At 50.5% G+C, this 57,671-nt stretch carries 49 protein-coding genes (1 of these 49 running past the window's edge); 25 read left to right on the top strand and 24 right to left on the bottom strand.

The features are described 5' to 3' along the window. The 4 genes from ACFMKP_RS19660 to ACFMKP_RS19645 all read left to right on the top strand — a co-directional run. A protein-coding gene (locus ACFMKP_RS19660; RefSeq protein ID WP_382294315.1) for a hypothetical protein crosses the window boundary here: on the top strand, positions 1 to 987 show its 3' portion. Its footprint begins 1,128 nt before the window's first position; 987 of the gene's 2,115 nt are visible here — the last part of the coding sequence; the start codon falls outside the window, past its left edge; it ends in the stop codon at positions 985 to 987. A 157-nt stretch (positions 988 to 1,144) separates the two neighbouring features. Continuing rightward, positions 1,145 to 3,295 (top strand): hypothetical protein, encoded by a 2,151-nt coding sequence (locus ACFMKP_RS19655; RefSeq protein WP_382294313.1) that lies wholly within the window; start codon positions 1,145 to 1,147, stop codon positions 3,293 to 3,295. Between the two features lie 93 nt (positions 3,296 to 3,388). Further along, a complete protein-coding gene (locus ACFMKP_RS19650) occupies positions 3,389 to 3,808 on the top strand; it encodes a hypothetical protein (protein ID WP_382294311.1) in 420 nt (139 codons plus the stop codon). After that, the gene (locus ACFMKP_RS19645; RefSeq protein WP_382294309.1) at positions 3,735 to 4,775 is read left to right on the top strand and encodes a hypothetical protein; all 1,041 of its coding nucleotides are present in this window, start codon (positions 3,735 to 3,737) and stop codon (positions 4,773 to 4,775) included. The genes ACFMKP_RS19650 and ACFMKP_RS19645 overlap by 74 nt, the downstream gene beginning before the upstream one ends. A gap of 56 nt (positions 4,776 to 4,831) precedes the next feature. Here ACFMKP_RS19645 and ACFMKP_RS19640 read toward each other — a convergent pair whose 3' ends face one another. The 3 genes from ACFMKP_RS19640 to ACFMKP_RS19630 all read right to left on the bottom strand — a co-directional run bounded on the left by ACFMKP_RS19640 (position 4,832) and on the right by ACFMKP_RS19630 (position 7,041). Beyond that, positions 4,832 to 5,377, bottom strand: coding sequence for a PadR family transcriptional regulator (locus ACFMKP_RS19640; protein ID WP_382294307.1), 546 nt, complete (start codon positions 5,375 to 5,377; stop codon positions 4,832 to 4,834). A gap of 494 nt (positions 5,378 to 5,871) precedes the next feature. Beyond that, complete coding sequence (locus tag ACFMKP_RS19635; protein WP_382294305.1) at positions 5,872 to 6,450, bottom strand: hypothetical protein; 579 nt, start codon at positions 6,448 to 6,450, stop codon at positions 5,872 to 5,874. A gap of 3 nt (positions 6,451 to 6,453) precedes the next feature. Next, positions 6,454 to 7,041, bottom strand: coding sequence for an ANTAR domain-containing response regulator (locus ACFMKP_RS19630; RefSeq protein WP_012191727.1), 588 nt, complete (start codon positions 7,039 to 7,041; stop codon positions 6,454 to 6,456). A gap of 198 nt (positions 7,042 to 7,239) precedes the next feature. On the opposite strand from ACFMKP_RS19630, the gene ACFMKP_RS19625 reads away from it, so the two are divergent. From ACFMKP_RS19625 to ACFMKP_RS19605, 5 genes are all read left to right on the top strand, one after another. After that, positions 7,240 to 7,527, top strand: a complete 288-nt coding sequence (locus tag ACFMKP_RS19625) for an HU family DNA-binding protein (RefSeq protein ID WP_054535488.1) — start codon at positions 7,240 to 7,242, stop codon at positions 7,525 to 7,527. A gap of 149 nt (positions 7,528 to 7,676) precedes the next feature. After that, positions 7,677 to 8,123 (top strand): peptidylprolyl isomerase, encoded by a 447-nt coding sequence (locus ACFMKP_RS19620; RefSeq protein ID WP_382294578.1) that lies wholly within the window; start codon positions 7,677 to 7,679, stop codon positions 8,121 to 8,123. Positions 8,124 to 8,259: 136 nt separating this feature from the next. After that, positions 8,260 to 9,276, top strand: coding sequence for a CobW family GTP-binding protein (locus tag ACFMKP_RS19615; RefSeq protein WP_382294302.1), 1,017 nt, complete (start codon positions 8,260 to 8,262; stop codon positions 9,274 to 9,276). Between the two features lie 90 nt (positions 9,277 to 9,366). Then, positions 9,367 to 9,729 (top strand): DUF4260 domain-containing protein, encoded by a 363-nt coding sequence (locus ACFMKP_RS19610; protein WP_382294300.1) that lies wholly within the window; start codon positions 9,367 to 9,369, stop codon positions 9,727 to 9,729. A gap of 10 nt (positions 9,730 to 9,739) precedes the next feature. Beyond that, a complete protein-coding gene (locus tag ACFMKP_RS19605) occupies positions 9,740 to 10,315 on the top strand; it encodes a TetR/AcrR family transcriptional regulator (protein WP_382294298.1) in 576 nt (191 codons plus the stop codon). On the opposite strand, the gene ACFMKP_RS19600 is transcribed toward ACFMKP_RS19605, so the two are convergent. Further along, positions 10,312 to 10,749 (bottom strand): hypothetical protein, encoded by a 438-nt coding sequence (locus ACFMKP_RS19600; protein ID WP_382294296.1) that lies wholly within the window; start codon positions 10,747 to 10,749, stop codon positions 10,312 to 10,314. The genes ACFMKP_RS19605 and ACFMKP_RS19600 overlap by 4 nt on opposite strands. Before the next feature lie 135 nt (positions 10,750 to 10,884). Here ACFMKP_RS19600 and asd point away from each other — a divergent pair, with 135 nt between their 5' ends. Next, positions 10,885 to 11,940, top strand: a complete 1,056-nt coding sequence (gene asd, locus ACFMKP_RS19595; protein WP_382294294.1) for an aspartate-semialdehyde dehydrogenase — start codon at positions 10,885 to 10,887, stop codon at positions 11,938 to 11,940. A gap of 49 nt (positions 11,941 to 11,989) precedes the next feature. Here the strand turns inward: asd and ACFMKP_RS19590 are convergent, their stop codons facing one another. Together ACFMKP_RS19590 and ACFMKP_RS19585 are read right to left on the bottom strand one after the other, a co-directional pair. After that, positions 11,990 to 12,190, bottom strand: coding sequence for a hypothetical protein (locus tag ACFMKP_RS19590; RefSeq protein WP_382294292.1), 201 nt, complete (start codon positions 12,188 to 12,190; stop codon positions 11,990 to 11,992). Positions 12,191 to 12,439: 249 nt separating this feature from the next. Continuing rightward, positions 12,440 to 13,222, bottom strand: coding sequence for a tyrosine-protein phosphatase (locus tag ACFMKP_RS19585; RefSeq protein ID WP_382294290.1), 783 nt, complete (start codon positions 13,220 to 13,222; stop codon positions 12,440 to 12,442). Between the two features lie 324 nt (positions 13,223 to 13,546). On the opposite strand from ACFMKP_RS19585, the gene recA reads away from it, so the two are divergent. Together recA and ACFMKP_RS19575 are read left to right on the top strand one after the other, a co-directional pair. Continuing rightward, a complete protein-coding gene (gene recA / locus ACFMKP_RS19580) occupies positions 13,547 to 14,626 on the top strand; it encodes a recombinase RecA (RefSeq protein WP_054535479.1) in 1,080 nt (359 codons plus the stop codon). A gap of 70 nt (positions 14,627 to 14,696) precedes the next feature. Beyond that, positions 14,697 to 15,368 (top strand): RecX family transcriptional regulator, encoded by a 672-nt coding sequence (locus ACFMKP_RS19575; protein ID WP_382294287.1) that lies wholly within the window; start codon positions 14,697 to 14,699, stop codon positions 15,366 to 15,368. On the opposite strand, the gene ACFMKP_RS19570 is transcribed toward ACFMKP_RS19575, so the two are convergent. From ACFMKP_RS19570 to ACFMKP_RS19555, 4 genes are all read right to left on the bottom strand, one after another. Continuing rightward, entirely contained in the window at positions 15,365 to 16,507 is a 1,143-nt protein-coding gene (locus ACFMKP_RS19570) for an STAS domain-containing protein (protein ID WP_382294285.1), read from the bottom strand. The two genes, ACFMKP_RS19575 and ACFMKP_RS19570, sit on opposite strands and share 4 nt — an antisense overlap. Before the next feature lie 15 nt (positions 16,508 to 16,522). Continuing rightward, positions 16,523 to 17,641 (bottom strand): STAS domain-containing protein, encoded by a 1,119-nt coding sequence (locus ACFMKP_RS19565; RefSeq protein ID WP_382294283.1) that lies wholly within the window; start codon positions 17,639 to 17,641, stop codon positions 16,523 to 16,525. 108 nt (positions 17,642 to 17,749) lie between these two features. Continuing rightward, positions 17,750 to 18,547 (bottom strand): caspase domain-containing protein, encoded by a 798-nt coding sequence (locus ACFMKP_RS19560; protein ID WP_382294281.1) that lies wholly within the window; start codon positions 18,545 to 18,547, stop codon positions 17,750 to 17,752. 11 nt (positions 18,548 to 18,558) lie between these two features. Beyond that, positions 18,559 to 22,290: a CHAT domain-containing protein gene (locus ACFMKP_RS19555; RefSeq protein ID WP_382294279.1), complete on the bottom strand. Its 3,732-nt coding sequence runs from the start codon at positions 22,288 to 22,290 to the stop codon at positions 18,559 to 18,561. A gap of 119 nt (positions 22,291 to 22,409) precedes the next feature. Between ACFMKP_RS19555 and ACFMKP_RS19550 the strand changes: the two genes are divergently transcribed. Together ACFMKP_RS19550 and ACFMKP_RS19545 are read left to right on the top strand one after the other, a co-directional pair. Beyond that, entirely contained in the window at positions 22,410 to 23,246 is an 837-nt protein-coding gene (locus tag ACFMKP_RS19550; protein WP_382294277.1) for a hypothetical protein, read from the top strand. Positions 23,247 to 23,289: 43 nt separating this feature from the next. Next, positions 23,290 to 23,556, top strand: a complete 267-nt coding sequence (locus ACFMKP_RS19545) for a hypothetical protein (RefSeq protein WP_382294275.1) — start codon at positions 23,290 to 23,292, stop codon at positions 23,554 to 23,556. On the opposite strand, the gene ACFMKP_RS19540 is transcribed toward ACFMKP_RS19545, so the two are convergent. Next, on the bottom strand, positions 23,553 to 24,560 hold the full coding sequence (locus ACFMKP_RS19540) for a hypothetical protein (protein ID WP_382294273.1): 1,008 nt from the start codon (positions 24,558 to 24,560) through the stop codon (positions 23,553 to 23,555). The genes ACFMKP_RS19545 and ACFMKP_RS19540 overlap by 4 nt on opposite strands. Positions 24,561 to 24,622: 62 nt before the next feature. Then, the gene (locus ACFMKP_RS19535; RefSeq protein ID WP_382294271.1) at positions 24,623 to 27,109 is read right to left on the bottom strand and encodes a VWA domain-containing protein; all 2,487 of its coding nucleotides are present in this window, start codon (positions 27,107 to 27,109) and stop codon (positions 24,623 to 24,625) included. 453 nt (positions 27,110 to 27,562) lie between these two features. Between ACFMKP_RS19535 and uvrA the strand changes: the two genes are divergently transcribed. Beyond that, positions 27,563 to 30,598 (top strand): excinuclease ABC subunit UvrA, encoded by a 3,036-nt coding sequence (gene uvrA / locus ACFMKP_RS19530; protein ID WP_382294269.1) that lies wholly within the window; start codon positions 27,563 to 27,565, stop codon positions 30,596 to 30,598. Between the two features lie 65 nt (positions 30,599 to 30,663). Here uvrA and ACFMKP_RS19525 read toward each other — a convergent pair whose 3' ends face one another. After that, positions 30,664 to 31,128 (bottom strand): low molecular weight protein-tyrosine-phosphatase, encoded by a 465-nt coding sequence (locus ACFMKP_RS19525; protein ID WP_382294267.1) that lies wholly within the window; start codon positions 31,126 to 31,128, stop codon positions 30,664 to 30,666. Positions 31,129 to 31,291: 163 nt separating this feature from the next. Here ACFMKP_RS19525 and ACFMKP_RS19520 point away from each other — a divergent pair, with 163 nt between their 5' ends. From ACFMKP_RS19520 to ACFMKP_RS19500, 5 genes are all read left to right on the top strand, one after another. Next, the gene (locus ACFMKP_RS19520; protein WP_382294265.1) at positions 31,292 to 32,803 is read left to right on the top strand and encodes an integrin alpha; all 1,512 of its coding nucleotides are present in this window, start codon (positions 31,292 to 31,294) and stop codon (positions 32,801 to 32,803) included. A gap of 260 nt (positions 32,804 to 33,063) precedes the next feature. After that, entirely contained in the window at positions 33,064 to 33,249 is a 186-nt protein-coding gene (locus ACFMKP_RS19515; RefSeq protein WP_382294264.1) for a hypothetical protein, read from the top strand. 146 nt (positions 33,250 to 33,395) lie between these two features. Beyond that, positions 33,396 to 34,709: a GTPase ObgE gene (obgE, locus tag ACFMKP_RS19510; RefSeq protein ID WP_382294262.1), complete on the top strand. Its 1,314-nt coding sequence runs from the start codon at positions 33,396 to 33,398 to the stop codon at positions 34,707 to 34,709. Further along, entirely contained in the window at positions 34,685 to 36,187 is a 1,503-nt protein-coding gene (locus ACFMKP_RS19505) for a sugar transferase (RefSeq protein ID WP_382294260.1), read from the top strand. Before obgE ends, ACFMKP_RS19505 begins: the two co-directional genes overlap by 25 nt. A 223-nt stretch (positions 36,188 to 36,410) precedes the next feature. After that, positions 36,411 to 37,664, top strand: a complete 1,254-nt coding sequence (locus tag ACFMKP_RS19500; RefSeq protein WP_382294258.1) for a phosphatidylserine/phosphatidylglycerophosphate/cardiolipin synthase family protein — start codon at positions 36,411 to 36,413, stop codon at positions 37,662 to 37,664. Positions 37,665 to 37,862: 198 nt separating this feature from the next. Here the strand turns inward: ACFMKP_RS19500 and ACFMKP_RS19495 are convergent, their stop codons facing one another. After that, positions 37,863 to 38,990 (bottom strand): ABC transporter permease, encoded by a 1,128-nt coding sequence (locus ACFMKP_RS19495; protein ID WP_382294256.1) that lies wholly within the window; start codon positions 38,988 to 38,990, stop codon positions 37,863 to 37,865. 19 nt (positions 38,991 to 39,009) lie between these two features. Beyond that, entirely contained in the window at positions 39,010 to 39,924 is a 915-nt protein-coding gene (locus tag ACFMKP_RS19490) for an ATP-binding cassette domain-containing protein (protein ID WP_382294254.1), read from the bottom strand. Positions 39,925 to 40,073: 149 nt separating this feature from the next. Here ACFMKP_RS19490 and ACFMKP_RS19485 point away from each other — a divergent pair, with 149 nt between their 5' ends. The 3 genes from ACFMKP_RS19485 to ACFMKP_RS19475 all read left to right on the top strand — a co-directional run bounded on the left by ACFMKP_RS19485 (position 40,074) and on the right by ACFMKP_RS19475 (position 43,974). After that, complete coding sequence (locus ACFMKP_RS19485) at positions 40,074 to 40,778, top strand: class I SAM-dependent methyltransferase (RefSeq protein ID WP_382294252.1); 705 nt, start codon at positions 40,074 to 40,076, stop codon at positions 40,776 to 40,778. A gap of 352 nt (positions 40,779 to 41,130) precedes the next feature. Continuing rightward, the gene (gene mqnC, locus ACFMKP_RS19480) at positions 41,131 to 42,330 is read left to right on the top strand and encodes a cyclic dehypoxanthinyl futalosine synthase (RefSeq protein ID WP_382294250.1); all 1,200 of its coding nucleotides are present in this window, start codon (positions 41,131 to 41,133) and stop codon (positions 42,328 to 42,330) included. Positions 42,331 to 42,402: 72 nt separating this feature from the next. Continuing rightward, on the top strand, positions 42,403 to 43,974 hold the full coding sequence (locus ACFMKP_RS19475; protein WP_382294248.1) for an ATP-binding cassette domain-containing protein: 1,572 nt from the start codon (positions 42,403 to 42,405) through the stop codon (positions 43,972 to 43,974). On the opposite strand, the gene rnhA is transcribed toward ACFMKP_RS19475, so the two are convergent. The 5 genes from rnhA to ACFMKP_RS19450 all read right to left on the bottom strand — a co-directional run bounded on the left by rnhA (position 43,971) and on the right by ACFMKP_RS19450 (position 49,491). Beyond that, the gene (gene rnhA, locus ACFMKP_RS19470) at positions 43,971 to 44,681 is read right to left on the bottom strand and encodes a ribonuclease HI (RefSeq protein ID WP_382294246.1); all 711 of its coding nucleotides are present in this window, start codon (positions 44,679 to 44,681) and stop codon (positions 43,971 to 43,973) included. The two genes, ACFMKP_RS19475 and rnhA, sit on opposite strands and share 4 nt — an antisense overlap. A gap of 7 nt (positions 44,682 to 44,688) precedes the next feature. Continuing rightward, positions 44,689 to 45,501 carry a RimK family alpha-L-glutamate ligase gene (locus tag ACFMKP_RS19465; protein ID WP_382294244.1) on the bottom strand — a complete coding sequence of 271 codons (813 nt, stop codon included), beginning with the start codon at positions 45,499 to 45,501 and terminating at the stop codon, positions 44,689 to 44,691. A 20-nt stretch (positions 45,502 to 45,521) separates the two neighbouring features. Then, a complete protein-coding gene (locus tag ACFMKP_RS19460; RefSeq protein WP_382294242.1) occupies positions 45,522 to 47,663 on the bottom strand; it encodes a hypothetical protein in 2,142 nt (713 codons plus the stop codon). A 239-nt stretch (positions 47,664 to 47,902) separates the two neighbouring features. After that, positions 47,903 to 48,367: a thioredoxin-dependent thiol peroxidase gene (gene bcp / locus ACFMKP_RS19455; RefSeq protein ID WP_204755072.1), complete on the bottom strand. Its 465-nt coding sequence runs from the start codon at positions 48,365 to 48,367 to the stop codon at positions 47,903 to 47,905. Positions 48,368 to 48,861: 494 nt separating this feature from the next. Then, positions 48,862 to 49,491, bottom strand: coding sequence for a YqiA/YcfP family alpha/beta fold hydrolase (locus ACFMKP_RS19450; protein WP_382294240.1), 630 nt, complete (start codon positions 49,489 to 49,491; stop codon positions 48,862 to 48,864). 136 nt (positions 49,492 to 49,627) lie between these two features. Here ACFMKP_RS19450 and purF point away from each other — a divergent pair, with 136 nt between their 5' ends. Beyond that, on the top strand, positions 49,628 to 51,034 hold the full coding sequence (gene purF / locus ACFMKP_RS19445) for an amidophosphoribosyltransferase (RefSeq protein ID WP_382294239.1): 1,407 nt from the start codon (positions 49,628 to 49,630) through the stop codon (positions 51,032 to 51,034). Between the two features lie 50 nt (positions 51,035 to 51,084). Here the strand turns inward: purF and ACFMKP_RS19440 are convergent, their stop codons facing one another. Together ACFMKP_RS19440 and ACFMKP_RS19435 are read right to left on the bottom strand one after the other, a co-directional pair. After that, on the bottom strand, positions 51,085 to 51,867 hold the full coding sequence (locus tag ACFMKP_RS19440) for an anti-sigma factor domain-containing protein (RefSeq protein ID WP_382294237.1): 783 nt from the start codon (positions 51,865 to 51,867) through the stop codon (positions 51,085 to 51,087). Further along, positions 51,860 to 52,480 (bottom strand): RNA polymerase sigma factor, encoded by a 621-nt coding sequence (locus ACFMKP_RS19435; protein WP_205701341.1) that lies wholly within the window; start codon positions 52,478 to 52,480, stop codon positions 51,860 to 51,862. Before ACFMKP_RS19435 ends, ACFMKP_RS19440 begins: the two co-directional genes overlap by 8 nt. 715 nt (positions 52,481 to 53,195) lie before the next feature. Here ACFMKP_RS19435 and ACFMKP_RS19430 point away from each other — a divergent pair. Next, positions 53,196 to 55,208, top strand: coding sequence for an RICIN domain-containing protein (locus tag ACFMKP_RS19430; protein WP_382294235.1), 2,013 nt, complete (start codon positions 53,196 to 53,198; stop codon positions 55,206 to 55,208). A 285-nt stretch (positions 55,209 to 55,493) separates the two neighbouring features. Here ACFMKP_RS19430 and aroF read toward each other — a convergent pair whose 3' ends face one another. Further along, positions 55,494 to 56,519, bottom strand: coding sequence for a 3-deoxy-7-phosphoheptulonate synthase (gene aroF / locus ACFMKP_RS19425; RefSeq protein WP_382294234.1), 1,026 nt, complete (start codon positions 56,517 to 56,519; stop codon positions 55,494 to 55,496). A 73-nt stretch (positions 56,520 to 56,592) separates the two neighbouring features. Then, the gene (aroH, locus tag ACFMKP_RS19420; protein ID WP_110513347.1) at positions 56,593 to 56,997 is read right to left on the bottom strand and encodes a chorismate mutase; all 405 of its coding nucleotides are present in this window, start codon (positions 56,995 to 56,997) and stop codon (positions 56,593 to 56,595) included. Positions 56,998 to 57,671 lie beyond the last annotated feature (674 nt).

Genomic DNA, 57,671 nt, shown 5'->3' with positions numbered 1-57,671 from the left:
ATCAACAATCAGCGGAGCCAATTGGTTTTTTGGGATGGCACAACGGTTCACGATGTGGCCAGCACCTTCAAACGCGAAACGATTCGGAGTATTGGGAATCTTCAGGGTCGGCCAATTATCATTTCTGGCGATCATAATACAATTCAGCGTTGGAATGGCATAGCGTGGCAATACTTTGGTCAGTTTGCATCTGACGACGAATTGATAACAATTGATAACGATAACACCTACCTAGCAGGATCATCCATTCGGCGCTTTGAGCCAAATAGTAACCTTACTACACTTTTTATACCTCTTATACCTCAAACATCACAGATTAATTGGACGGTCTCAGGGAGTGAATTAATAGGGAATATATACTCAGGCACAATTGACTATCAGACAACAAGTAACATAATTGCGATTAAAGGCAAGCAATGGCGACAATTGCTCAATCAAAATCCATCTAGTTATCCGCTACCTTATATATATGTTGTTGGTCAAAAAATTTATTCAATTGATAATTGGCAGTCAGGGATTACGCTTTCATTTTGGAATGGTACTGCTTGGCAGAAGCTCACAACTTTGCCATATCCTAATATATATATATATAGCTTAGTACCTCAAGCAGTAACGTGGCGGGGTAATTTATATTTTCTATATGAAAATGAGCTACGCCGTTTTGATAGTGGAAGCAACACATTGATCACGGTTGCACGTTTCGATGATGTACCGCTCGTATTACGTGCCACCCCTGAGCATATGTATGTTGCCGGGCGCTTTACCAAGATAAATAATCAAAGCATCGGGCACATGGCTCGTTGGAATGGATCAACCTGGCAAGGATTTGCTGATGCTCCTAATGGCACGGTTGAGAAGATGGCCGTTACGTCTCGCTATATCCATATTGGAGGCAACTTTACTCGGGTTGGCAATATTCCATCGCTTGGCATCGCCAGCGTAGACCTTGCAATCTATCGCCAATATATTCCGCAAGTTGGTAAATAAACCTATCAGCATAATTAACAATTGCTTCGCTATCAAGTAAGGCAGTTGTTAATTATGCTGTACTATAGCTGAATCAATCCTACCAACTATCTTCACGCTACAGTCACGGTAGGTCTCGGTTTATGGTTCTATTATGTAGTATGGAGACGGATTTACAATGGGGAAACTACGGATTCGTTTAGGGTTGATTGTTGCGATCCTTGGCCTCTACACTGGCAATTTACCCACCCAAGCCCGCCAATCAACAACGCTTGCTGATGATAGTAGTTATGAACAGCAGCTAGTTGCACATTCATTAAGCCAGATTGCCCCATTAACGACCAGCAGCGTGATTACTGGCACATGGAATACAACCCTCCAGAACAATCTGCAAATTCCAGGGACGATTAGCAAATTATACGTCGATGAAAACGATCGGCTGTATGTAACTGGTGGTTTCAAATATCTGAATGGTCAGCAATTCAATGGTCTCGCCTCGTGGAATGGCACTGCATGGCAAGGCTATGGCTTGCAGCCAAATGATGCTGGGGCCATTCGTGCCATGACAACCTACCACGATCAATTAATTGTTGGTGGTGGCTTTCGCCAATTTAGCGGCCAGACCATGAATGGCATCGCGCGCTGGAATGGTAGTGCCTTTGAAGCATTTGGCACTGGTTTTAGTGGCACCAGCGATTTCTATGATTATTCGAACATCGCCAAAGTGCATGATCTCGATGTGGTCAGCGATACCTTGTATGTTAGCGGCAATTTTTCACGCTTTAACGATTTAGTGGTTAATTCATTGCTGGCATGGCAACCAACTGGCTATCACAACGTTGCCAATATCGATAGCTCGCTCTATCAATTTGCGGCGACTGATGAGGCGGTTGTGGTTTCTGGCGAAGTGCTATCGATTGATAACACGGCAATTGATTATTTTGCGCTTTGGCAACAAGGCGTTTGGAACAACCTCCCAGTGCCTCAGTATATTTATCCTGCCCAAGAAACCCATGTTTTGAGCAATACCTTCTATATTCGCCAGCCAATCTACGATCAAGGCAGCAAAACCAAAATCTACCATTGGGATGCTAACAATTGGGTTGCTGATTCTTCGATTATCACTGGTTCGGCGCTTGATTTAGTGGAATGGAATAGCCAAGCCTATGCAGCAACAAATAGCCAACTTTGGCAACGTAGCAATGCTGGCTGGAACATTGTCAATCTGCCCATGGAGATTGCAGCGATTAGTGCAATTGAAGCTAGCAGCAACGGCATCTACCTTGCTGGCAATTTCACGCTCAATGGTCAAGCAAGCCAATTGGTCTTTTGGGATAGCACGAATCTCACCAATTTAGCCACCACCACCAACCAGCGTTGGGTTAATGATCTTGGCAATCTTCAAGGCTCGCCATTGGTGGGTTTTACGCAATTTCCCAAAACCAATCTGCAATTCTGGAATGGGAGTGCTTGGCAAAACTTGGGCAATGCATCCTATGATGCCCGCTTGTTAACCACCGATGCCCAGCATACCTACTTAGTTGCCAACAGCCCATTTACCACAACCTCTAGCGTTGCAAGTGTGATTTGGCAATATGAGCCAAATGGCAGCCTCACTGCGCCAGTCGTTCTCAAACCGCAATCAGTTACCTGGTCGATCTCAGGCACGCAAGTTTTGGCCAGCATGTACTCAGGCACGATCAATAGCCAACCAATTACTGGCGCGATCGCGATTGATGGCAACCACTGGCAGCAACTTGTCGATCAGTATAATTTTGGCCCAATCTATCCTGCCAATCAAAAATTGTATACTGTACGCTCTGAAGCCGATCGCGGTTCGTGGCTGGTGTATATTTCTGAGTGGAATGGCACAAGCTGGCAAGAAGTGACTGCGTGGCAGCAATTTGATAATCGCCCGAGTTTTGAAATTGTGGCTTGGCGCGATGGGCTGTATTTGCTCTACAAAAACGAATTACGCCGCTTCGATTTTGCCAGCCAAGAGCTGGTTACGCTGGCAACCTTCAACGATGTGCCCAGAGTTTTGCGCAGCGTTGGTGACGACTATTTGTATGTCGCAGGCGAATTTAGCAAGGTCGATGAGCAAACAGTTGGCCCAATTGCCCGCTGGAATGGCACAAATTGGCAAGGCTTTGAGCATGTACCCAATGGCGCAATCTATGAACTAGCAACAACCGCCGAGAATGTGCATATTGCAGGCAACTTTACCCACGTTGGCACAATGCCATCATTGGGCATCGCCAGCTTTGCAATTGATGAGGTTCCTGCAAGCCCAAGCTATCGCCAATTTATCCCTCAAGCAAGCAAATAAGCTTAAAAGGGGACTCAGCCAGCTTGCAGCAAACCAAGCTGGTTGAGCGCCCGCAATCGGAATGAGATTTAGCAGATGAATGAGGAGCCTTAGATGCAGAAGCGCCGAACGATTCAGCTACGCTTAGGATTCTGGTTGGTTTTGCTTGGCTTATGCTTAAGCAGCTTAACGATTCATGCCCAAAGTATCCCCAACAAGCCTGATGCTCAGCAATCATTAAATCCCAGCAATCTTATTAATGGCACATGGGATACTTCATTGCACAATAGCTTGGCAATCCCTGGCACAATTAGCAACTTGCACCTCGATGCCAATAATCGCTTATATATGGCCGGAAATTTCAATTATCTGAATGGTGAGTTAGTTAATGGCTTAGCCTCGTGGGATGGCACAAGCTGGCAAGGTTATGGGCTACAAGCCAATGATGTCGATACGATCAATGCTGTATTTTGCTGGCGATTTTTTGCTGAACGACAATCGATTTCAGTTGATCTATTGGAATGGCGTGGATAGTATTCCCTTGGCTTATACCAAGGTTCATTCGCCAATTTATGCTATTACTGGGGTTCAAGGTGCACCGATTATCAGTCATGATCTACCAAATACGATTAAATTCTGGACTGGTTGGCACTGGGAAAACCGCCGCTTGTTGGATGCTTCAGCGCAATTGTTGACCACCAGCAACGATCATGCCTATCTGGTCAGTGAATTCCCCTTCTTTGGCAGCCATGCCTCAAGCACAATCGCCGAATTCGACCGGAGCGGAAATCTTAGTTCGACCCTTGGCTTAACTGGTTCGCCGATGACATGGACGCTTTTGGGTACGCATTTGTTAGCAAGCTCCGATTGGACTAGAATCGATACCCAACCGATCAGCACTATAGTGGCGATTGATCAGGCTGCATGGCGTGATACTGGCCTCAAGCCGCACCCTGGAAAGCTCTATTTTTCCAATAATCAGGTCTATGCAATCCTGATTGTGCAAAATCATGATTGGTGGGAAGTGAATATTGATCGTTGGAATGGCACAAATTGGCAGGATGTTACTGGGCTGCATATTCAAAGCAATGGCTCGCTACCGCAATTTGTAGTCTGGCAAAACCAGCTCTATTTCACCAAAGGCAATACAGTGCATCGGCTCGAAGGCACAACCAGCCACATAGTATTTGAGTTCGATGGCGCGCCACTGCAACTAGTTAATATCAACGATCGCTATTTGTATATTGGCGGAGCCTTCAACAAGGTTGGCTCGCAAGCCTTGGGCAGCCTTGTACGCTGGAATGGATTTTTTTGGCAAGCCCCGCAGCAAGCGCCCAATGGTGCGGTCGAACGGCTGGCGGCCAGCGAAAAATATCTGTATCTGAGTGGTAAATTTACCCATGTTGGGTCTAGCCCAAGTTTAGGCATCGCTAGTTTTAGCTTGGCTAGCGAGCCAGAACCAATATTCTATCGGAGTTTTATTCCACAGGTTAACAAATAAGCGTTGACTAGCCGCCCATGCCCGTTTAATCATAAATGGGCGTGGGCTAGCCGCGCTCAAGCCTCGTTAAGCTGTTGGCGAATGTGAAGCAGATACTTGGTGAGCCAATCGTGCTCAGCCCGAATCATAGTTTCGGTATAATCAAACAGGCCTTGGATATGCCAAACTTCGGTTGGCGCTTCGGCGCGGCGTTGCTGGACGCGCTCAATTTGCGCTCGCAATTCAGCGCAATAGTGCTCTAAGGCGTTGATAATATCGTTCAGATCAAGCAATGGAAAATTGGCCATGGCCAAGAGCAATGACGAATAGCGTTGTTGGGGCATGCTCAACATTGCTTGCAAACTCTCTTGCAATGCAGCCCTGCCACTTGGTAGAATGTTATAGACCATTCGTGAAGGCCGCCCATCGCCTTGTGAGGTTTCGCCCGCCACCAATTGGGCTTGCTCAAGCTTTTTGAGCAAATAATAAATCGACGAAAACGCTATTTCCGTCCATAAGCGCATCCCCCGCGCCTGAATAATTTGTTCGAGCTCATAGCCATAGCGTGGCTGCTCTGCCAACAAGCTTAAAATCGCCGCTTCAGCCTGAGTCAACTTTTTCATAGCACATATATCCTAGTAATAGAATAATCTACTTCTAGAGTATTAAACTATCATGGTCTTGTCAAGGTGAATTCATGGGGGAAGCTTTGGAAGGATGAGGGATGAAGGAAAATCAGAAGTCAAAAGGCAAAAATCAAAAAAGGATCAGGCTATGGGCTATCGGCTTTGGGCTATGGGCTATCGGAGATTAATTGGTAATACCAAAAGTTGATCCAAAAGCCGATAGCCTCTAGCTGTATTGGTTCATTGGATTAACGACGGCCTGATCCCCTCACCCCAACCCCTCTCCCACGTGGCGGACGAGGGGCTTTAATCCCGTGGTTTTTGCACAATTTGTCGGTAAAAACCAGTGCTCCCCTCGCCCGCGTTCAGTGGGAGAGGGGCTGGGGGTGAGGGATCAGGAGAAACATTATCCCAAAAATCTGTGCAATTCGTGGCTAAAAAACGCGCTCTTCGATCTCAGCTCCCTATGTTCTATGCTCTATGTTCTTCGTCTAGGGTAAATCGCGATTCGCCAATACCAATACCTGCTCGGTCAAATCTGCAAGCCGCGAGTCGATTGTCTCTGGGCGAATGCTGAGATCGTCGCGAAGATAATTAATTTGATCGTTGAGACCTTGGATAGCAGCACGGACTTCATCGCTGACCAGTGGAAAGGCTGCATCTAAATCGGCTTGGGCCAAATCGAGTTGGGCTTCGACATTGCCAGTTTGCAGGTTGCTATGGGCGATGCGGGCATTTTGAATGCGGATAGTGGCGCGTAGCAAATGCAAACTTCCAGCAGTAAACTCCAAATCGCGGCGCAGAGTTACCAATTCCAAGGAAATTGTGTCTTCAGGAAAAACGATAATCGTGGGTGTGGCGGGCATTGGGGATGGCGCGGGGGCGGGCAGCACCTCGGTGGCAGCGGCCTTGAGCACAGTTGGGGTAACAATTTGAATGACTGGTTGTTGGGCGGGAGGATCTGGTTGCAGGGCGAGGGCAACTAAGCCGCCTAGGAAGGCGGCCAGCAGCAAAGGCAACGTCGCCCGCAACACAGCGACAAGTTGTTGCTGAGAGGGGCGACGTAGCATAACTTACTTTTGTTGCTCCATTTGGTTGGCCAACAGCAAGGCCGAGGCAACTTCGCGCATCGACTTGCGGGTATTCATGCTCAATTGCTGAATCTTGCGGAAGGCCTCAGATTCTTTCAGCCCTTGAGAATCCATCAACATGCCCTTGGCACGTTCGATAATCTTGCGAGTTTCGAGCGTTTCCTTCAGGTCGCCGACTTGTTGTTCGAGGGTCAGGAACTCTTCAAAACGGGCGCGGGCAATTTCGAGTGCTGGCATCAAATCGCTATCGCGAAAGGGCTTGCTGAGATACCCCACAACACCAGCGTCGCGGGCGCGCTCGACCAACTCTTTGTCGCTGTGGGCAGTCAAGAGCAAGACCGGGGCAATTTTCTCTTCAGTCAGCACTTTGGCTGCCTGGATACCATCCAGTTTGGGCATTTTGATGTCCATCACCACTACGTCTGGGCGTAGTTCGCGGGCAAGGTTGATAACGCTCACGCCATCACCAGCTTCCCCAACGACAAGATAGCCGAGGCCAACTAACGTTTCACGCAGATTCATGCGAATCAGCGATTCGTCATCGGCGATGACAATGCGTGTCTGTGGCATACGGTTTCCTCCGGGTGCATAATCGGTCATCGTAGCTTCGATGAATGTACGCAAGTATAGCATGCTGCGCTATTCGCGGCAAGCAACCATAATGAGTAAATTGGCCTATCTAATGGGCTAAAATGTTCCACAGCGCATACTGCTTATGGTATAATCGGGGGTAACGATTGTAGCTTCGCTAGGATTAAGGAGCGTGCAATGCAAAAAATCGAGTTCATTGCTGAGGTCGCTGAACGCACCGGCATTTCTAAAAAAGAGGCACGCCGCGTTGTCGATGCTATGTTGGATGTGGTCAGCGAGCGCTTGCAAGCTGGTGAAAAAGTTGTCCTGACTGGGTTCGGTACCTTTGAAGTTCGCGAGCGCCAAGCTCGCCAAGGGGTCAACCCAAAAACGCGCGAACGGATGACAATCGAAGCTACGAAAACGCCTGGTTTCTCGGCCAGTAATAGCTTGAAACTGTTGGTTCGCCAAGGCAAGTCTGAGTAGCTCACAGCGTAGCCGATGTTGCTTTGAGCGACCGCCAATTGCTTGCGGTCGCTTTCTTGTGTTATAACCCTAGGGTGATAATGTTTTCACGATTCTTTAGTCGAAAGGGGTCTCACGTGGCCGCAAAACAATGGAAGTCAGCGCCAGCGATGTCGATTGACACCACGAAACACTATGTCGTCACTATGGAAACAACCAAAGGGAACATCACCATCGAGTTGTATCCAGAATATGCACCCAAAACGGTCAATAACTTTGTGTTTTTGATTAACGAAGGGTTCTACGATGGCGTGGTCTTTCACCGCGTGATCTCAAACTTTATGGTTCAAGGTGGCGATCCAACTGGCACCGGCACCGGTGGCCCAGGCTACCGCTTTGAAGATGAGTTCAAAGGCAATCCACTCAAGCACGAAACCGGCGTGCTTTCAATGGCCAATGCCGGCCCAGGCACCAATGGCTCACAATTCTTCATCACCCACGGACCACAACCTCACCTCGATGGCCGCCATACCGTGTTTGGCAAGGTCACCGAAGGTCAGGATGTGGTCAACGCCATTCGCCAAGGCGATAGCATGACCAAAGTAACCGTCAGCTAAATTGGGCTTTGGCTCAGCCCCTTGTTCTCAGCAGAACGAGGGGTTTTTGTTTTTAACCACGAAGAACACGAAGTACCACAAAGATTAATTTAGCGATCCTTCGCGATCTTCGTGGTTACCAAGTAATTAGGAGTGTATGATGAGCGAAGCAACGCCGATTCCGATGACAATTTTGACTGGCTTTTTGGGCGCAGGCAAAACGACCCTGCTCAACCACTTGCTAACCACCCAGCATGGCCTCAAAATCGCGGTGCTGGTCAACGATTTTGGCGCAATCAACATCGATGCCCAATTGGTCGTTGGGGTTGAGGCTAACGAAATTGTGAATTTGGCGAATGGCTGTATTTGCTGCACCATTCGCGAGGATTTGCTGACCACCACCCTCGAATTGCTCAACCGCCCCGATCGTCCAGATTATATTATCGTCGAGGCCAGCGGGGTTTCCGACCCTGTTTCAGTTGCCTTAACCTTCCGCTTGCCAGCTTTACGCTCATTAATTAGCCTTGATGCAATTGTGGCGGTCGTCGATGCAGAGCGCATTCAGGAACAGCGCCAGCAAATCGTCCAAGTCGGCGATCAAATTACCGCCGCCGATATTATAGTGGTCAACAAAATCGATTTAATTGATCCTGCCCAACAGCAACGAGTAATTAATTGGATTCAAGCAATCGTGCCGCGCGCCCGCATCTTGACTGCTGAATATGGCGTTGTGCCAATCGATCTGCTGCTCGGCATTGGCCAATATCGCATCGATCTGCTGGCTGATCGTCATGAATTTGGGCAGCATCACGACCAAGATTGGCAAACGTGGCATTACCAAACCACCCAACCGTTTACGATGAGTAGCTTGCAACATGCCTTTCAACAACTGCCAAGCTCAATTTTTCGCGCCAAAGGCATCGTCTATTTGGCCGAAGCTCCTGAGCGCCAAGCAATTGTGCAATTAGCAGGCAAACGCGCTAGTTTGCAGCTCGGCGAGCCATGGGGCGCAACCCCGCCGCACAGCAAAATTGTGATTATTGGCCAGAGCCAGAGCTTTGATTCAGCCCAATTAACTGCCCAATTTGATGCCTGCCTGGCGCAGACCACCCACGAACTGCGCGAAGAAATTCTGACTGTGGCCGAATGGCGACGTAAGTATCAAAACCAATAATTTTAAACTAATCAATTTAGTCTTGACAAACAATCTCAAAACTAATATCATTAGCTTTATAAACTAATCGAATTAGTCTTGAGGTCGGTTATGAAAACAGCGAGTTTGGCGAAGCAATTATTACATGCTGAAGGCTTGGGTTTATTATTGATTGCGATATTGGGCTATGCCTGGCAAGGTTTTAGTTGGTGGCAATTTGGCCTCGCCTTATTTGTGCCCGATCTGGCGATGTTGGGCTATCTGTTGGGGCCAAAAGTCGGCAGTATTTGCTACAATCTTGCTCATGTTACGCTTGTGCCATTGAGCTTTTTGGCGCTTGGGGTGAGCAACAATTGGTCATTAGGGCTACAAATTGGCTTGATCTGGTTGGCACATATTGGGCTTGATCGCATGTTTGGCTATGGGCTAAAATACCCAACTCAGTTCAAAGATACCCATTTGGGGCGTGTTTAGAGGAAGTTGTATGGCCTATCCTGCTCAGACCGATTATCCAACAATTATTGCTACTGCTCAACGGTTAATTGAACGCGATGGGGTTGAGCAATTGGCTTTAGCTGGCTTAGCAAGCGAGTTGGGCATCAAAGCGCCATCGTTATATCGCTATGTTGCCAATAAAACCGCTTTGCTCAAAGGCGTTGTGACAATCACGATTCAGCAATTGTTTGAGACCTATAGTCAGGCCTTGAATACCAGTGCAGACGATCCACAAAGCCAAATGCTCGCAATTTGCCATGGCCATCGCCAATTTGCTCATGCCCAACCGAAAAATTATGCTCTGGCCTTTACCGCTGCCAGCGCCGAACAACGAGCCGATTCGACGAGCTTGGTCGAAATGGTATTACCAGTGCAGGCAATCATGGCCCAAATTAGTGGCCAACAGCATTCGCTGAGCGCTTTGCGCGGCATGCTGGGGCTGATTCATGGCTTTGTCTTGCTCGAACTCAATCAACAGCTCCAACGTGGCGGCGACTTAAGCGCAGCCTTTGATTTTGCAGTGCGCAGCTATTTGGCTGGTGTTGCCCAGCTTCAAACTGATTAAAGCAGATTTAGCAAAACGATGAGTACGGTAATTAAACAAAATAAGATGATAAAGAGCTTGAGATTGCCATGAAATGCCTCCATATTGAAAGGCTTGCTAGGATAACCCTCATGCGCTCTGCGGTTGCGAGGCCGATTGCGCTCTAGATCCTGCTCAGTTAATTGAATCTCACTGGCCTTAACACGATCACGTTTCAAATAGGCTCCGATTTCATCCATCGAAACCTGCTCAGAAAGCTGTTGCGCCACATCAGCCAAGGCTTCTGGCTCACGTTCAGGAGCCAAATTACGCTCTGGCGGTGGCTGATGCTTTGGTGTTGGCCGTGGATTGATCATTGGATGTAAATCAGCGCGCAGCGAACGAATTTCACTGCGTAAAGCCTGAACTTCTTCTTCTAAACTTGCAATCCGTTTTCGGGCATCAATATCAAGCATACAAAAAAACCTTTCTATCTAATACCATCAGACCACGGTACGTTGCATGGCGGCGTGGAGTTGCTATAATGCGCGCAGCAACGAAGCTGATGAGCAATGGTGCTATTTAACATTCCCACTGCGGAGGCTTTTGGTATGAAGAAGATTCCTGTTGGTGTGCTAGGCGCAACAGGGATGGTTGGACAACGCTTTTTGAGTTTGTTGATCGATCACCCCTATTTTGAAGTAACGGTTGTTGCAGCTTCGGAGCGTTCGGCTGGTAAGACCTTGGCCGAAGCTGGCCGCTGGATGATCGGTGGCGAAATGCCTAGCCAATTTGCCAAGATGACCGTCCAGCCAGTTGATCAGGTTGGTGATGTTGGTTTAGTGTTTAGTGCCTTGCCCAGTGATGCTGCTGGCCCGACCGAAATTGCTTGGGCTAAGTCTGGGGCTTTGGTGTTCTCAAACGCTGGCGCGCATCGCCGAGATCCACTCGTGCCGCTGTTGGTCCCCGAAGTTAACCCCGACCATGTTAATTTGTTGGAGCTGCAACGCCAACACTATGGTTGGAGCGGCGGCATTTTGACCAACCCCAACTGCACAACCACCCACGCTGTACTGCCAATGCGGGCTTTGCACGATGCCTTTGGCCTAAGCAAAGTCTTGTTGGTTAGTATGCAAGCCATCTCAGGCGCTGGCTACCCGGGCGTGCCAAGCCTCGATATTATTGATAATGTTGTGCCGCTGATCAAAGGTGAAGAAGAGAAAGTCGAGTGGGAGCCACGCAAGTTGCTGGGCACGCTTGGCGCTCAGGGCGTAGAAGAAGCCCAAATCACCATCAGCGCCCACTGTAATCGGGTGGCCGTTATCGATGGCCACACCGAATGTTTATCATTGGCCTTCGAGCGCCCGCCAGCCGACGAAGCAGAATTGATTGCAGCCTTACGTGAATTCAAGGCCGAGCCACAAACCCTCAATTTGCCGAGTGCTCCCACCCACCCCATTTTGGTCACCGAATTGGCCGATGGCCCACAACCGCGCCGCGATCGCGATGCAGAACGTGGCATGGCAACAACCGTTGGCCGTGTTCGCCGCTGCCCAATTCTCGATTATAAATTAGTCTTGTTGGGGCACAATACCTTGCGCGGAGCCGCTGGGGGTTCGTTGCTCAATGCAGAATTAATGGTCGCCAAAGGCCTAATCAAAGCCTAAAATAAATCGCGCCCAGCATTGATGGTGAGTGATGCTGGGCGCGATTTAATTAAATAGTATTGATCACCACGATGATCAGCCCGATCAGCATAAATACGCCGCCAACGGAGCGAAAGGTCTGGTGCAGCCGTTGGGTAAACACCAGATCAGTGCCACGCCGCGCATCGCTATAGAACCATTGCTCACGAAATTGGCGCGAAACCAAGAGAATTCCACCAAAGAGCATTAATAACACTGCAAAGAGAACCATCAACACACCCCTCATAAAACTGGATATCTAGCTGTATCGTATCATATCAAACTTGGTTAATCATTGAGCTATTCAGGCTAAATAGATAAGAATTTGATTAATATCTATAGCTCATTAGTCATCAAGCCGCTAGTACCATAACCATAGCCTACCTAGGATGGCAGCCTAGCAGCATTTGTTCCAAGAGCTAAAATATAAAAAAGCCACCCGTAGGTGACCTTAACCAGCAAGCATCGCTTATCGATTAAATTAACGTCGTCGCCACCAACTTTGCTTTTGAGGTTGAATAAAATATGGCTCAGCTTGGGGAATTTGCGCATCAGAAAGCAACAAATGTGGTAATTCTTCGACCATACGGCGGGCACGCTGCTCGCCAATTAATTTGCTAGCAACAGTAAATGCTTCGTGCATTGCAGGAGCGCGTGCGCCGGTTGGAGCATGCGCATCGCTGGCAATAATTTGGGCCAAATTATGATAGACCATTTGAGTTGTAATATCTTGCAAGCGCTGGCCGTGCCAACCAACCAAGCTGGCAGCAGTAATTTGCACCACCACGCCACGCTCAATTAATGGAATCAAAAGATTAGGATTATCTTGGAAGACCCGAGTGCGCTCAGGATGAGCCAAAATCACCCGATGGCCAGCCAATTGTAAATCAAAAATTGAGCGCTGCAAATGCTCAATCACAATATGGGCTGGCGTTTCCAACAAAACAGCGCGACTGGTGCCATAGCCCAATAAATCGCCTTGACGCAAACGCTCGCTCAAATCGCTGGCAACCACAATTTCCGTGCCTAAAACAACTTGCAAGCCTAATTTTGCGCGTTGCAAATATTCGCGCAACTGCACCACCAAATCGCGTAAGCGCGAAGGAAGATAGAGCCGCGATTGGCTTGAGCCAGGCCCATGTGGCGTAGCAGCCACACATGTTACACCTTCGGCAACTAAGGCGCGGGCAATTGCTAACGAACCACTCCAATCGGTGGGGCCATCATCAATTCCAGGTAGAATATGACAGTGTAAATCGTACATAGAGTGCGCCTTGTTTTAGTTTTAAACTAGACCAAGCAAGTATACCACTATGACATCGCCCCATACGAGTGAATTAGGGGGGACGATACGGAGTAGTAATTAACAAATTTAACTAATCTCTATAGGTGATGGATTATACCGCCATAGACCTAAAAGTCAACGGATTATGTTTGGTTACTACGGCTGCTTTAACACAAAGTACTAGCCAAGACAGGAAAAAAAGCCTTGTACTTGACGAACAAGTGTGCTATACTGCCTTGCAGTGGCGACGCGAAGTCTGCCGCACTTTTTCGTAAGCAAGAGTATCTACAAGGAGTCAGAGTAATGGCAATCTCACCCGAAAAAGAAAAGGCCCTCGCCGCCGCCCTCAGTCAGATCGACCGTCAATTTGGTAAAGGCGCAATTATGCGCATGAGCGATCAACGCTTGTCGATCGAAGCCATTCCAACTGGTTCGATCGCCCTTGACTTAGCACTTGGGGTTGGCGGGATTCCACGGGGTCGGGTGATTGAAATTTATGGTCCAGAAAGCTCAGGTAAAACAACCCTGACCCAACATATTGTTGCCGAAACCCAAAAAATGGGTGGCGTTGCAGCCTTTATCGATGCTGAACACGCCTTTGACCCCGTTTATGCAGCCAATTGTGGTGTCAACGTTGAAGATCTGTTGGTCTCACAACCTGACACTGGCGAACAAGCACTCGAAATTTGTGAAACCTTGGTGCGCTCAGGCGCAATCGACGTGATTGTGGTTGACTCAGTTGCAGCACTCGTGCCACGCGCCGAAATTGAAGGCGACATGGGCGATTCACACGTTGGTTTGCAAGCTCGTTTGATGTCGCAAGCGTTGCGTAAGCTCTCTGGCGCAGTTGCCAAATCACGCACAGCCTTGATCTTTATCAACCAATTGCGGATGAAAATCGGCGTGATGTTCGGCAACCCCGAAACGACAACCGGCGGTAATGCCTTAAAATTCTATGCCTCAGTCCGCTTAGATATTCGTAAAATTGAGAGCATCAAGCAAGGCCAAGATGTGATCGGCGCGCGCGCGCGGGTCAAAGTGGTCAAAAATAAAGTTGCACCACCATTCCGCCAAGCTGAATTCGATATTATGTACAACGAAGGTATCTCGCGCGAAGGCAATATTGTCGATGTTGGCGTAACTATGGAAATTCTGCGCAAAAGCGGGGCTTGGTTCTACCTTGGCGACGATCGCTTGGGCCAAGGCCGCGAAAATGCCAAGCAGTTTCTCAAAGATAATCCAGCCTTAGCTGATGAAGTTGAAAAAATGATTCGGGCTGCCTCACCAGGCGCGCCAACCGCGAAAGTAATTGTCGGTGCTGCTGCTGCTAATGGCGGCGCTGCCCCAGCCGACGATGGCGATGGCATTTTCGACGACGAATAATCGGCTCAGCTAATTAATAGCAAGCGGGCGTAGCATTGGTTTGCTACGCCTTTTTGTTTGAGGAATTGCCATGCCAACTGGAACAATTACCCAACTAGAACTGCAACAGCACGATCGTGAACGGATTAACTTGTATATTGATTCGGTTTTTGCCTTGGGCATTAGCCTGCGCACGCTCGAACAACAAGGCCTCTACAAAGGCAAAGTGCTGAGCGAGAGCGATTGGCAAGCAATTGCCCAAGCAGAAGAGGTCGATAAAGCCTATAACGCGGCCTTGGTGTTTCTAGCGGCTCGCCCACGCTCAAGCCAAGAAATTCGCACTCGGCTGCGCAAACGCGAGTTTCCCGATGAGCATATTGATCTCGCGATTGAAAAACTCGCCCAAATTGGCTTGGTTAACGATGCAGCCTTTGCCCGTTTTTGGGTCGAAAATCGCCAACAACATCGGCCCCGCGGCGCGCGCGCGATTCAAACTGAGCTTAGCCAAAAAGGCGTACAGCGCGATTTGATTAGCGAAGTGTTGAACGAGCTAACCGACCAAGATGAAGAGCAAGAACGAGCGTTTAGCGTGGCCCGCTCGGCGTTGCGGCGCTATGCCAACGAGCCAACCAAAATGGCGTTTAGCCGAAAAATGGCAGGCTTGTTGCAACGCCGTGGCTTTGGCTTCGATACGATTAAGCCAGTGCTTGACCAACTTTGGCAGGAGCTTCAAAATAACGCCGAACCAGATGAAATCGATTAAGTTGCGCGGCGCACATGTGGTTGAAGCAGCGGCTGCATGGCTTTTTCGAGGGTCAGATAATTCTTAACCATGTTGGCTTGGAGATTCAAGTTCACCAATGCGGTTGCTACTTCTGGGCGCAAACCAACTAAAATGGTTTGCGTGCCCAGCAATTGCGACGCTTTGGCAATTTGAATGATTGTTTCAGCAACAACTTGGTCAATTAATGAAACTCCAGTTATATCCAAAATAATGGTATGGGCATGCACCCGCTCAATCGCAGCAAAAATATCGTTTTTCAAAATCTGAGCATGATCAGCAGCCATTTCGCCAATTAATGGAGCAATTAATACTCGTGGTAGCACCGGAATAACCGGAATATTGAGTTGCGCAACAATGGTTTGGCTAATTTGCAGTTCTTCGAGCGCTTGTTGCAATCCATGCTCACGTTGCGCAAGCTCATCGAGGGCTGTTTGTAAGCGCTGATTGCGCTCGGCAACCTTTTGTTCTAATAAATTATGGAGCTGTTGCGCTTCATCCTCGCGTTGCAATAAATTATAAATCTCCATATGTAAGCTGCTACCAAAACGCTCAACTAATAAAGCTTGGCTAATAATCCCAATTGTTAGGGTTACAAAAATAACCCAAAAATTTTCAATCATGTCGATTGGTTTTAACATACCAGCATATTCGAGTATTCCAACCAATGCAACAATTGCAATTGAAATTACTGCATTAATAATCAAGACTCTACGATTATTGAGCAAGGCACTGATAATTAACGGAATTGTAAAGAAAACAAAGCCATAGGTGCTATTTTCACGTAAAATCCCAACCACTGAATAGCCAAGCAATAACATCAATTGAATGCTGCCACTCACAATCATCGCAGCCCGCTGCAAGGCATTATGGCGGACTTGGTGCAGTGCAATCGCTGAGCCAATGCCCATAATTGAATAGGCTCCCATCGCCATCAACAGTTGCTTGAAGGTATCAGCGGTTGCAGGAAAAATGACGAAAATAAGCGCTGAACTGATCACGCCAAAGACCGCAATCACAAACAAGCCAAGCACAATTGCTTGGAATGCGCGAGCTTGGCGGCGTTCAATCAGCTTCTGTTGTGGTAATTGATCAAGCCATATCCGCCAACGCTTGCGCATACGCCATCCCCTCTGCTAATTCAATACAAGTCGTTGATTGATTAACGATAAAACTGCCTGTTCAAGGTTGGCGAAGGTCTGAATCGATGGGAATTTAATGTGCAATGCAATCAGGGTTTCGGCCACCTCAGGCCGCAAACCGACCAAAATTGTCCGCACCTCAAGAAAGCGCACGGTGCTGGCAATATGTAGGAGTGCTTTGCCAATAAAAGTATCGATTGTCGTCACACCCGTGACATCAAGAATAATTGTGTGGGCTTTGTTTGCTTCAATTGCATTGAAAATGTTCTCGGCAAAGGCCTCAGCCCGTTCACCAGAAACCTCGCCAACCAAGGGAATAACCAAAATTCGTGGCAAGATTGGCAAGGCTGGGGCACTGAGTTGGGTAAAAAGCTGTTTGCTATGCTGGAGTGTATCGAGGGTATGCTGTAAATCAAGCTCGCGCTGTTCAAGCTCATTTAGGGCTTGGCGCAAACTGGTGGTGCGCTCATTGACCGTTGTTTCAAGCGAATCGCGCAATTGGCTCAGGCTAGCCTCGCGATCTAAGGCTTCGTGCAAGGTCGTACGCAGGTTACTGCCAAAGCGATCAACAATCACTGCCTGCAACATCGTGAGCAAGCTAAAAGTACCAACAATTGCTTGCAGATTGATTGGTAGCAGCAATTTGCCAGCCCAACCCTGTGATTCAGCCCAACCAATCAGCGCAAAAATCGCCAGCGTCAGGCCAGTCATACCAAAAACTACCCGCCGATTGCTCAACAGGCCAGCTAAAACGATCGGCATCGAAAATGAAACCAGCGTAAAGCCCACCGCTTGGGTATACACGCCAATCGCCCAAAACGAAATCAATAACTGAATCAGGAAATTACTCAATAAAATCAAAATAGCTTGTTGCAAGGCATTGCATCGAATGCGCCAAAGTACCAACAATGAACTCAATCCCAACACGCTATAACAAACGACTGCCAGCAACAATTGGTTCGCGGAGCCACTGGTCAGCGGTGCCGTGACAACCCCAATCGCTGAAACGAGGATAAGCGTCAGCACCATATGTTGAAGCAACAGCGCTTGGCGACGTTCAACCACATGTTGTTGTGGCAAGCGCTCAAGCCATGCCCGCAATCGCATAACCATAAGGGGGATTCCTTAGCTATCTAGATTCGCTTTATTATCCCCCCAATGTCAACTATTTGCCTTGTTGATCGTCCTGTTTTAACCTACCCCGTAGAGGGGATATTCTGGTTAATCAACTCGCAGCAGAAGTGAGGATTTCATGCCATTCGTCAGCTTGGGGCTTTGCTGAATTCCGGCCAGATCGCAGGCATCAAGCACTGCCCGATACGCAGCTTCAAAGATAACTTGAACATCGTAGCTTTGGCCAGCGGCAAGCTGTTCGATTAGTTTGGCGGTGAACAACGAATTGGCTTCACCAGGCAAAATGTAGGATTGCTCGCTATCTTGGCAGCCAGCCAAAAGCATTTGATTGATAGGAATTGGATCGCGAGCAGTGCGAACTGGCATCACAGCCGCGCCAATAATCTGCTTCACCAAGCCGTTTGGCAATTCTTTGGCGATCAAGCCAGTTGGAGCCATCGCTGCCGAGCCGCTATGACAGGCATCGAGCACCACCAGCAAGGGGGCTTTTTCGCGAATTGGCGTGAGCCATGCCCGCAACTCATCATCGCGCACGAAGCTGCTTAGGCCTTGCTCCAAGCCACATTCATAGGGGCATAAAAATTCTTCTTTGCCATCATCCTCATCGCCATTATCGTCGTCGAAGCTCGCGCCATGGCCTGAATAATAAAAAATCGCCAGATCATCGGCAGTTACTTCTGCTGCCAGCCATTCCAAGGCAGCCTGAAGCTGGGCTTTGGTTGCCTGCTGATCCAACAGTACTCGCTCAAGCAGCGGCTGGTTGCTCAAGGGCCGCAGCGCATTCAAAAACGCTTGGACATCATCACGACAGGTTGGCAAGGGCAGAATTGCCGGATTGGCATAGACACTGATCCCAACCGCCACCACCAGCAAACGCTTTGGCATATGTTGCTCCTTCATCGTTTTCCAATTGGAATAAAGGCTGCCCAAAAAAATGGATGGGCCAAATGTGGCTTATCTGGCTGGGCAATCACTAGTTGCTTGGCTTTGGTCAAGATTGCGGCTTTATCGGCGTTTGGTTGCTGGCTGAGCAAGCCAAAATAGGCTGTAACCAAATCCATCGTTGCCAAGACATCGACCGACCACAAGCTCGCAATAATCGTGGGACTGCCACGGTACATGAGCGCCCGCGTGAGACTATTGATGCCCTCACCACGCGAAATTAAGCCCAAGCCAGCTTGGCAGGCTGCCAAAAAAATCAATTCGGTCTGCGGCAACTGCAGTTCAAACAGATCATGAATCGCCAAAAAGCCATCTTGGCCGCTGTGCTCGCTGCTGCCATCAGGGGCCGCCAAATTAAAAACCAAGCCCGAAAATTGGGGATATTTATCGTTGAACACGCCATGGCCAGCAAAAATAATGTAGCGCATAGCCTGCTCGTTCAAAATGCGTTTGAAATTAGCTTCGTTTGATTGAAATTCGGCCTGGGCTGGGGTGTGATCTGCTTGCCATGCAGTGAGTTGCACGGTGGGGCCATGCTGGGCTAATTCAGCCAACACCTTGCTGAGCACGCTGGTTTGGCTCAAATCGCTATAACTCAGCATTAATTCTTGGGCATAGACATGGCCAGGATAAACGCTTGACATATTGGTCTGATAATTAATATTGTAAACACCCAAGGCTACGTGTTCTGCCTGCGGCGTTGTTTGTTGCTGAAGTTGCAGCCAAAGGCTGATCGACTGCGCGCTGGAGATGCTGCCATGATTCAGCCAATAAAATGGCAGCAAATCGTGGCAAATTTGCTCTGGCGTGGCCTGATCGGGCGCAGTTTGGCGATAGGTCGCCGGATCTAGTGGCTGCTGATCGGCATCAAGTGGATCGTCGAAAAACAGCAAATCAAAGGGCAAATAATATAAAATCCCATCAGGAATGATGATAATTTGCTTGCCCCGCAATTGCTCCTTCAACCCCGCCGCCCACAGTGGCGCAAACAATAATTGAACCACCTCGCGATTGGCGCGCACAAACTCTGGCCAACGCGCCGCGCCACGCTGCACATACCAGATTAATCGGGCTACAGCATATTCAATTTTGGCGCGGCAGGCTAGCTCAAACGCCTGCAATTGATGACCATCTGCATACAGCACATAGCTCCATTCGCTGCCAATTGTAAAGCTCAAAATAACCGTGTTTGGGCGTTGCGCCAAAGTGGCTTGGACAGTTGGCCAAGTTGCTAATTGCGGTTGTAAGCCATGATCTTGGTTTTGCAAGGCTTGGGCAATGCTGCTTTGCAAGGCTTGCCAAGCGCCGAAAGCAGCCCGTTGGTCGGCCAATAATGCCACGAGATCAGCGCTGGCAGGTTGTTGCAACGCCAAACGAATTGCCATGCTGCGGGCGGAAATCGCTGCGGCGAGGGCTGCTCGTTGCTGTTTCAATTCGGGGCTAAGTTCACGCTCACGCTCAATCTGGCTGGCTGCCGATAATTGTTCAAAGCCATGGGCACGCAAACTTTCGCTCAGTTCTAGCAAGGGGCGACGGTCGATTGCATGCTTGAAATGAAAATGCATAGCGCATTCGAAGACCTGAAATTTATCTTGCAAGGCTGCCATTTGCCAATCGCTTTGCTGTACATTTTCACGCAGCAGTTGCACCAATTCGCAAGCATTGGCATAGGCTTGCTGGGCTTTGGGCTGGTCATTGAGCGCTTCGTGGGCGCGGGCAATCGTCAACCAAACCCGCCAACCAGCCTCAGGAATCAAAATTCCATGCATTTGGGCTTGTTTGAGCACTGCTTGCGGCTTTAGCTCGCTCAGGCCGATGGCTTGCAAGCAATTTTGGGCTGTGCTCAAGGCAGCGGTGGGCTGGCCCAGCAACAATTGCACTTCGCTGATGTTGGCAAACAAGATAGCTCGTAACATCCGATCAGCAGTTGTTTGGTTGAGCGTCGCCAGCGCCTGTTGCAATAAGTGCAGAGCTTGTTGATAAAGCTGATCTGCTGGCCCTAAATCGTGCAAACTGCCCGCTAAATCGGCCGAGAACCAGCCAGCCTCACGCACTAAATTGGCTTGCAACCAAGCGATATTAGCCTGATTGGCAAGAATCAAACTGCGATACTGCACCAAATTTGGGGCTTGCTCAGCCAAAGCCAAGGCTTCTGCATAGGCTTGTTCTGCTTGGGCCAAGGCGTGGCGATGCTTGGTATATTTCAGCCCCAACCATGCTTCTGGCGGTTGATCGCCGCGCAAGAGCACTTGCTCAGTTTTATCGTAGCTGATATAGCCGCGATGATCGAGCAAATTATTGCGCACAAAAGCAATATTGCCACGATTGATTGCCGCCAAACATTGGCCTTCGTGGTCGTCGGCTGCCAAAAGATTGGCAATGCTCGCATAGCAACGCTCAGCAGCAGCATAATCGCCAAGCATGATCAAACTATTGCCTTGCCATTGTGCCAACAAGCCAACAAAAGCCCGATTTTGGCGCGAATGGCTAGCAAAGTGTTGCTCGTCGAGCAAGGCTTGGCTAGCGGCAATGCTTGAGCCAAAACAGTGTTGGGCGAATTCTGGCTGGCCTAGCCCAAAAGCCAATTCGCCGCGCAAGGCTTCAAGCAACAAACCCAACGGAGCAGGGCAATTCGGAATCTGGCTGAGCAACTGTTGGGCTTGGGTTGGCTGAAATACTTGTTGTTCTGTCCATGCCAACCACCATTGCAGCACCGCTTGCTGGCGTTTGCCAAGCTGAGCATCAACCACCAGTCCCGCCAACAAGGCTTGCCAAACCAATTTAAGTTCATTCAGGGTCTGGGTTGCGGGGGTCGCAAAGCGCAAAATATTCGGCATTGGCACATTGACTGCTGGCAAGGGCAAGCCGCGTTGCGGGCCAGGCGCTGGGGCAGCATCATCATCAGGCCCAGCTTCGGCAGGCGTTAAGGCCATAATTGCTTGGTGCAGCGCTTGGAGCAAGGCTTGATCAGGCGGGTTGTGCAGTTGATAGGCCAGCAAAACCGCCTCAAGCATTGCGCGTAAATCATCGATTAACCCTGGTTTTAATTGATTGTCGAGCAATGGCACAAGCTCGTGCGCAGCTTGGGGATGGGCTGCCCGCACCCGATTGAAGGTTTCAATAATGCCAGCATAATCAGCTAATTGGCGTTGCAGCAAGATTAAGCTAATCGCGGCTTCAAGCTCGTTATTGCTGGCTAAGGCTTGCATAATCGGCTGCCAGAGTGCTGCAATATCGTCAAAAAGAGCGTGGGCATGCAGCTCGCAGGCATACAATTCGGCCTCGTCGGCCACGCACATCGTCCAGCTTGCAGAGCGCGAATCGTTGCTAACGCTGCTACAAAACGCGCGAATTGCTTGGATTTGTTTGGCGCTGAGGGTTGGTTGGTTGGATTGCCAAAGGTTGGGGAGTTGCAGGGGCAGGTTGGTTTGCTGCTGATTCAATTCGCAATACTGCTGAACATTGCCATGCCATAAGGCAAGTTGCTTGGCGCTAGCAATAATACGTTGGTTAAACCCCTGATCAGGCCAGCAATTGGACGCAGCTTGCTGCTGCAAACCAGCAAATACCGCCGGAATCCAATCGAATACCACCAGTTGCAACGCTTGATACAGCGCTTCGCCTTGTTGATATTGCGCAGTTAAGCGTTGTTTTGCTAGCCATTCGGTCAACCAGACTGTGGTCATCCTAGCCTCCAAGCGCGATGTTGGCAGCATTTTAGCAAATTGCCACCCAAAATACGAGCAACCATGCCAAATTTGGGCTTGTTGTGGCTCTAGCTGTTCAATGTTCCAAGGAGCAATCTATGCAACAGTTGTGGCATCGTTGGCAGCAATTGGCCAGCTGGAAGCGCTGGCTAGCGCTAATCATTGGCCTTAGTGGCATCGTCGTGGCTTGGCAAGCATGGCTCTATCGTGGCGATGGCAATTTGCACCTGTTTGTGCCCGCCATTGCTGGCAATAGCGTGTTGGTTCAAACGCCCAACGCCAAGCAAATTGTGATCGATGGCAGCACCGAGCCAATCGCGATTATGGCGCTTATGGGCGAGCGCTTGCCTTTTTGGCAACGCCAGATTGACCTTTTGGTGTTAACCAGCAACGAGCCAGAGCAATTAAGTGGTGCTTTGGCCTTGGCACGTAGTTATCAGATTGGCATCTTGCTGGCCCCAGCATTCGCGCATGATCCTGTTGCTGCTGAGCTAGCCCACGCCTTGAAGCAACAACGCAGTCGCGTGGTCTTTATCGAAGTGGGTCAAACATTAACAATCGATCATGTGCAGGTAACGGTTTTGGCAGCGCCCCAAGCCCAATCGCAGGCAATTATCAAGCTTAGTTTTGGAGAATGGCACAGCTTGATTGGCCTCAATCCAAGCGATCGGGTTGCCAAGCAATTGAATGTAACCCAGCTCCAATGCCAAGTATTAATTTGGCCATGGTCGCGGGGTGATGATCGTTCGCTGGCCAATCGTTGCGGTGCGCAAGCCGTGATTTATAGTCAAGGCCAGCCAGAACAACAAGATCCACGCAGCTATTTTGCCCGTGGCAGCCAAGAACGGCGCTTGCTGCACGAAAAACTCGATGGCTCAGTTCACATTCGCAGCGATGGCCAACGCATGTGGTTGCAAACCCATGCTCAGCCCTAAGCATGCTAAAATAAGCCGCATCGCCACACCCAAGGAGGCCAGTATGCGCAAAAAAGTTGCCCGTGCCTTATTCAACGATCAGCAAGATGAGCCAACAAGCCCACCCAAGCTGATTCGTTTTGGCAGCAATCAAAGCGATCAATGTAGTTTGTATGATGCTCCTGCCAAATTCGAGCAATGTTTGAGCTGTGAGTATCGGCGTGGCAGCAAAGGGCTTGGCATTCTCTGCGGCCATCGCTTTGGGCTTGATCCCACCTATATCAACGGCATTTTGACCCAAATTCGTGATGATGAGATTCTGCCGCTCTAGCGTTGAGCTGCGGGCGTTGGCCGACTTATGCTGAGCACAAACCAAATCACGCCAATAATAATTGCGGTGTAGGCAATTGAATAGACCAAGCCCAACGGTTGAGCAAAGGGAATCGATTTGAAGATAATCAAATTGCTGAGCAACAAATAGACTAAGGTATTGGCCCCAATTGGTTGCAGAAAACGCACAAACCATGAGCTGCGCGCGAGCAAACTGGCAAGGCTAAACCAGAGCAAGGCCGCCGCCAAACCGCCAACAATCCAATGCCAACTTGGCGGAAAGCGGTTAAATGGTTGTTGCTCAAGCGAGCGCCAAACCAACCAAGCAAAACCAAGCCCACCTAGAAGCCACGTTGGCCATGAGCCACGCCATTGTTGCTGAGCGAAGAGCATCCCTAAGAAGAAAATTGGGCTATATTGCAAGGCCGGAAAAGGATAGGCCAGCGGTGGATTCGTGCCAACTAATAAACTTAGTGGCACCGAAGTGACCTTGGCATAGGGAAAAAACGTTGTGCCCAGCAAAAGCCCAATCAAGCCCAGCATGCGCCATGGACGTTGGAGCAACCACCGTAACGGCGAGCGTGCCAGCATTGCAACGCTGAGCAAAATCGCGAAGCTAATCAAAAATTCGCAATACATCGGCAATTTTTGAAATATGATCAGATCAACGAAGCGGGGCCATGTCAGCGGTTGGTTTTCAATCAGTAACATCGACATCAAGCCAGAAACATAATAGGCAACAACTAACTTAATAATCGTGCTGAGCATTTGACGATAACGTGGTTGATCGTTGAGGTAGGCAAAGCGTGCAGTGTAGCCAAAACAAAAGACAAAGCCAGCAAACGAGCTAGCATCGCCAATAAATTCGCCTAATTGAACTTGTTTCCATTGGCGATCAGCACTAAATTTAATTACATGGGCCAGAATCATGCCCCAAACGAGCAAGCCCTTCATCACATCGATGCTATGGTTGCGCGGGCGGGCAGTAGCTACGGGCTGCGCCATGGTCACTCCTTGGATATTCAATCAAGCTAAAAGCTTGTCCAAGAGTACCACGGTTTAAATAATTAACGAATCACACCGCGGCGGATGGCAATTTCGACCAACCACAAACCTAAAGCCAACACGATGAGCCACGGCCACCATTGAATGCTGCTTACTTGGTTGGCAACTTGAATACTTGGGGCAATTTGCTCCAACGTGCCAATTTGGCCTCGACCAAGGCTGGTCAATTGTTGCAACAACGCTGGATTGGCCGAAACCGCCCATTCGCGATTGTAGGGCTGAATCACGCCTGCTTGGCTTTCAAGCCGATTTTGGCTTTGCTCTAAGGCTGCCAAAATATGGTATGCCCCAGTTTGCGGCACATCGGCCACAGCTTGATAGCGGCCAGGGGCAATTTGCGGAGCGCGCAAAACTTGTTCGCTGCCATCGGGAGCCAGCACGCGCAAGCCCACATCGGCTAAATCATAGAGTTCGCCAGTTTCTGCTTGGGCATCGAGGCTAATAATTGCTTGGTTTTGTTGTAGCTCGCTGCTAATGCGCAAATCGCCACGGGCGGGATTGGGGTAGGTAGCAGCAATGATTTGAGCCATCGTATTGCCCCAACTTGGCCACAGCTGCCATGGTGAAGTCCAGCGTTCGCCGCCATCGGAGGTAAATGCACTCGCTCGCCCAAGCCCATATTGCCACGTTGCGAGCAAAATATCGCCTTCGCTGGTGGTGAGCAATTGCTCAGCCTCTGGTTTTGGCGTAACCGCGACATAGCCGCCAAATGGTGGAATTTCGCCAAGGTTAAGGCCGCGAATCGCTGGGTGTGGCGTGACAAGATTTGGCTGAAACTGGCCTTCAGTTAGTGGATTTTCGCGGGCAATTTCTGCTTCTTGCAGCGTCAGGCGCGGAATATCATCGGGCCTTGAGGCAAAGTGATACCGCCCAGCGCCAAGTTTGGCCAATGATTCGAGCAAAACAGTATCAGCATCGCCACCAATTGCAATTGTCGAAAGCGTAATGCCTTGCGCGCGTAATGGAGCAATCAGCGATTCATACGAGCTTTCGCCGCCAGAACGACCGTCGGTCAACAGCACAGCGTGACGAACTTTGCCAGTTTGCTGGGCTAAGCCGCCTAAACCAACATCTAAGGCCTCATAAATATTCGTGCCACCACCAGCACTCAAGCCTGCGATACTATTTTGAATTTCGCTGAGCTGCAAGCCTTGGCCAACCTTAGTGAAATTAACTGTCCAATCATTGGTATCGTCAAAGGCCAACACGCCAATCGTATCATCGGCTCCCAAGGAATCGGTGGCAGCAATCGCGGCGGCCTTGGCAAGGCTAAATTTATCTTTGCCATACTCGCCGAGCATACTGGCCGAGCGATCAAGAATTAACAGCAACGTGACGGTTGGGCGCTCGCGACGTGGCGGTGGCTCCATCGAAACTGGCAATAATTCTTCGAGCGGGGTTCCCGCGTAGCTGCCCAAGTTGTAGCTATTGGTCCCGCCAAGCACGACCACACCATGGCCGAGGCTGCGCACAAATTCACGCAAAGCCAATTGCTGATCAAGGCTTAAATCGTTGGCCGAAATATCTTGCAAAACGATTGAATCATACACTCGTAGTTGGCTTAAGCTGGTGGGCAAAGCCGCTGGCCGCAAGGCTTCGGTCACCAAATTGGCAGCTTCTAAGGCATCGCGCAGGTTAGCCGAACTATCTGGCGAACGCTCAATAATTAGCACCCGTGGCGGCGGGCCAACCACCGTCCAAGCAGCAAGTTGATTGTTAGCTGGTTGTTGATCGTTGGTTGCGAGCAAGCTAGCTTGAAAACGATGAAAGCCGCGTGCGCCAGCCGTCGATTGAAACGAAACCAGATTGCGACCTTCGCTAATGTCGATCGTTCGAGCAGCCAGCCCAACGCCATCGCTGCTCAATTCAAGCCGCACTTGGCCGCTGACGCTCGAATAGAGCACAACATCGGCGCTAAATCGTTCGCCTTCGCGCAAGGCAGGCGGCACAATCAGCGATTCAACCCGAATATCGGTTTCGGGATAGCTCATTGGCACGCTATGCAAACGAATTGCGCGCTGGGCAAAACTGCTAACCTGATTCTGCCCGCTGGTTGTTGTGCTGGCTCCATCGCTGAGCAAAATAATATCGCCGCCTTGCGGCAATAAACCACCAGCAAACTGCAACGCTCCAGCCAAATCGCTGCCATTTGGGTCAATTGCTGGGCGTTGGTTGGTTTGGCTCACCTGCACATCGGCCCCAAAAGCCAGCAAGCGCACTGGGCGTTGCTCAATTTGTTGCTCGTAAAAAGCAACAGCCTCGTTCCAAGCAGCATCACGCACATCGCTGGGCAAATTGGCCGATTGATCGACGAGCAAAATTAGTGGGCTAGCTTGTTGATTGGCTTGGCTGCGCGGTAGGGCCAGCGCCAGCACAATACAGCCGAGGATCGCCAAGCGCAGCCCAATTATGCGCCAATCGAGCGTTGCTCGCCGCGCAATCCACCAGCCAACCAAAACTATAATCAGGAACAAGCCCAAAAATATCATGCAAGCGCCATCGTGAGGTTGTCACAACAAATCATCGTTTGAAGCATACCATAAATAGAAGAATGAATTATGAGGGATGAATTATGAACCACTCTTTTAGAAAATAAGAAGGATGAGGGATGAATTATGAAGTGCTTCTTGAGTGAAATAAGGCTCTCGGCTGAAGACTATAGGCTGTAGAAAAATACACAGTCAAGGATCAAAAACCACACTTCGTGATCTTCGCGTTCTTCGTGGTTAATTTCATCCCTCATAATTCATAATTCATCCTTACCATTAACGGATTTCATTCAAAAGTCGCGGATCGTGGCGGGCAAACTCTGTTATAATGAACACGTCTGTTCGATTATTCAGCTCCCCAAGCGCTGCCGCAGGAGTAACGCTAGGGGCTTTTTCCTGTTCAAGCACCAAAAAAGTGCTTAAATACATAGATTTTACGATAAAGGCGGGTGTATGGCGCAGGATAAAATTGTCATCAAGGGCGCTCGTGAGCACAATCTTAAAAACATCGACATCGAACTTCCACGTGATCAATTAGTTGTGTTGACCGGTGTTTCTGGTTCTGGCAAATCATCGTTAGCCTTTGATACGTTATATGCTGAAGGCCAGCGCCGCTATGTTGAATCGCTCTCATCGTATGCGCGCCAGTTTTTGGGCCAACTCGAAAAGCCCAAGGTCGATTTTATCGGCGGGCTATCGCCAGCGATTGCAATCGAACAAAAATCTGCCTCGAAAAACCCGCGCTCAACTGTGGGCACTGTGACCGAAATTTATGATTATCTGCGGGTTTTGTTTGCGCGGATTGGCGTGCCACATTGCCATAATTGTGGCAAACCTATCGGCTCGCAAACTGCCGAACAGATGGTTAATCGAGTTAACGAGTTACCCAAAGGCACGCGCTTTATGATTTTAGCGCCCATGGTTGCCGCTCGTAAAGGCGAATACAAAGATATTTTCGACGATGCTCGCGCTCAAGGGTTTTCGCGGGTACGGGTCGATGGCGAAATTCGCGACCTGCAAGACGACATTAAACTCAACAAAAAAGTTAAACATACGATTGATATTGTGGTTGATCGCTTGGTTGTGCCCACCGAGGATGATGAAACCTTCAGTTCGCGACTCAACGATAGCGTTGAAACCGCGCTGCGCACTGCCAATGGCACAATTATCATCGCCCTGCCAGAGTTTGCCCAACAAACTGAAAAATCAAAAACCAAAAAAGCCAAGGCAAAAGCGGTAGCTGAAGTTGAAGAAGAACTGTTGCCCGAAGAAGAAACCAGCATTACTGGCTTGAACGCCGCTGGCGATATTGTGATGAGCGAAGATTATGCCTGTGTTGATTGTGGCATTTCGTTCCTTGAACTCAACCCGCAAATGTTCTCCTTCAATGCGCCCCAAGGTGCATGCCCTTCCTGCGCTGGCTTGGGCACGCGCTTGGAAGTTGACCCCGAACTCTTGGTACCAAACCCCAATTTATCGTTGCACGATGGCGCGGTGACGTATTGGGGCGAGTTGCGCAAAAAAGTTGGCAGCTGGGGCTATCGCGCTTTGCAAGCAATCGCCGCGCACTATAAATTTGACCTTGATACACCGTGGAAAGATCTCGCGCCACGGGTGCGTGAGGTCTTGACCCAAGGCTCCGGCAGCGAAAAAGTTAAGCATGTTTGGAGCGAAGGTCAATCCAAGGGCGAATATTATCGCCGCTGGGAGGGCTTGGGAGCCGAAATTATGCGCCGCTTCCAGCAAACTGGCGTGGAAAATATGCGCGAGCATTATCAACAATGGATGAGCGATCAGCCATGTCATGCTTGTCATGGTGCAAAATTGCGGCCAGAAAGTTTGGCAGTGACGGTTGGCGATGAAAATATTCAGCAAATTTGTGCCAAAACTGTGGCCCAAGGCTATGCATGGGCTTGTGGCCTGACTGGCAGCGATGCTCACTGGGTCAGCCGCGATGGCCTCGATACCACGGTGCTGCCGTTGCTGGCTTCAGCACCAACGCCGGTCAAACTTGATGGTCGGCAGCTGGAAATTGCTGGCGAAGTGCTCAAAGAAATTCGCGAGCGTTTGGGCTTTTTGCTCAACGTCGGCTTGCACTATCTGACGCTTGACCGCTCGGCTCCATCGCTCTCTGGCGGCGAGGCCCAACGCATTCGCTTGGCTTCGCAAATTGGCGCAGGTTTGATGGGCGTGATGTATATTCTCGATGAGCCATCGATCGGCTTGCACCAACGTGATAATCGCAAATTGATCGATACCTTGACCAAATTGCGCGACCTTGGTAACACCGTAATTGTGGTTGAGCACGACGAAGATACTATGAAGGCCGCCGATTGGCTGGTTGACTTCGGGCCTGGGGCTGGGGTCAATGGTGGCAAAGTTGTGGCCGAAGGCAAGCCTGAATATATCAGCAGCAATGGTTCGTTGACTGGCAGCTATTTGTCTGGGCGCTTGAAAATTGAAGTGCCACCAGCCCGCCGCCCAGCCAAAGGCCACATCACTTTGCGCGGCGCGACCCACAACAACCTCAACAACCTCGACATCACGATTCCCTTGGGCACGTTGATTGCGGTAACTGGGGTTTCTGGCTCGGGCAAATCGTCGCTCATCACCGAGACGCTCTATCCAGCGCTGGCCAATTTGCTCAATCGCGCCCAACTGCGAGTTGGCAAATACGATACACTCGAGGGTTTAGAGCAGCTTGATAAAGTGATCGACATCGATCAGCAACCAATTGGCCGCACACCACGCTCGAATCCAGCAACCTATGTTAAGTTGTTTGATCAGATTCGTGAGGTGTTTTCGAACACACCTGATGCCAAGTTGCGTGGCTATGAGCCAGGTCGTTTCTCGTTCAATGTCAAAGGTGGGCGCTGTGAAGCCTGCCAAGGCAACGGCGAGCAAAAGATCGAAATGCACTTCTTGGCCGATGTTTGGGTGCGCTGCGACGAGTGCAAAGGCAAGCGCTACAATCGTGAAACCTTGCAAGTGCGCTACAAAGGCAAAACGATCTCCGACGTGCTCGATATGGATGTGCATACAGCGCTTGAGTTCTTCGAGAACCATCCTAAGCTCAAGCGGGTGCTGCAAACCTTGCACGATGTCGGCTTGGATTACATCAAACTTGGTCAATCAGCAACGACGCTCTCTGGTGGCGAGGCCCAACGGGTCAAATTGGCCAAAGAATTAGCGCGGGTGGCTACAGGCCGCACAATCTACATTCTCGATGAGCCAACCACAGGCTTGCACTTCGCTGACGTGCAAAATCTCTTGCGGGTGATTCAGCGCTTGGTCAACGCTGGCAACACCGTCTTGGTGATCGAACACAGCCTTGATGTGATCAAAACTGCCGATTGGATCATCGACCTTGGGCCTGAGGGCGGCACTGGTGGCGGGCAGATTATCGCCCAAGGCACGCCCGAAGAAGTTGCGCAACACCCAACCTCGCATACGGCGGTCTTCTTGCGCGATTTGCTGAACGTTGACTGAAATTAACTAGAAAATGCCCGCTAGCTGCTCGATTTGAACAGTTAGCGGGCATTTGAATTTAATACTTAAAGCTTAGTTGCCACAATTTCATCGAGCAAGGCATTACAAGCTTCGTTCAACATGGCATAGACTTCTTCAAAATTGCCAGTGTACCAGGGGTCGGGCACGTCGCGGCCTTTGATTCCATTGGGAATATAATCGAGTATCAAGCGTACCTCAGCCCCATCAGCCCCCAAAACTGTTTGCATATCGCGGCGATTTTGGGTATCCATGGCAATCAAATACTCAAAATTTTGTTGATCGATTTTGCCAAATTGGCGGCCTCGGTGGCTGAGGCTAATGCCATTGTGGCGCAGAATGCGCATGGTGCCATGATGGGGCTCATCGCCAACATGATAATGGCTGGTGCCAGCCGAATCGACTTCAATCGCATGACTTAGCTTTCGTTGCTCGACCAAGTGGCGCATAATCCCCTCGGCCATTGGCGAACGACAAATATTGCCTAAACAAACGAATAAGACCCGAACCATGCACACTCCTTCAAAATACCGCTAAGCAAGTCAAAAACAGGCTCTAGTATACCAGTTTGACGTGAATTTAAAGATCGGGTATAGTCTCGCGATATAAAAACAATTTAGTCGGAAATAACTGTCTAAATAGACATCGTAGCACACATTCTTGGAGGGTCTGGTTTTGAAATTACGCCAAATGGTAGGGTTATGCGGCTGTGGCATTGCCCTGGGTTTCGGTGGCTGGGCATATGCTGAATCCCAGCACACCAACGCAAATCTGAATCAAGAAACGATTGTGGCGTTTACTGGCGGCGCGAGCGAGCATGCTGGCTATGCGGTTGCCGACGCTGGCGATATTAATAATGATGGCCTGAGCGATAGCTTGGTCGGCGCGTGGGTCGCTGCGCCGTTAGGCCGCCCCAGTGCTGGTACCACGTATTTGATTTGGGGCCAAGCAATGACCGCAACCTTGCAAGCCCCCGATCTGGCCGAACGGGGCGTAGCAATTTATGGGGCCAGTCAGGGTGCTTCATCTGGCTGGAGCGTGACTGGCCTTGGCGATGTCAACGGCGACCAAATCGACGACTTTGCAATTGGCGCGTGGGGCGAATCGCCCAATGATCGCTCGACCGCTGGCAGTGTATTTGTGGTTTGGGGCGGCTCGCTGACCACAACCCTCGATTTGGCAGCGCTTGGCAATCATGGCTATCGCATCGATGGCGCAGTTGGCGGCGATCGCGTCGGCTATTCGCTGGCTGGGGTCGACGATCTCAACGGCGACGGCTTGAACGAGGTTGTAATCGGCGCAATTGGCGTTGATGGCAGCGCCGATAATGTTGGCGCGGCCTATGTGGTTTGGGGCAAAGCCACCACCAGCACCATCGATTTGGCAACCGCCACGAACTATGGTTATCGCATCGACGGCGCAGCCGCTGCTGATCGCGCTGGTAGCGCCGTGGGTAGCACCAGCGACATGAATGGCGATGGCAAGCCTGAGATTTTGGTTGGCTCGTATGTTGCCGATCCCTTGGGGCGCAGCGCTGCTGGCAGCGTGGCCGTAGTTTGGGGCGCAAATACCAATAGCGCATTCCACATTGGCGCATTAGCCCAAAACGGCTTTGTGATTGCAGGCGCTGGCACAAGCAATCGCGCTGGAATTAGCGTGGTTGGCACTGGCGATGTCAATGGCGACCAACGGGGCGATTTAGCAGTTGGCAGCGACCAATTTCCTGCTGGTGGCGCTGGCCGCGTCGATTTGGTGTATGGTGCAGCCTTGAGCGGCACGCTCGATTTGGCTCAGCCATTGAGCAACACGGTGCGCTTTGTGGGAGAGCAACCAGGTGATGAGGCAGGGTTCTCGGTGGGCTACAGCGATCAACAGCTGATTATCGGGGCCTATGGGGTTGATAGTAGCCTTGGCAGCGATACTGGTCGGGTGTATGTCATCAATACACCACCAGTCAGCAACACGATTAACTTGGCTCAATTGACAGCTGAACAGGGCTATAGCCTTGATGGCGTTGTTGGCGGTGGCCGCCTTGGGCGGGCGGTAGCGGGCTTAGGCGATGCTACTGGCGATGGGCATGGCGATTTGCTTCTGGGGGCCGACCTTGCTGGCAGCCAGACCGAAGGCCAAGCCTATATCGTTGGTCGCCTGCCAACAGCAGTTTATCTGCCGATGATCACGAAGTAATCGGCGGTTGTTTCAGCAACAGCAGCGGCATCACTGGTTCTCCGGTGTCGCTGCTGTTGGTGTTTTAGAATAGTTTTTGATCCACGAAGCGCACGAAGAGCACGAAGAAGAATAACCGCGAAGAATGCGAAGCGCACGAAGTTTGGCTATTGGCTATTGGCTTCTGATTTTTGACTTCTGACTTTTGACTTTTGCTTTCGTGGCATAGAGGTTGCATTAGGTTTGGGCAGATATTCTTTTGGATAGCTGGAGTTGAAGCAATGACCGACCCACAAATTACTGGTGAAGATAACACGATTCGCCCAGATGAAAATGCTGTTGATAGCACCCATGGCGCAACCGAAGAGCAATATGTGCCAGTCGATGGCCCAATGTCAGACCCGAACTCAAGCGATGGAACTGATGAGATGGGGATTGAACCAGCAGACGAAATCACCCCAGGCTAGGCCAAATTATGGTATAGTTATAGCTATTCGGCGCTCGCGAGAGCGTCGTTTTTGTGTCTAAACGCATTGGACAGCATGCGATTCTTCATGTATCCTGCGTGACGATAGCAATTGAATAATTAACCACACGAAATGGGTGAATGTATATGTCAGATTTTATAGATCGTGCGCTAATTACAGTAAAAGCTGGTGATGGTGGCGATGGGATGGCTACCTTTCGCCGTGAAAAATATGTTCCACGTGGCGGCCCCGATGGTGGCGATGGTGGCCGTGGCGGCAGTATTTATCTTGAAGTAAGCCCCCATTTAAATACATTATTGCCATTTCGCTTTGAAACCCATTATGAAGCCGATAAGGGCTTGAATGCTGGGCGGCAGCGCAAACGGGGCCGCACTGGCGAAGATATGTTTATTCGGGTTCCACCAGGCACAACCGTCAGCGCCGAAATTGAAGGCGAACTGCAAACGATCGACTTGTTGTTTCCTGGCCAAAAGTTATTGGTGGCTCGTGGCGGTAAGGGCGGCTTGGGCAATACTCACTTTGCCACTGCCTCGAATCAAGTGCCACGGATTGCCGAACTTGGCCAACCAGGCGAAGAACGCGAACTGCAACTTGAGTTAAAAGTGATTGCTGATGTTGGCTTGGTGGGTTTTCCAAATGCTGGCAAATCGACCTTGCTCTCGATGGTCAGCGCTGCGCGCCCGAAAATTGCTAATTATCCCTTCACGACCCTTTCGCCAAACTTAGGTGTCGCCGAATACAACGATTTTACCTTTGTTGTCGCCGATATTCCTGGGCTGATCGAAGGGGCAAGCCGCGGCGTTGGCTTAGGTCACGATTTCTTGCGCCATATCGAGCGCACCAGAATTTTAGTCCATGTGGTCGATGCAGCTGGCACCGAGGGCCGCGATCCATTTGAAGATTTTCAAACGATCAACGCCGAACTCAAAGCCTATTCGAGCGAGTTGGCCCAGCGCCCGCAACTGGTGGCCCTCAACAAAACCGACTTACCCGATGCCCAAGCCTTTGACGAATTGATGCGTCCACAAATTATCGCTTGGGGCATTGAGCCAGAAAATATCTTCCCAATTTCGGCAGCAACCAACCAAGGCCTTCAGCCGTTGCAACGCCGCATTGTCGATATTCTGCTCGAAATGCCCGAACGGATCACCCGCCTCCCGTACAGTGAGGAAATTCTGACCTTCCGCTTCAGCAATATCGACCCGAATGACTTCTGGCTCGAAACTGAAGAAGATGGTGTGTTGCGTGTCCACGGCGAGAAAATTGAACGGCTTGTTTCAATGACGAACTTTGCCCAAAGCGAATCGCTCGATCGGCTCCAACGGGTGTTGGAAGCGATGGGCGTTTCAGCAGCCTTGTTTGCCGCTGGTGTACGCCATGGCGATCCTGTGCGGATTGAAAAAGCTGAGTTGTTATGGCAAGACGAGTCGATTGGATGATGAGCGATTGGTCTACCAGCCAACCGATTTTTTCGCGTCGCGATGTGCGTCAAACCACATCGCGGCTGGCTCTGACCATGCTCGATGGATGTTTGATTCTCGCAGCCTTTGCCCTTGCGCACTGGCTGCGCTATGATGTCCGCTTAGGCCGCGATATTTACGACCCAGCTTCCTATCGCCAGTTATCGGCCTTCTACCCGATGATGTTGGTGTTTATGCTGACCCTTAGCACAACCCTACACTGGCGCGGATTTTATCGCTTACCCCGTTCTGCCTCGGCCTTCGATTCGTTCAGCATTATCGTTACTAGCACCACAATTGCGCTCGCCCTCACCGTCATGTGGCTCTTTATCAATCGCGCCGATTTATGGTCGCGCTTGATTATGGTCTTTGTCTGGTTTTGTGTGATTGTGGCCCTAACCTTGGGCCGGATTGGTTTGCGAATGCTGCGGCGTTGGGCTTGGCGACGCGGCGTAGGCTTAGAGCAAGTCGTGGTTGTCGGCAATCGCGGCCTCGCCAAACAGGTGATGGAAGAGCTGCAATATACCCTGGATCATGGCCATCATTTGTTGGGCTACGTCGAAGGCCCGCCCGATGATCGCGACGATGTGGCAGCCCCAGGCGAGCAATTTCGTTGGCTTGGCGCACTCAGCCAATTTGAACAAATTATGCGTCAGCGCCACGTTGATCAGGTGATTATTGCCCTGCCATTTTGGGCGCATACCAGCCTGCCCGAGGTTGTGCGCATCTGTCGCAAGTTCAATGTTGAATTTCGGGTTGCTCCCGATTTGTATGAGCTGAGTTTTGATCGGGTCAGCATTCAGCGCTTGAGCACAATTCCCTTGTTGCGCTTGAAGAAAAACGTCATTCGCGGCTGGAATTATGTCTTCAAACGCACCACCGATCTGCTGCTCATCGGCCTAACCGCGCCAATTTGGGCCACAATTTGGGGCATTGCCGCCTTGATGATCAAGCTTTCTGCGCCCCAAGCGCCAGTTGTGTTTCGTCAACCACGCATTGGCAAGCATGGCAAGCCGTTTATGGTCTACAAATTGCGCACCATGGTTCCCAATGCAGAAGCGCTCAAAAAGACCTTGATGGCGCAAAATGAGGCCGAAGGCGCACTCTTCAAAATCAAAGACGATCCACGGGTCACCAAAATTGGCCGCGTCTTGCGCAAACTGAGCATCGACGAATTGCCACAACTCTATAATGTGCTGCGGGGCGAGATGAGCCTCGTTGGCCCACGCCCGCAAGTGCCCGATGAAGTGGCGCAATATCAAGAATGGCACTACCGGCGCTTGGAAGTTACGCCCGGCCTGACTGGCTTGTGGCAAGCCTCAGGCCGCTCCAACACCACCTTCGACGATATGGTGCGCTTGGATATTTACTACACCGAGCATTGGTCGCTCTGGCTCGATGTGCGTATTATGATTATGACAATTCCGGCGGTGCTCTTCGGTCGCGGTGCATACTAAAGACGACATGCCCTCACCCAAACCCCTCTCCCGTGGCGGGCGAGGGGCTTTTTATTGTGGTTCTTGCGCAATTCGTTAGCAAAAATGGGTGCGCCCCCTCGCCCGCATGGAGTGGGAGCGGAGAGTGAGGGGAATTTAATAACGTGCTATAGTGGTGGCATTGGAATTGCGACAAGCAGGCTTGGCCTCATCGATAAGAGGTCGAAGCTGCGAAAGGATCGCTATGCGTTGGCTCAAGGCTGGGTTGTGGTTTCTGACCGAATGGGTAGTTTCGCTGCCACGCTTGCTGCTTGCCAGCATTGTGGCTCAATTGGGCTTGATGGGAGCGCTCATGGCCTATGCCAAGTTGCGTAATCGAAGTGTTGAAAATACCTTCCCGCAGCTTGATTTACCACCAATCGATTTGGGCGAGCATACTGTGCAACTGTTTGATGATGGTGGCTCGGTGTTTCGCCAAATGCTATTTGATATTTCCCTAGCCAAAGAATCAATCTTCCTCGAAAGCTATATTTTCGAGCGCGACGAGGTTGGTTTTGCCTTCAAACGAGCCTTAATTCGCAAAGCCCGCGAAGGGGTTAAAATTTATGTTACCTTCGATGGCATTGGCACGCTGCACGTTCCCGAGCGCTTTAAGTTGTTTGGCAAACGCCGCAACATTCGGGTCTTTGAATTTGGGCGGCTCAAATCGATTCGCTCATTCGTTGATACCAATATGTGGATTCGTACTCATCGCAAAATTTTGGTCATCGATGGCAAAATTGGCTATTTAGGTGGCATGAATATTGGCCGCAACTATGCCCGCACCTGGCGCGATACCCATTTAAAAATCGAAGGCCCAATGGCCGCCAACATTGCCGAAGAATTTATTGCACTATGGAATAAATATAATAAAAAGCACAAAATTAAATTGAGCTATCCAACTACCAGCAATGAGCATGTTGGCATTTGTGCAAATGATCCCATCGAATATCAATTGCCAATTCGTCAAACCTACCTTGATGCAATTAATGATGCCAAGCATCATATTTATATTTCGAATGCCTACTTCTTGCCCGACCCGCTGATTCGCGCAACCTTGATTGATGCAGCCAAACGTGGAATCGATATTCAAATTATGGTTCCCGAAATCTCGGATAATATCGTGGTCGATTGGATTTGTCGCGGCTTGTTGGGCGAATTGATGGAGCATGGCGCACGCGTGTTGCTCTATCGCGGCACGATGATTCATGCCAAAACCATGACCGTCGATGGCCTTTGGTCGACCGTCGGTAGCGCCAACTTAGATACACGCAGCTTGGCAGCCAATTACGAAATCAACGCTACAATCAAACATCCAGCCTTTGCGCGCCAAATGGAAGCCATGTTTTTGAACGATCGCGCCCAATCTCGCGAAATCAATTATCAAGCTTGGCGCAATCGCTCAATCTTCGTCCATCTTGGCGAACAAGTGCTCCAACCAGTTCGTGGACTGTTCTAGCAAGGCAGAAGTCAAAAGTCAAAGGTCAAAACACTCTATAGCAAGGCAGAAGTCAAAAGTCAAAGGTCAAAACACCCTATAGCAAGGCAGAAGTCAAAAGTCAAAACACCCTGTAGCGAAGGATTTCTCCTTTGCTACAGGGTATTATTTTTAGGAACCATCAATTATTTTAACTTTTGACTTCTGCCCTTTGACTTGCTAGCGTGCTTCCCACTTGAAGAAGCGGATTGAGAGCACGGTCATGACCACTAGCCAACCAAGTTGCACAACGAGGTTGATCAGCGGCGTATTAATTGGCGGGGCGTTGATCATCACTTGCTTCAAGGCATCGACCGTATAGGTCAATGGGAAGGCCTTAACCACCACTTGCAACCAATCGGGCAAGCCTGTAACGGGGAAGAACACCCCCGAGAGAAACAACATTGGGAAGTTGATCAATTGGGTGATAGCATTGCCACTTTCTTCGGTTTTGGCAATCGCCGCCACGAAGAAGCCAATTGCAATAAACATCAAAATGCTCAGCAATAGCCAGCCAATCAACACAACAATATTGCCTAAAATTGCTACGTCAAACATCAGTTTGCCAACCGCAATAATGATGATTGTTTGCAGCAAACCAATCGTCAAACGCATTGCCACATAGCTTACTAAGAGCATCCAGCGGGGCAATGGCGTTGCGTTGAAGCGCTTCAATACGCCTTGGGTGCGCATGGCGATCATTGGTTGCGCGGTGGCAAACAAGCCAAGTTGCATAATCGACATCGCCAAAATCCCAGGAATCAAGAGATCGATCCCACGAATTTGGCTTGAAAGCACCGATTGCACTTGCATGGTCAACATTGGCTTGGATTGGGTAATGCCTTGATCAACCTTTTGAACGATACTATCAACCACGCCTTGGAAGAAGGGCGCAAAGACTTGGCTCGATTGATCGACCTTCACCGTGACGCTGGCTGGTTGGCCGCTGGTGATGCTATCGCTCAGGCCAGCAGGAATAATCACCAAGGCTTGGAGATCGCCTTTTTGCAATTGGCTTTCCAAATCGCTGGCGCTACCACGGCTGAACTTCATATCCGAAAAGACGTTTTTATCAGGGTCTTGGCCTTCTTGGGTTTGGGTCAAGCCTTCGATTGCGCTGGCAAGTTGCGGGCCGATTGGGCCTTGATCTTCCAAAACAATCCCGACTTTTTCGTCAAATTTACTGCCGCCACCATAGAGCAAGCCGAAAATGCTAATAAAAATCAGCGGAAACAAAATCGTAAAGAACAGCGCCATGCGGTCGCGGGCAAATTCGCGCCATTGTGATAGATATAATTGCACAAACATGAGGTAATTGCTCCCACACTTAGTCGCGAATCCGTCGACCAGTCAATTTCAAAAACACATCTTCCAAGGTTGCAGCGCGAATTGTAAAGCCACGCAACTCGGTTTGTTGTTGCTCAACCAAGGCCATTAAGGCGTTGGTCGTGCGCGCAACACCCTTCGAGTAGATCGTGGTGATGCCATTTTCGTTTTGCACCCGTTCCACGCCTGGCAAAGTTGCCAGCAAGCTTTCGGGCAATTGCTCGTCATTGGAAAATTCCAAAGCGGTTTCATCGAAGTTATCGTGGATGAGCGCTTGCGGTTTGCCCAAGGCGATAATTTTGCCATGGTCAACCACCGCCACCCGATCGCACAACCGCTCAGCTTCTTCCATATAGTGGGTAGTCAAAAAGACGGTTTTGCCGCGTTTTTGCAAGTTGGACACAACATCCCACATCGAGCGCCGCGCCTGCGGGTCAAGCCCAGTTGTTGGCTCATCAAGGAAAATAATATCGGGGTCGTTGATTAGCGCAATTGCCACTGCCAAGCGTTGACGTTGGCCGCCAGAGAGATCTTTCGAGGCGGTGTTAACTTTTTCTTCTAAGTTAACTAAGCCAATCACTTCATCAATAGGCAAGGTATTTTTATAAAATGAGGCAAACAATTTAACCAATTCGCGGGTGGTGAGTTTTTGAAACAACGAGGTTGTTTGCAGTTGAATCCCAATTCGTTGTTTGATTGGCTCGACATTCTTCACAACATCGTGGCCTAAAACATGAATGCTGCCACCATCGGGCTTGCGTAGGCCTTCGATCATTTCGGTCGTTGTACTTTTGCCAGCGCCGTTTGGCCCAAGCATCCCAAAAACCTCGCCATTCGCTACGTCGAAGCTAATTCCATCGACGGCTCGCAACGGGCCATAGATTTTAACGAGGTTCTCAACCTGAATTGCGGTCATAAACAGTCGCTCCACACACACCTAGCTAACCAACTCTTTGCAAGTTGGCATTGCATTCGCCATCTTCATGTGATAATTCTAGGTGCTAATACGATACATGATAACAGTTCGTTGCACATCGCCCTTAAGCATTAGAAGGAGCAGCAGCAATGCATGAACAGGATCTCGTTCGCCATTATGCCACTATTCCGGTTGGAACTAGTTTTGTGCGCCCCGTTGATGTATTACATTTGCTTCAAAGCCAGCCGATTCCGGCCAAGCCGCGCATTTTTGATGTTGGTTGCGGCCAAGGCCAATTGGTCATCGCCTTAGCCCAAGCCTGGCCCGATGCCGAAATTATTGCAATTGATCTTTCGCCTGAGCAAATTGCCAAAGCCCGCCAAGCCGCTGCCCAAGCAGGTATCACCTCGATTCAATTTGGCGTGGCCAATTGGCGTGATTTTGATTTGCCACGCAGCGGGATTGATATTATTTTGGCCACCCAAGTCATTCAATTTATGCCCGATGAACATGCCTTCGTGGAATATTTGGCCGATGCGCTGGCCCTCGATGGCCAATTGCTGTTGCGCAGCGTTTTGTTGCCCGAAGAAGAGCCTGGGCGTTCGTTTGTCGAGCAGGTCGTTCGCCAATGGATCGACTATTCAATTCGCTTTTATAGCGAACGCAATTTAACCGAGTTGCTGCGCGAATGTGGCCTCAGCCGCCTGCGGATCGATAAAGAAGAAATGTGGCTCGACACGCTCTCTGCTGAGCGCCAAACCATCCTTAACACCGCGCTCCGCCAACATGGCTTCAGCCTCGATGATGTACAGCAGTGGTTTTGGTCGGGCACAATTGCTGGAGTACGCCGTTGAAAGGATGAAGGATGAGGGATGAAGGATGAAGAGCATGCCCTCACCCCAACCCTGCGATCATCCAATAGGCGAGGGACTGAATGTGGTGGTTTTAAGATCCCCTCACCCCAACCCCTCTCCCGTGGCGCGGGCGTGAGGCTTTCATGCTGGGGTTCTTGCGCAATACGTGGTAAAAACGGTCGGCTCTCCCTCGCCCGCGTTTTCGTGGGAGAAGGGGTTGGGGGGTGAGGGCTTCTTCCAAAAACCACAATCGCGAACAGCCCTGAAATCGCCGTGTGAAATATGATACAATTGACGTGACGGACTGCATGAGTCAGCCCGCCAGCAAAACCAACGGGGGGCTTTTTTAATTATGAATGTACAAGTGCTTCTTGAAAAAGCAGTCAATGGTGAGCGTCTTTCGGCTGAGGAAGGGCTGTTTTTGTATCGTGAAGCTGACCTGCTGGATTTAGGCATGGCTGCTGATGCGATTCGCCAACGGCTTGTGCCCGGCAATGTAGTTACGTATCTCGTTGATCGCAACGTAAATTATAGTAATGTTTGTACGACCAATTGCCAATTCTGTGGTTTTTATCGCCCATTGGGCCACCCAGAAGCGTATGTGCAAACCTACGAACAAATTGGTGCTCGCTTAGCCGAGCTTGTCGAATATGGCGGTACGCGGGTTTTGATGCAGGGTGGTCACCATCCTGAATTACGGCTTTCGTGGTATACCGGCCTGCTGCGCTATTTGCGCGAGCACTATCCCAGCATCGAGCTTGATTGTTTCTCGCCTTCAGAGATCGACAATCTAGCCCAAGTTGAAAACATGAGCATTCGCGACGTGCTGATTACGCTCAAGGAAGCCGGTTTGGCCGGGGTTCCTGGCGGTGGCGCAGAAATTCTCGACGATGAAGTGCGCCAACGGGTTAGCCCGCTCAAGCAAAGCGCTGCTGGCTGGCTCGAAGTCGAAGGCACTGCCCAATCACTTGGCATGGCCACAACCGCCACGATGGTGATTGGCTTTGGCGAAACCCTCGAACAACGCATGAATCACTTTATGAAACTGCGCGATTTGCAGGATGTTTCGCTGCGCGAATATAACAATGGCTTTATTGCCTTTATTTCGTGGACTGTCCAGAAATCGGAGTTGACCTCGTTGGGTCGTTCGAAGTTCTCGGATAACTACGGGGCAACCGCTGCCGAATATTTGCGTCATACCGCTATGGCGCGGATTATGCTCGACAACTTCAAGCACATTCAGGCTTCGTGGGTGACCCAAGGGCCGAAGATTGGCCAAGTGTCACTGAAGTTTGGCATCGACGATTTTGGCTCGACTATGCTCGAAGAAAACGTGGTTTCGAACGCCGCTCACGACACCTACCAATGTATGGGCGAGCGCGAAATCCATGGCTTTATTCGCGATGCTGGCTTTATTCCAGCCAAACGCGATACCCACTACAACTTGATCAAAGCCTATGAAGACCCCAAAGATAGCGAAAGCGTGCCATCAATGGGCATCAAACAGCCACGTCAAGCCAAGCAGGTCGAAATTCCCTTAGCGGTGAAATAACCTTTAACGCCAACGCCATGGATGCTTGGGCATTCATGGCGTTTGTATTTAAGCACTGATTGGCTGAATCGTATGCTTACCTGCCGCCATGTTTCCAAGCAATTTGGTACGCTGCCCGTCATCGATGAGGTGAGCTTTGATCTTGCGCCAGGCGAAGTGGTGGGCCTAACTGGCCAAAGCGGCGCTGGCAAATCGGTGCTGGTACGCTTGTTGGCGGGCTTAGAAAAACCCGATACTGGCGTGATTTCCACCCGTGGCCATTTGATCAACTCAACTCAAACTGCCTTTCGTGCTGGCCTTGCGGTGATCCATCAACAGCCAGTGTTGGTTGATCATTTGGATGTGGCGAGTGCAATTTTTTTGGGCCACGAGGTTGGGCGTAGTTGGCTTGGCTGGTTATCATTGCCCAATCAGCGCCAGCACAATTCCATGGCCCGCCAAATTTTGGCCCAACTTGGGGTTGAATTGCCATCATTGCGCACCCATGTTGGCAATTTATCCAGCGAGCAACGCCAAATGGTGGCGATTGCCCAAGTGCTGATTCGCAAGCCGCAAGTGGTGATTATCGATGAGCCAACGGCGCTGCTGCGCTATGAATATCAGCAAAAAGTTCTCGAATTGATTCGCGAATGGCAGGCGCAAGGCGTGGCGGTGCTGTTTAGCAGCCAAAACCTCGACCATCTGTTTGCGGTCAGTAATCGCATTTTGGTGCTGCGCCGTGGCCGCTTTGTGTTTGAGGCAGCGACCGAAAAAACCAGCCGTGAGGAAGTTGTGCGCGCACAGATTGGTGCTCGCGATCAGCAGCATCTTACGCCAATTATTTGGGCTTTAGAAAATTACCATCGCGCCAGCCAACAAGCAGAGGCCTTGCGCCAAAGCCAATCTAGCCTAGAGCACGATTTAGCCAGCCAGAATCAGCTTAATCGCCAATTAATTGGCCAACTCGATCAACAGGTGAGCAACCTCGACCGCGCCAACGCAGCCTTGCAAGAAGCGCAACGGCGGTTGCTTTCCGAGCGCGAAGGTGAGCGCAAAGTGCTAGCCCGCGAGCTACACGACCAAGTAATTCAAGATTTGGTGAGCCTTAATTATGATATTGATAATTTGCGCAGCCAAATTGACGACCCTGAGCAAGCCAGCCTTGGGCTTGATGATTTGCGCGATAACATTCGCCAACTGGTCAGCACAGTGCGGGCAATTTGTGGCAACTTGCGCCCGCCAACCATCGATAGCCTTGGCGTGAACGCAGCCATTCAATCGTTTGTGCGCGATTGGAGTAGCCGCAGCGGCATTGAAGTACAGCTTGATCTTGATGATGATTTGGAACGATTGCCAGAAATGCTCGAAATTTCGGCTTTTCGCATGATTCAAGAGGGCTTGAGCAATGTGCGCAAGCATGCCCAAGCCAGCAAAGTTGGCATTAGCCTGCGCTCAACCGCTCGCCGCACCCTTTTGTTGACGATTGCCGACAACGGGCGCGGCTTACAAGCAGAGATTAATTTGGCGGCGCTTGCCAATGCAGGCCACTATGGTTTATTGGGCATGAGCGAACGGGTGGCGCTGGTTGGCGGGCGTTTTCGGGTGCATAATCGTGCTGGTGGCGGCCTCATCCTCGAAATCGAAATTCCCTATCAGCCGCTTTAATCCTTGTAACCTTCATCGATTGGCAAATTGGGCTGGCGCGAAGCCTGTACCGCCAAACGATCGCAGCGCTCGTTATCCTTGATGCCTGCGTGGCCTGGCACTTGCACCCATTCAATCGCATGGCCTTGAGCTAGCTCAAGCAATGTTTGCCAAAGATCAGGGTTTTTGACTGCGCCCGTGGTTGTGCGCCAGCCATTTTTGCTCCAGCGCTCGGCCCAACCCTTTTGCATACCATTTATCACATACGACGAATCGCTAAAAACCACGACCTTGCTAGGCTTAGGCACTGCTTGCAAGCCAGTAATTACGCCCATCAACTCCATGCGATTGTTGGTGGTGCGGGAAAAACCGCCAGTCAATTCGCGCACCGTCGCGCCAGAACGCAATACCACACCATAGCCCCCAGGCCCAGGATTGCCATTGCTACCGCCATCGCTAAATATCACAACCTTGCCCTCGGCCAAGGCCTTTTGCGGATCGATCGCCAAACTTACGGGAGTCAGATCGACGTTTTGGGGAATATGTTGCGGCGCGCGCCCAGTCCGCTCGCGATACCACGCTTCTGCATCGGCAAAACTGGCAAAACCCTTAAATACTGCCTGATCGATACCTTTAACTTGGGCTTCGGCCCCAGCGTTGCCAAACCATTCGCTATAAATGCCTGGTTGGTGACCCTTGACCACTGCATAAAATTTACGTTTTGCCACACAATCCTCATAATTTATTGAGCAAACGAGCTGCCAACAATGCACGGGCAGCCTCGGGAAATCCAGCCAAGCCGGGGATTTCATTGCATTCTAACACCCAAAACGTGCCCTGTTGATCTTCAATGAAATCAATGCCAAGGATGTCGGCCTTGAGCTGCTGCATCACCCGCTGGCTATATTCCAAAATTTCGGCTGGCGGCTCGATCAGTTGGTAGGCATTGGTGGCAACATTTGCTCGCCAACCACTGCTGCGCCGTTGCATAGCCCATACTTGGTCGCCAACCAACAAGCAACGAATATCGCGCACATACTCAATGTAGGGTTCGCTGCTGCAATAATCGGGGCTAACAAAACTTAAATCGCAAAATTCGGCCCATTGTTCAGCTGTTTGAATCCGCATTTTGCCATAGCCAGCATGATAACTGCCAATTTTGGCGACAACAGGCAAATCTGGCTGAATTCGCTCAATCATGCCATCGCCTAAGCTAATGATTTGGGGCAGCACTGGCAAGCCCAAGCGTTTGAGCATGGCGAGCATCGCCAAACGATCATAACACGCTAGCAGAACATTGGTTGGATTGACACATGGAATCGCAGCAAAATCGAGCAGCGCTAACAGCCTTTGCTGGTGTGGCTCTGGGCGAACTGCGCCTAACCGCCACAAAACAGCCTCAACCTGAATCCGCCGATTTTCGCTGAATGCCCAAACCTGATTATCCTGAACTAACCATTTAGTTTGATTTAAACGACATTGAACAACATCGTAGCCAGCCAAATAATCTGACCAATCGCTTTCGCCGTGAATAACGACAATTGCCATACCCATGCTCCTGAAATCGTTTAGCGGCGTTGCTGAGCAAAGCGCGACCAGCCAGTTGTTTCGCTGGCATTGGCAACGCTCTGTAGCAAGCGCTGGGCTGCGGCAGATTGACCATTGTACTCCAGCGCCAACGCCTGCAACACCAATTGTTCGTGCTCTGCCCAAATTTGTGGCTCAAGCAGCGCCACTATTTCGAGCGCAAGCGCTGGATCGTCGCTGCCAAATAAGGCCGCATACAACGTAGCGATTGATGGATCGTGGTGCTCATAACTAAAACCATTGGTGAGATTAATCGGCACTGGAACCTGCTGCATCAGCGTTCCAGCATGCAATTCATATTCAACGTGGTTGGGTTTTGGCTGTTGCCCAGCAGCATTCGGCAAATACTCAGCGCTGAGTCGCTGCGTGCCGTCAGATTGCGGAGCTAAACTCAACGTGGCTGTGTAGAAGCTCGTTCCTTGATACTGGGTAACTCTGTTCTGCCAAAAGCGTCCATCAGACCATGCGAGCAATGAAAAATAGTCACGATACTCAAACAGCCATTCTGGCGCGCCATCAGCATCCAAATCGGTGATCGAAACCGCATTTGGGCGGCTGAGAAAATAATCAGGATCGCTCAAACTGGTTAGGGCTATGGCATTAGGCCACGGTTGGTTGGCATACACCGGCTGATAGCCAGCCTCAGTCGTCATAAAAACCCACGGCGTATAGATCCCAAGCCAATCAACAACTCCCAGCGGATCGTTGCGGCCATCGCCATTTAAATCGTAGTTTTCACTGAGCGATTGCAATGGTAAGCCGAGCGCCGCAAACTGCTCACCCAGCGGCACGGCCTGATTCCAAGTTTGGAGCGGTAGCAACGTCCGTGGGTGGCAAAGTGGTAGCCAATCAAATTCGTTGAAAGGAGAGCGATCAAGCATTTCGCGTTGATAGCCTTCCATAATCGATGGGCGTTCGGCGGCCAGCAATTCGCACCATTGGCTGATTGAGCCGTTGAAGCTCGTAAGCTTAAAATCATGCACCACCGTTGCTGCTAAAGCTTGAGGAAACTGCGTTAAAAGTCTATTCCAAGCAGTTTGCGCTGCCGCGTGATCGTGTTTGAGCAGCTGAATAATCCCAATTCGAAACAACGCAACTGGCCGTGCATCCTTCAGAGTTTGATTATGTCCATACTCAGCGCTACCATCAGGTTGGGCTGCTGCTTGTTCAAGCTGCGCGATTGCTTGATCAAAGCGCCCAAGCAAGGTCAAGCCGTGAGCATAGCGCAGTTGTGTGCCAATTGTGTTTGAAAAAGGGCCGGATGGTGCGGCAAGCTCAGCAGGAGCCAAATATTGCCCATCAAACGTATAACGTACATCGGCGCTGCTGACGCTTAGTTTGCCATCAATGGGCGTTAGGCTCAAATTGCTGGTATTCGCTCCAATCGGAAATAATGCTTTGGGCCTGCCAGCTTGCCATGTCCAAGCATACATTCGCCCCGAACAAGCAGAGCCACAATAGCTTGAGCGAACGAATAATTCTGGCTGCGCATCGCCAGTCACATCGCCAAGCTGAATCTCCGCGCCTGCATCATTTTCATAACTCAATCCATGTTCGCCGACCCATGTATCTTGCTGCCAGTGCATCCAGCGCAGTTGACCAATGGCGTTTGGCGAGCCGGAAATCGAGCCGCTAAGCAGGTAATCTTGGTTTGAATCGCCATCCAAATTGGTGGGCATAATCGTGAGCTTGCCAATTTCCAAGGCTGCTGGCTGGGTTGGTGCAAGCGCATGCGGCAGATCGAGGGCCAGAAATTCTGCCTGTGCCCAGCCAGCAAAGGCCCACGTAATGTCGAAAGCCTGCGGATCATCAGCGCCAAGCTCCATGCTGGGCTGGCCCAAGCTGATAATTCGTCGCCAAAGTGCCAGTGCTTGAGGATCAGTTGGGTTGCGCTGGAGATAATGGGCGATCAATACTGCCAAGGGCTTGCCACAGCCGCGAGTTACTGGCTTAGCACAAAAATCATTTGGCGCAGCGCTCAGCAGCAGTTCGGCAGTGGTTGGCATGGTTGGGGTAACACTAGGGGCTAAAACTGGCGGAGTTGGGGTTGGGTTGGCCGAAGTACAGGCGGTTAATCCTAGAAGCAGGCTTAGGCACAGGCTCAGCCGAACAAGCAGCAGCATACAATCTCCTCGTGGTTGATGAGGTCTCAGCTTGCACTCTAGCAGTTCAGAAGCAGCCCAACAATGATGAGCAAATGATGCTGCAATGAGTTAATCCCCTCACCCCCCAGCCCCCTCTCCCACTGAACGCGGGCGAGGGGGAGCCGACCATTTTTCGCCAAGGAATTGCGAGAGAACCATAAAGTTAAAGCCCCTCGCCCGCGCACGGGAGAGGGGGCTGGGGTGAGGGGAATTCCAACCTATTTATTGAGCAACTTCAACGCGCCGCTGACGCTATCGGCTGGGCTGATTTTGCCTTGTACATCGAGCAAATAGCCGTTTTCGTCGATAATAAAATGCGAGCGGGTTACGCCCATATATTTTTTGCCATACATCGATTTTTCGCCCCAAACGCCATAGGCTTCGGCCAAGCTATGGTTTTCGTCGGCAACCAACAAAAACGGCAGATCAAACTTGGTTTTGAATTTTTGGTGCGAAGCCACCGAATCAGGGCTGACCCCAATCACCACCGCGTTTTTCTCTTCGATTTGCGGATAGGCATCGCGAAAGCCACAGGCTTGGGTTGTACAGCCTGGCGTATCATCTTTGGGATAAAAATAGAGCACTACGCGCTTGCCGCGAAAATCGCTCAAACGAATGGTTTCGCCATTGTCGGCGGGCAGTTCAAATTCGGGCGCAAGATCGCCAACATTCAAGGTTGTCATCAGCTAAAGCCTCACACAAAAAGAGTCGATTAGCATTATTGTAGCCTGTTTTAAGCAAGGATGAATACCGAAAGGCAGAAGGCAAAAATCAAAAGTCAAAAAGAGTCTAGGGATCAGGGGTCGGGGTTCAGGCCATACGATACCCAATCTTCACGCTCTTCGCGTCCTTCGTGGTTACCGTCCTTTAACGCAGAGGCGCAGAGGGAAGTATGGCTATAGGCTTTTGATGTACTGGTTCATTGGATTGGCAACCATGTCCCCTCACCCCCCAGCCCCTCTCCCACGAAAACGCGGGCGAGGGGGAGCACCCATTTTCATCACGCAGTGCGGCAGAACCACGCGATTAAAGCCCCTCGCCCGCCACGTGGGAGAGGGGTTGGGGTGAGGGGATCAGGCGGTGGTTAACCTGATGTACCAGTACACCTATAGCCATCAGCCAATAGCCTCAGCTTCGTGTCCCTTCGTGCGCTTCGTGGTTAAAAAAGCTCTATGTTCTATGTTCTATACTGCTCTATCAAGGCCCACAGCTCAGCCACATGCTCGACCATGCCGTGATCCCAGGCTGGCGTGTGCAGAGTTACATAGCTGCGTGATTGGGCAAAAAGCTGGCTTTGTGTGTGGCTTACGCTCTCATCCTGCGTGCCATGCACAATCAAAATTGGCATGCTACGCTCAAAATCATCGCTGTCGTAGGCTGCTGCATCTTCCAGCAAGCCATAATGGACAGAACGCATCGCCTGATCACGATAATTGTAATATTCAAGCCAGCCGCTGGTTTGCCATTGTTGCAGCGTTGCCTCGCCGAGCATCAAACGCCGATTTTGGGCAAAATAGAGCGCTGGAGCCAGCAAAATCAAGCGTTCGATTTGCGCAATACGAGCGGCGGCGTGCAAAGCCACCAAGCCACCTAAACTTGAGCCAAGCAAACACCATGGCTCAGCAGAAGTGCCAATTATTTGCTGTAAATATTCAATTTGGGCACTGATAGTTAAGCGTTCAAACGAAGGTCGATTCAAATCGGGAACCGCTAATTTATGGCCTTGGGCGGCAAATTGCTGGCTAAACCAACGAGCTTTTTGCGAATTCGGCCCCGACGCAAAGCCATGACAATACAAATAGCGCATGCTCAATCCTTTGCAGCTTCAGATTGCAGGCATTGTAAATCATGTGGGGAATCGCCCCGAACAGTTGTATAATGCTTACACGATCCGTCGCACGACGCGGCGACAACCGTAGCTTGGAATCAAGGAAGGGCTAACCATGTTCAGTGATTCGCCCCACGAGGAATGCGGCGTTTTTGGGATTTACGCTCCCGACGAAGATGTAGCACGTATCACATTTTTCAGTCTATACGCTTTGCAGCACCGTGGTCAGGAAAGCGCAGGGATTGCGGTTTCCGATGGCAAGACCATCAATACCCACAAAGAAATGGGCTTGGTATCGCAGATTTTCGATGAGCGTTCGCTGCGCCACCTCAAAGGTCACATTGCGATTGGCCATACCCGTTACTCAACCACTGGTTCATCACAAGTAATTAATGCCCAACCATTTACGATGCATACGTTGCTTGGCCCACTGGCAGTTGGCCACAACGGCAACCTGACCAATGCTGCTTCGCTGCGCCGTCAACTGATGGAACGTGGAGTCGGGCTTATGACATCTTCCGATAGTGAAGTTGCAACGATGCTGCTTGCTGGCCTTGAAGGAAACACCTGGTCACAACGCATCGATGCCTTTACCAATTGCGTCGAAGGTGCCTATTGTCTGACCGTCTTAACCCGCGATGCGCTCTATGCCGTGCGCGACCCTTGGGGCTTGCGGCCTTTGTGCCTTGGCCGTTTTGGCGATGCTGGCTGGGTCGTCGCCTCTGAGTCGTGTGCTTTCGATACGATTGGCGCTGAATTTATCCGCGAGATCGATCCAGGCGAAGTTGTGCAGATCGATCGCGACGGCCCACGCACGATTGCCAAACATCCTGCGCCGCAGCAAGCGTTCTGTTTATTTGAATATATCTATTTCTCGCGTCCCGATAGCTTTTTACAAAATCAATTGATTCACGAAGTACGCATGCGCTTGGGCCACGAATTGGCCCGCGAAGCGCCAGCCGATGCAGATGTGGTGATTGGCGTACCCGACTCGGCCTTGCCCGCTGCGCTGGGCTTTTCGCAAGCAAGCGGCATTCCCTATGGCGATGGCTTGATCAAAAATCGCTATATTGGTCGTACTTTTATTCAGCCCGACCAACGGCTGCGCCAGCAAGGGGTTGCGCTCAAGCTCAATCCATTACCGAATGTGTTGGCGGGCAAGCGGGTCATTTTAATTGACGATACGATTGTGCGTGGCACAACCAGCGGGCCAATTATCAAGCTATTGCGCAAAGCTGGAGCCACTGAAGTTCATATGCGGGTCTCGGCTCCGCCAATTCGCCACCCATGTTTTATGGGTGTTGATATGGCGACTCAGCCAGAATTGATTGCCTTCAACAAAACCGAGGCCGAAATTTGCGAAAGCATCGGCGCTGATTCGTTGGCCTACCTTTCAATGGAAGGCTTGATTCGCGCCACCCGTCGCGATGCCAATGGCTTTTGCGGCGCATGTTTTACGGGCAAGTATCCCTTCCCGATTCTCGAAGCAGGCAAGGAAATTTTCGAACTGACCAGCGTTTAGCTTAAACAAACAAGCAGCCAGCCATGGTTCATGGCTGGCTGCTAATTATTTTAGGCATCGATTGTGCCGACCGCCAGCGGATTCGAGGTTGGCTGCTGGCTCCCGCCAGCTGGCTCGACCGTAATCCCTAGCAAGTTTTCGGCTCCCGTCGATGGCAAACGTTCAATCCAAATCAAGGCATCGCCACTGGTATTAACATCAAATACTTCCATACTTTGCGGTGTGCCATCGGCAATCAGCCAAAGTTGGTAGCTTTGGTTGGCAGCCAAGGGCGGCAGATGGCTGGCGCTGAGATAGCTTTGGCCAGTTTGCGGATTAACGATAATATTGATTGAGCCACCCGCCATGCCCGTGCCAGTATCGGCCAAAGGCACCAATTGCGTACCCGATTTGGCGAGCAATTCAGTTAATTGTTGATTTTCAGCAAGCAATGGTTGTAAACTAGCAACTTCATTTTGCAATTGCCAGATGCGACCGCCCAAGCCAGCCAAAAGCACCAGAAAAATAGTGAGAGCGGTTGCAATCAGATAGTAGCGGCGACCAAACAGGCTAGCCAGCCACGATTGACGCTTGGCAGGCTTGGGCGTTGGCTTGCTTGCCACCACATTTGAGGGCGGCTTGGCTAAACGCTCGCGAAAACGCGCATAGGCCCCTTCAGGCGGCTCGCGTTGCTCGACGCTCCAGCGCAAAGCTTGGGCAACTTGTTGATATTGAGAATAACGTTGTTGCGCTTGGCTATTTGAGGCCAAATAATCCTCAACCTCCGCCGCCTCATCAGCAGGCAAAGCACCAAGTGCATACAATTCAATAAGTTCATCACGATGGTCAGTCATTGAATACCCCTGTTTTGGAGAGAACGGCACGTAGCCGCTCCATGCCCCGACGAATGCGGGTTTTGACCGTCCCTAAAGGTTCACCTGTTGTTGCGGCAATCTCCAAGTGGCTCAAACCACGGAAAAATGCCAACTCAATTGCTTGTTGTTGGGATTCGGGCAAACTACGCAAGGCATCACGAACCTGCCCAGCTTGTTCATGCTGGATGGCTTGATCGGTCATATCAGGTTGGTTTGGGTCGGAAATGAGGCCAAGCATGAGTTCGCTGGCTTCAGCATCGACGGCTTGAGGCCGGCGGCTGCGTTTGCGAACTGCATCAATCGCGACGTGATGGGTCATCCCTAAAACCCATGAGCCAAAACGGCCTCGTTGTGCGTCGAAGCTACCTGAATAGCGCCAAACTCGTTCGAGAACATCTTGCATCACTTCTTCGGCATCGGCTTCGTTGCCTAAAATCCGGAGTGCCAACGAAAAAATGGGTCGTGCATAACGCTCATACAATGTTTCTAAGGCTTGGGTGTTGCCTGCGGCTAGCTGCGCAGCCAACGCTAAATCAGCCTGATCACCCGATGCCGCGGCCCGTGCCGCCTGAGAAGCTGGTTGATTTGCCACTGAAATCCTTTCTTATCTTATGTTCGTCATCCAACAAAAAATGGATGCGATGGGTCATAAAGATAATCAGTATGCATCCAGACTAATTGATTTTGACGTATAGCTATCATCCAAACCATTTGTGCTTGCACAACCCTTTTAGCTGCCCCCAATAATTAAATAAGCTTTGATTTTGTTAATCATTACGTTAATTTAATTATTTAATGTTAACATTTGTAATTAAATGAATCTTTTTACAAATGAGAACATTCACATGCAACGATTAATCAGTAATAGCGTAATCACAGCAACTTTTGATTAATCATCACAAGCACTGAGTAATAATGCTTAATGATCGAGCAGATTAATAGGTTTGTAGAATAGTAGCTCGTTAAGCAAAAGCTACGCCACCAAATCCACAAATATGCAAGGATCTACGTTAATCTGGTTCAATTCGGATGTTGCTACCAGGAAGGATACAATTGGTGGGCGGTGCAAGGAGTGATCAGGCGTGATTGCCCACTAAGGCTTGATGAATTTCCAATCTATCCGCCGCAATTCTAGCGATTCCCCGCAATTTCTGCAAGTGCCACTTTGCGCCTACGCTGCCCCTATTTCAGCATTGTTGTACTTCTTGGCCTAAACTGCTCCAATCTAGCTTCTTTTAGTCATTGAAATAAGCAACCAAGCCTAGCTATGATTATTAAAATTATTTAATTAATCAGGAGTTATGCTGATGGATCTAAAGTATCGTCATTGGCGGCTAGGGCTGTTGATCAGTTGCCTTGGCAGCATGCTGTTGGCTGGCTTGCTGAGCCAAGCAGCATCCGCCGCCGAGCCGCTTGCACTCAACGCCGAGGGCTACACCACCCGCAGTTATGGCAGCGTCAGTTTTGAAGGCATCAGCTATCCAGTTCAAAGCAATGTCGCCAACGAATATATTCCCAGCACAACCCATTCGTACAGCGATTTGGGCAGCTATTATTTGGTCAATAGCGATTACAGCTTGCCTAACGTGCCCAACATCACTAACGGCATCTTGTGGTCGACAGGCAATAAAAACCGTGGTTGGGCAATCAATAGCGAGTATGATATTCGGGCTTTGGTGCAAGCTAATGGAGGTTTGTATGCACCCTACCAGACCATGCCCGGCTATCAGTTGGGGCCTTGGAATGCCAGCACGCCATGTTGTGGCTGGACGTTGCAGCGCAACACCACAGGCTTTTATATCCAAGCAGATGGCAAGGTGCGTGTACCCAAAACCCCAGCCGCCGCCCAACAAACCTGGGATGCCAACCAAAGTCTGACCGCAATCAACACCACCAACGAAAGTATTGCTGTCACCGATGTGATGTTTCCTGGTGATGAGGATTATTACGCGGGCAACACCTATTTGCCGCGCTCGGCTGGCGTGCTAACTGCCAAATACAAACATTATGACAATCGCAATACGCACATTTATTGGGGCTTGAAAGGCCAGCATGTGCGCGATGTGGAAGATTGGGAAGCAGATGCGCCTGGTGGTAGCAAGCGCAAAATCTACACCGGCGGCTTTAAAATCGACGAAAGCGATAATGGCCAAGTTTGGGCTGGCATTTCGCATGGCAACGAATTTATCGATCTCAATTTGCAGCCTAGTGTTACGGCCCAGCAACTCTACAAAGTTGAGCTTTGGATTCAACGGCCAACGGGCATGGAATATTGGGGCGGCTTGAGTTATCAGCAAGGCGCTGATGGCAAATGGCGCGCGTTTGGCGATGGCAGCCACGTGACCAATTGGGGTAATGGCACGTTTGGCTTGGTGGCAACCGCCTATCGCAACCGCAACGAACGCATCTTGTTGGTCTATCGCGCCTTGCCTGGCGGCGATAATCCGCCAACTCCAACCCCGCCACCGCCAACCAACAACGCCGCCTATTTCAACCTGATCAATCGCAGCAGCGGGCTGTGTTTGGATGTTGACAATGCGAATAGCGCTGATGGTACCAAAGTTCAGCAATGGACGTGCAACAACTCGAATGCCCAGCAATGGCAATTGCGGCTTGCAGAGAGCGGCTATTATCAACTGGTTTCGCGGGCAACTGGCAAATGTTTGGATCTGGCGGCGTGGAGCACTGCCGATGGTGGCATTGCCCATCAATGGGCCTGTGGTGGCAATCAAGCCAATCAACAATGGAATCTGCAAACCGTCAGCGATGGCTGGGTGCGAATCGCCAACCGCAACAGTAGCAAATATCTCTCAATCGTCTATGGCTCGGTCGAGCCTGGCGCGGCAACCCATCAATGGCCTTGGCTGGGTAACCCCGACCAACAATGGCGGCTTCAGCCAGTTGGCACGCTGCAGATTGTCAACAAAAACAGCAATAAATGCGTTGATGTCGCTAATAACCAGAGCGCCGATGGCACGAACATTTTGCAATGGCCGTGTTACGCTGGAGGTGCACAGCAATGGCAATTTCAGCACACCGATAATGGCTACTACAAATTGCGCCATCCCAGCAGTGGCAAAATGCTCTCAGTTTCAGGCGATTCAAACGGCGATGGAGCCAATATTCATCTGTGGGCGGGGGTCAGCAACCAAAGCCAACAATGGCGAATTGAGCTGCTCGACGATGGTTTTCTGCGCTTTGTCAATCGAGCAACGGGCAAAGTGGTTGATGTAGCTGATGGCAGCAGCGCTGATAATGCCAATATCCAGCAATGGACGTGGAATAGCAGCGCCGCCCAACGCTTCAAACTGACGAATTAGGAGTTGTTAACCACGAAGAACACGAAGATTAATTTCTTGGATTATGGTGTTTTTACAAAACCCATTCGTTCAACGAACCCAACATTCGTGCCCTTCGTGCTCTTCGTGGTTAAATTTCATCCTTCAGCACGTTGTTAACCACGAAGAACACGAAGAACACGAAGATTAATTTCTTGGATTATGGTGTTTTTACAAAACCCATTCATTCAACGAACCCAACATTCGTGCCCTTCGTGCTCTTCGTGGTTAAATTTCATCCTTCATCCCTCATCCTTCATCCCTTCATTAGGCAACGGCTAAGTCTGGCTCCAAGGCGGCGATCAAACGGCGAACTTGTTGCATCAATTGGGCGAAATTGGCGTGGTTTAGTGATTGTGGGCCGTCGGATGAGGCGCGGTCGGGGTCGTGGTGGACTTCGATCATCAAGCCATCTGCGCCAGCTGCCAAGCCTGCCAAGGCCATTGGCGCAACCAAGTACCATTTGCCAGTGCCATGGCTGGGGTCGGCAATCACAGGCAGGTGGGTGCGGCGCTTGGCGACGGCCACAGCATTCAAATCGAGGGTATTGCGGGTGGCGGTTTCGTAGGTGCGAATCCCACGTTCGCAGAGAATTACATTGCGATTGCCAGTTGCGAGGATGTATTCAGCGGCTAATAACCATTCTTCGACGGTAGCTGAAGGCCCACGCTTGACCATGATTGGCTTGCCAGTTTGACCAGCTTCTTCCAAGAGGGCGAAATTTTGCATGTTGCGAGCGCCAAGCTGAATAATATCGGTGTAGCGGGCAACTAATTCAACATCGCGGGTATTGAGCGCTTCGGTGATGATTGGCAGGCCGGTTTCTTCGCGGGCTTGGGCCAAAATCTTCAAGCCCTCTTCGCCCAAACCACGGAAGGCGTATGGCGAGGTGCGTGGTTTGAATGCGCCACCGCGTAGGATGTTGGCTCCTGCTGCTTTGACGGCGTGAGCTGTGCTCAACAATTGCTCGGCGCTTTCAACGGAACAAGGCCCAGCCATCACGACTGGCGTGCCACCGCCGATTTCCAAATCGCCAACCCGAATTACCGTGTTGTGTTGTTGGAACTCGCGGCCAGCCAGTTTGTAGGGGCGGGTAATGCGCAATGTGGTTTGTACGCCGCTCATTGATTGCAATTGTTCTTCCAAGCCAGCTGGGATTTTTGCCCCAACCACCCCAATCACAATTCGCTCTTCACCTTCGGATAAATGGCCTTTGAGATTATTTTCAGCTAAGCGGGACAAAACAGCGTCACGGTCGGTCAGGTCAGCGTGCGATTTCATTACAACGATCATGGTTAAATGCCTCCAAATTGACAAACCCAAATACCAATACCAAGTACCAATAGTGGACGGCTGGCAGCCAAATTTAGGCTGGTTGCCAGGTGGGCATGTTCAACAACGCTGTTGATTGAGCGCGCTCAGGGCGCAATTTGGCGGCATCGCCAAGATAGCAATGTATGATTTCGCTGGGTTTGCGGCTGGTATTCCACAACATCAGCACCCGAATACACATCGATAAACTGCCAGGGACATCCATTTCGTGGGCGCAGAGCATCGCCAAGTCGTTCCAACCAAGTTGGCGAGCGGCCAAGGCAGGGAATTGCGCGTTGAGATTGGAGGATGTGGTAAAAAAGACACATGCAACATCGTCAAGATCGATCTCGTTAGCCTGAACCATGGCCAACAACAACTCACTGGTTGCGGCGAGCACAGCCTCTGACGTATTTTCCACTGCCACCGTCGCACCGCGAACTCCACGACAAACGAGCATAGCATCCTCCAATTGAAGCACAACAAAAAGCGCGGAGCTTGTCGCTCCGCGCCGAAGGTTCTTCCAAAAATCAGTAAAGGTGTGTCTAATCCTTCGTAGGCAGCGACAACTCAATATGGCAGCTAAAGTAATAAAAATAGCTGCTAAAGAATGCATATGAGTTATAGCTGTTGAAAGATTGCATGGCTGACAAAACCTTGTGTCAATTACGATTGGCGCGAGCATACCACATGGCTCGCCATTTCGTCAAGTATCAATTTTGAGCAACAAACTTAACAATCTTGTGAAGGATGAGGGATGAGGTGTAATGGTTCATTGGATTGGCAACGAGTGGCATGTCCTCACCCCCAGCCCCTCGCCCACTGAACGCGGGCGAGGGGAGCACCGGTTTTTACCCACGAATTGCGCAAGAACCACGAGATTAAAGCCCCTCGCCCGCGCCACGGGAGAGGGGTTGGGGTGAGGGAATCAGGCCATGGTTAACGCAATGAACCATTACACCTCATGCTCTATGTTCTCTATGTACTGATTCATTAGGTTGGCAACCATGTTCTCTCACCCCCCAACCCCCTCTCCCACTGAACGTGGGCGAGGGGTGCACCGGTTTTTACCCACGAATTGCGCAAGAACCACGAGATTAAAGCCCCTCGCCCGCGCCACGGGAGAGGGGTTGG

The organism is Herpetosiphon sp. NSE202, from assembly GCF_042688385.1.
In the GTDB taxonomy this organism is placed as follows: Bacteria; Chloroflexota; Chloroflexia; order Chloroflexales; family Herpetosiphonaceae; genus Herpetosiphon.
The sequence above is the reverse complement of the archived record's forward strand: the minus strand, read 5'-3'. Positions and strand labels throughout refer to the sequence as shown.

Coding starts and splice junctions, on each gene's coding strand:
- mqnC (WP_382294250.1), top strand. CDS start 41,131: ATGAATGTACAAGTGCTTCTTGAAAAAGCAGTCAATGGTGAGCGTCTT.
- ACFMKP_RS19535 (WP_382294271.1), bottom strand. CDS start 27,109: ATGATATTTTTGGGCTTGTTCCTGATTATAGTTTTGGTTGGCTGGTGG.
- ACFMKP_RS19570 (WP_382294285.1), bottom strand. CDS start 16,507: ATGCGCAAGCGTTGGCGGATATGGCTTGATCAATTACCACAACAGAAG.
- aroF (WP_382294234.1), bottom strand. CDS start 56,519: ATGATCGTTGTAATGAAATCGCACGCTGACCTGACCGACCGTGACGCT.
- obgE (WP_382294262.1), top strand. CDS start 33,396: ATGTCAGATTTTATAGATCGTGCGCTAATTACAGTAAAAGCTGGTGAT.
- ACFMKP_RS19625 (WP_054535488.1), top strand. CDS start 7,240: ATGCAAAAAATCGAGTTCATTGCTGAGGTCGCTGAACGCACCGGCATT.
- ACFMKP_RS19500 (WP_382294258.1), top strand. CDS start 36,411: ATGCGTTGGCTCAAGGCTGGGTTGTGGTTTCTGACCGAATGGGTAGTT.
- ACFMKP_RS19550 (WP_382294277.1), top strand. CDS start 22,410: ATGCAACAGTTGTGGCATCGTTGGCAGCAATTGGCCAGCTGGAAGCGC.
- recA (WP_054535479.1), top strand. CDS start 13,547: ATGGCAATCTCACCCGAAAAAGAAAAGGCCCTCGCCGCCGCCCTCAGT.
- ACFMKP_RS19640 (WP_382294307.1), bottom strand. CDS start 5,377: ATGAAAAAGTTGACTCAGGCTGAAGCGGCGATTTTAAGCTTGTTGGCA.
- ACFMKP_RS19475 (WP_382294248.1), top strand. CDS start 42,403: ATGCTTACCTGCCGCCATGTTTCCAAGCAATTTGGTACGCTGCCCGTC.
- ACFMKP_RS19465 (WP_382294244.1), bottom strand. CDS start 45,501: ATGGCAATTGTCGTTATTCACGGCGAAAGCGATTGGTCAGATTATTTG.
- ACFMKP_RS19505 (WP_382294260.1), top strand. CDS start 34,685: ATGGCAAGACGAGTCGATTGGATGATGAGCGATTGGTCTACCAGCCAA.
- ACFMKP_RS19525 (WP_382294267.1), bottom strand. CDS start 31,128: ATGGTTCGGGTCTTATTCGTTTGTTTAGGCAATATTTGTCGTTCGCCA.
- ACFMKP_RS19615 (WP_382294302.1), top strand. CDS start 8,260: ATGATGAGCGAAGCAACGCCGATTCCGATGACAATTTTGACTGGCTTT.
- ACFMKP_RS19605 (WP_382294298.1), top strand. CDS start 9,740: ATGGCCTATCCTGCTCAGACCGATTATCCAACAATTATTGCTACTGCT.
- ACFMKP_RS19635 (WP_382294305.1), bottom strand. CDS start 6,450: ATGCTACGTCGCCCCTCTCAGCAACAACTTGTCGCTGTGTTGCGGGCG.
- uvrA (WP_382294269.1), top strand. CDS start 27,563: ATGGCGCAGGATAAAATTGTCATCAAGGGCGCTCGTGAGCACAATCTT.
- aroH (WP_110513347.1), bottom strand. CDS start 56,997: ATGCTCGTTTGTCGTGGAGTTCGCGGTGCGACGGTGGCAGTGGAAAAT.
- ACFMKP_RS19565 (WP_382294283.1), bottom strand. CDS start 17,641: ATGGTTATGCGATTGCGGGCATGGCTTGAGCGCTTGCCACAACAACAT.
- bcp (WP_204755072.1), bottom strand. CDS start 48,367: ATGACAACCTTGAATGTTGGCGATCTTGCGCCCGAATTTGAACTGCCC.
- ACFMKP_RS19540 (WP_382294273.1), bottom strand. CDS start 24,560: ATGGCGCAGCCCGTAGCTACTGCCCGCCCGCGCAACCATAGCATCGAT.
- ACFMKP_RS19460 (WP_382294242.1), bottom strand. CDS start 47,663: ATGCTGCTGCTTGTTCGGCTGAGCCTGTGCCTAAGCCTGCTTCTAGGA.
- ACFMKP_RS19655 (WP_382294313.1), top strand. CDS start 1,145: ATGGGGAAACTACGGATTCGTTTAGGGTTGATTGTTGCGATCCTTGGC.
- ACFMKP_RS19490 (WP_382294254.1), bottom strand. CDS start 39,924: ATGACCGCAATTCAGGTTGAGAACCTCGTTAAAATCTATGGCCCGTTG.
- ACFMKP_RS19610 (WP_382294300.1), top strand. CDS start 9,367: ATGAAAACAGCGAGTTTGGCGAAGCAATTATTACATGCTGAAGGCTTG.
- ACFMKP_RS19645 (WP_382294309.1), top strand. CDS start 3,735: ATGCTGTATTTTGCTGGCGATTTTTTGCTGAACGACAATCGATTTCAG.
- purF (WP_382294239.1), top strand. CDS start 49,628: ATGTTCAGTGATTCGCCCCACGAGGAATGCGGCGTTTTTGGGATTTAC.
- ACFMKP_RS19575 (WP_382294287.1), top strand. CDS start 14,697: ATGCCAACTGGAACAATTACCCAACTAGAACTGCAACAGCACGATCGT.
- ACFMKP_RS19545 (WP_382294275.1), top strand. CDS start 23,290: ATGCGCAAAAAAGTTGCCCGTGCCTTATTCAACGATCAGCAAGATGAG.
- ACFMKP_RS19555 (WP_382294279.1), bottom strand. CDS start 22,290: ATGACCACAGTCTGGTTGACCGAATGGCTAGCAAAACAACGCTTAACT.
- ACFMKP_RS19600 (WP_382294296.1), bottom strand. CDS start 10,749: ATGCTTGATATTGATGCCCGAAAACGGATTGCAAGTTTAGAAGAAGAA.
- ACFMKP_RS19630 (WP_012191727.1), bottom strand. CDS start 7,041: ATGCCACAGACACGCATTGTCATCGCCGATGACGAATCGCTGATTCGC.
- ACFMKP_RS19650 (WP_382294311.1), top strand. CDS start 3,389: ATGCAGAAGCGCCGAACGATTCAGCTACGCTTAGGATTCTGGTTGGTT.
- ACFMKP_RS19495 (WP_382294256.1), bottom strand. CDS start 38,990: ATGTTTGTGCAATTATATCTATCACAATGGCGCGAATTTGCCCGCGAC.
- ACFMKP_RS19450 (WP_382294240.1), bottom strand. CDS start 49,491: ATGCGCTATTTGTATTGTCATGGCTTTGCGTCGGGGCCGAATTCGCAA.
- asd (WP_382294294.1), top strand. CDS start 10,885: ATGAAGAAGATTCCTGTTGGTGTGCTAGGCGCAACAGGGATGGTTGGA.
- ACFMKP_RS19440 (WP_382294237.1), bottom strand. CDS start 51,867: ATGACTGACCATCGTGATGAACTTATTGAATTGTATGCACTTGGTGCT.
- ACFMKP_RS19590 (WP_382294292.1), bottom strand. CDS start 12,190: ATGGTTCTCTTTGCAGTGTTATTAATGCTCTTTGGTGGAATTCTCTTG.
- ACFMKP_RS19585 (WP_382294290.1), bottom strand. CDS start 13,222: ATGTACGATTTACACTGTCATATTCTACCTGGAATTGATGATGGCCCC.
- ACFMKP_RS19560 (WP_382294281.1), bottom strand. CDS start 18,547: ATGCCAAAGCGTTTGCTGGTGGTGGCGGTTGGGATCAGTGTCTATGCC.
- ACFMKP_RS19485 (WP_382294252.1), top strand. CDS start 40,074: ATGCATGAACAGGATCTCGTTCGCCATTATGCCACTATTCCGGTTGGA.
- ACFMKP_RS19515 (WP_382294264.1), top strand. CDS start 33,064: ATGACCGACCCACAAATTACTGGTGAAGATAACACGATTCGCCCAGAT.
- ACFMKP_RS19620 (WP_382294578.1), top strand. CDS start 7,677: ATGTCGATTGACACCACGAAACACTATGTCGTCACTATGGAAACAACC.
- ACFMKP_RS19430 (WP_382294235.1), top strand. CDS start 53,196: ATGGATCTAAAGTATCGTCATTGGCGGCTAGGGCTGTTGATCAGTTGC.